At 54.9% G+C, this 57,671-nt stretch carries 50 protein-coding genes; 31 read left to right on the forward strand and 19 right to left on the reverse strand.

Features of this window, described 5'->3' with window-relative positions:
• Positions 1-9: 9 nt before the first annotated feature.
• The 3 genes from ACT3R7_RS06195 (at position 10) to ACT3R7_RS06205 (ending at position 5,227) form a co-directional block, all read left to right on the forward strand.
• Positions 10-2,172 carry a methyl-accepting chemotaxis protein gene (locus ACT3R7_RS06195; RefSeq protein ID WP_496198919.1) on the forward strand — a complete coding sequence of 721 codons (2,163 nt, stop codon included), beginning with the start codon at positions 10-12 and terminating at the stop codon, positions 2,170-2,172.
• A gap of 136 nt (positions 2,173-2,308) precedes the next feature.
• Positions 2,309-4,153: a dihydroxy-acid dehydratase gene (gene ilvD, locus ACT3R7_RS06200; protein WP_192539873.1), complete on the forward strand. Its 1,845-nt coding sequence runs from the start codon at positions 2,309-2,311 to the stop codon at positions 4,151-4,153.
• An 18-nt stretch (positions 4,154-4,171) separates the two neighbouring features.
• On the forward strand, positions 4,172-5,227 hold the full coding sequence (locus ACT3R7_RS06205) for an oxidoreductase (protein ID WP_496198855.1): 1,056 nt from the start codon (positions 4,172-4,174) through the stop codon (positions 5,225-5,227).
• Between the two features lie 1,300 nt (positions 5,228-6,527).
• Here the strand turns inward: ACT3R7_RS06205 and nudE are convergent.
• Positions 6,528-7,127 carry an ADP compounds hydrolase NudE gene (nudE, locus tag ACT3R7_RS06210; RefSeq protein WP_018915500.1) on the reverse strand — a complete coding sequence of 200 codons (600 nt, stop codon included), beginning with the start codon at positions 7,125-7,127 and terminating at the stop codon, positions 6,528-6,530.
• 71 nt (positions 7,128-7,198) lie between these two features.
• Here nudE and yrfG point away from each other — a divergent pair, with 71 nt between their 5' ends.
• The 8 genes from yrfG (at position 7,199) to ACT3R7_RS06250 (ending at position 16,812) form a co-directional block, all read left to right on the forward strand.
• Positions 7,199-7,876 carry a GMP/IMP nucleotidase gene (gene yrfG / locus ACT3R7_RS06215; protein ID WP_192539842.1) on the forward strand — a complete coding sequence of 226 codons (678 nt, stop codon included), beginning with the start codon at positions 7,199-7,201 and terminating at the stop codon, positions 7,874-7,876.
• Positions 7,876-8,265 carry a ribosome-associated heat shock protein Hsp15 gene (gene hslR / locus ACT3R7_RS06220; protein WP_192539843.1) on the forward strand — a complete coding sequence of 130 codons (390 nt, stop codon included), beginning with the start codon at positions 7,876-7,878 and terminating at the stop codon, positions 8,263-8,265. Before yrfG ends, hslR begins: the two co-directional genes overlap by 1 nt.
• A gap of 93 nt (positions 8,266-8,358) precedes the next feature.
• Positions 8,359-9,234: an Hsp33 family molecular chaperone HslO gene (gene hslO, locus ACT3R7_RS06225; protein ID WP_441676155.1), complete on the forward strand. Its 876-nt coding sequence runs from the start codon at positions 8,359-8,361 to the stop codon at positions 9,232-9,234.
• A 311-nt stretch (positions 9,235-9,545) separates the two neighbouring features.
• Positions 9,546-11,102, forward strand: coding sequence for a phosphoenolpyruvate carboxykinase (locus ACT3R7_RS06230; protein ID WP_441676156.1), 1,557 nt, complete (start codon positions 9,546-9,548; stop codon positions 11,100-11,102).
• A gap of 177 nt (positions 11,103-11,279) precedes the next feature.
• Positions 11,280-13,622 carry a Tex family protein gene (locus tag ACT3R7_RS06235; protein WP_496198856.1) on the forward strand — a complete coding sequence of 781 codons (2,343 nt, stop codon included), beginning with the start codon at positions 11,280-11,282 and terminating at the stop codon, positions 13,620-13,622.
• 151 nt (positions 13,623-13,773) lie between these two features.
• The gene (gshA, locus tag ACT3R7_RS06240; RefSeq protein ID WP_441676158.1) at positions 13,774-15,414 is read left to right on the forward strand and encodes a glutamate--cysteine ligase; all 1,641 of its coding nucleotides are present in this window, start codon (positions 13,774-13,776) and stop codon (positions 15,412-15,414) included.
• A complete protein-coding gene (locus ACT3R7_RS06245; RefSeq protein WP_441676159.1) occupies positions 15,411-15,911 on the forward strand; it encodes a disulfide bond formation protein B in 501 nt (166 codons plus the stop codon). Before gshA ends, ACT3R7_RS06245 begins: the two co-directional genes overlap by 4 nt.
• A gap of 49 nt (positions 15,912-15,960) precedes the next feature.
• On the forward strand, positions 15,961-16,812 hold the full coding sequence (locus tag ACT3R7_RS06250) for an alpha/beta hydrolase (protein WP_441676160.1): 852 nt from the start codon (positions 15,961-15,963) through the stop codon (positions 16,810-16,812).
• Between the two features lie 189 nt (positions 16,813-17,001).
• Here the strand turns inward: ACT3R7_RS06250 and ACT3R7_RS06255 are convergent, their stop codons facing one another.
• The 13 genes from ACT3R7_RS06255 to ACT3R7_RS06315 form a co-directional block, all read right to left on the reverse strand.
• Positions 17,002-17,415 carry a RidA family protein gene (locus ACT3R7_RS06255; RefSeq protein ID WP_192539552.1) on the reverse strand — a complete coding sequence of 138 codons (414 nt, stop codon included), beginning with the start codon at positions 17,413-17,415 and terminating at the stop codon, positions 17,002-17,004.
• A gap of 11 nt (positions 17,416-17,426) precedes the next feature.
• On the reverse strand, positions 17,427-17,834 hold the full coding sequence (locus ACT3R7_RS06260) for an acyl-CoA thioesterase (RefSeq protein WP_441676161.1): 408 nt from the start codon (positions 17,832-17,834) through the stop codon (positions 17,427-17,429).
• A gap of 70 nt (positions 17,835-17,904) precedes the next feature.
• Positions 17,905-18,585: an ATP-binding cassette domain-containing protein gene (locus ACT3R7_RS06265; protein ID WP_444491308.1), complete on the reverse strand. Its 681-nt coding sequence runs from the start codon at positions 18,583-18,585 to the stop codon at positions 17,905-17,907.
• Positions 18,578-19,330, reverse strand: a complete 753-nt coding sequence (locus ACT3R7_RS06270; RefSeq protein ID WP_496198857.1) for an ABC transporter ATP-binding protein — start codon at positions 19,328-19,330, stop codon at positions 18,578-18,580. Before ACT3R7_RS06270 ends, ACT3R7_RS06265 begins: the two co-directional genes overlap by 8 nt.
• A complete protein-coding gene (locus ACT3R7_RS06275; RefSeq protein ID WP_496198858.1) occupies positions 19,323-20,393 on the reverse strand; it encodes a branched-chain amino acid ABC transporter permease in 1,071 nt (356 codons plus the stop codon). The genes ACT3R7_RS06270 and ACT3R7_RS06275 overlap by 8 nt, the downstream gene beginning before the upstream one ends.
• Positions 20,386-21,306, reverse strand: coding sequence for a branched-chain amino acid ABC transporter permease (locus ACT3R7_RS06280; protein ID WP_193091896.1), 921 nt, complete (start codon positions 21,304-21,306; stop codon positions 20,386-20,388). Before ACT3R7_RS06280 ends, ACT3R7_RS06275 begins: the two co-directional genes overlap by 8 nt.
• A gap of 78 nt (positions 21,307-21,384) precedes the next feature.
• Complete coding sequence (locus tag ACT3R7_RS06285) at positions 21,385-22,527, reverse strand: ABC transporter substrate-binding protein (RefSeq protein ID WP_496198859.1); 1,143 nt, start codon at positions 22,525-22,527, stop codon at positions 21,385-21,387.
• 32 nt (positions 22,528-22,559) lie between these two features.
• Positions 22,560-24,224 (reverse strand): benzoate-CoA ligase family protein, encoded by a 1,665-nt coding sequence (locus ACT3R7_RS06290; protein ID WP_496198860.1) that lies wholly within the window; start codon positions 24,222-24,224, stop codon positions 22,560-22,562.
• Between the two features lie 186 nt (positions 24,225-24,410).
• Positions 24,411-25,547: an acyl-CoA dehydrogenase family protein gene (locus tag ACT3R7_RS06295; RefSeq protein ID WP_496198861.1), complete on the reverse strand. Its 1,137-nt coding sequence runs from the start codon at positions 25,545-25,547 to the stop codon at positions 24,411-24,413.
• A complete protein-coding gene (locus ACT3R7_RS06300) occupies positions 25,547-26,359 on the reverse strand; it encodes an enoyl-CoA hydratase family protein (protein WP_496198862.1) in 813 nt (270 codons plus the stop codon). Before ACT3R7_RS06300 ends, ACT3R7_RS06295 begins: the two co-directional genes overlap by 1 nt.
• 48 nt (positions 26,360-26,407) lie before the next feature.
• Positions 26,408-26,860: a MarR family winged helix-turn-helix transcriptional regulator gene (locus tag ACT3R7_RS06305; protein WP_496198863.1), complete on the reverse strand. Its 453-nt coding sequence runs from the start codon at positions 26,858-26,860 to the stop codon at positions 26,408-26,410.
• Positions 26,857-27,627 carry an SDR family NAD(P)-dependent oxidoreductase gene (locus ACT3R7_RS06310; protein ID WP_496198864.1) on the reverse strand — a complete coding sequence of 257 codons (771 nt, stop codon included), beginning with the start codon at positions 27,625-27,627 and terminating at the stop codon, positions 26,857-26,859. Before ACT3R7_RS06310 ends, ACT3R7_RS06305 begins: the two co-directional genes overlap by 4 nt.
• A complete protein-coding gene (locus ACT3R7_RS06315) occupies positions 27,624-29,909 on the reverse strand; it encodes a bifunctional salicylyl-CoA 5-hydroxylase/oxidoreductase (RefSeq protein ID WP_496198865.1) in 2,286 nt (761 codons plus the stop codon). Before ACT3R7_RS06315 ends, ACT3R7_RS06310 begins: the two co-directional genes overlap by 4 nt.
• 328 nt (positions 29,910-30,237) lie before the next feature.
• Between ACT3R7_RS06315 and rsd the strand changes: the two genes are divergently transcribed.
• Complete coding sequence (gene rsd / locus ACT3R7_RS06320) at positions 30,238-30,726, forward strand: sigma D regulator (RefSeq protein ID WP_192539561.1); 489 nt, start codon at positions 30,238-30,240, stop codon at positions 30,724-30,726.
• 516 nt (positions 30,727-31,242) lie between these two features.
• On the opposite strand, the gene ACT3R7_RS06325 is transcribed toward rsd, so the two are convergent.
• Entirely contained in the window at positions 31,243-34,320 is a 3,078-nt protein-coding gene (locus ACT3R7_RS06325) for an efflux RND transporter permease subunit (protein WP_417420330.1), read from the reverse strand.
• Positions 34,304-35,431, reverse strand: coding sequence for an efflux RND transporter periplasmic adaptor subunit (locus ACT3R7_RS06330; RefSeq protein WP_417420332.1), 1,128 nt, complete (start codon positions 35,429-35,431; stop codon positions 34,304-34,306). Before ACT3R7_RS06330 ends, ACT3R7_RS06325 begins: the two co-directional genes overlap by 17 nt.
• A 219-nt stretch (positions 35,432-35,650) precedes the next feature.
• On the opposite strand from ACT3R7_RS06330, the gene ACT3R7_RS06335 reads away from it, so the two are divergent.
• Entirely contained in the window at positions 35,651-36,625 is a 975-nt protein-coding gene (locus tag ACT3R7_RS06335; protein WP_018915525.1) for a malate dehydrogenase, read from the forward strand.
• Positions 36,626-37,215: 590 nt separating this feature from the next.
• On the opposite strand, the gene ACT3R7_RS06340 is transcribed toward ACT3R7_RS06335, so the two are convergent.
• Together ACT3R7_RS06340 and ACT3R7_RS06345 are read right to left on the reverse strand one after the other, a co-directional pair.
• Positions 37,216-37,341: a hypothetical protein gene (locus ACT3R7_RS06340; protein WP_263974123.1), complete on the reverse strand. Its 126-nt coding sequence runs from the start codon at positions 37,339-37,341 to the stop codon at positions 37,216-37,218.
• A gap of 56 nt (positions 37,342-37,397) precedes the next feature.
• A complete protein-coding gene (locus ACT3R7_RS06345; protein WP_192538931.1) occupies positions 37,398-38,057 on the reverse strand; it encodes a histidinol-phosphatase in 660 nt (219 codons plus the stop codon).
• 228 nt (positions 38,058-38,285) lie between these two features.
• On the opposite strand from ACT3R7_RS06345, the gene ACT3R7_RS06350 reads away from it, so the two are divergent.
• Complete coding sequence (locus tag ACT3R7_RS06350; protein ID WP_018915529.1) at positions 38,286-38,780, forward strand: RNA pyrophosphohydrolase; 495 nt, start codon at positions 38,286-38,288, stop codon at positions 38,778-38,780.
• A gap of 86 nt (positions 38,781-38,866) precedes the next feature.
• Positions 38,867-41,128, forward strand: a complete 2,262-nt coding sequence (ptsP, locus tag ACT3R7_RS06355) for a phosphoenolpyruvate--protein phosphotransferase (protein ID WP_417420425.1) — start codon at positions 38,867-38,869, stop codon at positions 41,126-41,128.
• A 4-nt stretch (positions 41,129-41,132) separates the two neighbouring features.
• Here ptsP and ACT3R7_RS06360 read toward each other — a convergent pair whose 3' ends face one another.
• Complete coding sequence (locus ACT3R7_RS06360) at positions 41,133-41,891, reverse strand: NRDE family protein (protein WP_496198866.1); 759 nt, start codon at positions 41,889-41,891, stop codon at positions 41,133-41,135.
• A gap of 171 nt (positions 41,892-42,062) precedes the next feature.
• On the opposite strand from ACT3R7_RS06360, the gene ACT3R7_RS06365 reads away from it, so the two are divergent.
• The 16 genes from ACT3R7_RS06365 to ACT3R7_RS06440 all read left to right on the forward strand — a co-directional run bounded on the left by ACT3R7_RS06365 (position 42,063) and on the right by ACT3R7_RS06440 (position 57,642).
• Positions 42,063-43,247 carry a response regulator gene (locus ACT3R7_RS06365; RefSeq protein ID WP_496198867.1) on the forward strand — a complete coding sequence of 395 codons (1,185 nt, stop codon included), beginning with the start codon at positions 42,063-42,065 and terminating at the stop codon, positions 43,245-43,247.
• Positions 43,244-44,041, forward strand: coding sequence for a sulfite exporter TauE/SafE family protein (locus tag ACT3R7_RS06370; protein WP_496198868.1), 798 nt, complete (start codon positions 43,244-43,246; stop codon positions 44,039-44,041). The genes ACT3R7_RS06365 and ACT3R7_RS06370 overlap by 4 nt, the downstream gene beginning before the upstream one ends.
• Before the next feature lie 54 nt (positions 44,042-44,095).
• Positions 44,096-44,884 carry a prolipoprotein diacylglyceryl transferase gene (lgt, locus tag ACT3R7_RS06375; RefSeq protein ID WP_496198869.1) on the forward strand — a complete coding sequence of 263 codons (789 nt, stop codon included), beginning with the start codon at positions 44,096-44,098 and terminating at the stop codon, positions 44,882-44,884.
• Between the two features lie 486 nt (positions 44,885-45,370).
• A complete protein-coding gene (locus tag ACT3R7_RS06380) occupies positions 45,371-46,198 on the forward strand; it encodes a thymidylate synthase (RefSeq protein ID WP_496198920.1) in 828 nt (275 codons plus the stop codon).
• The gene (locus ACT3R7_RS06385) at positions 46,195-46,758 is read left to right on the forward strand and encodes a dihydrofolate reductase (RefSeq protein WP_193091908.1); all 564 of its coding nucleotides are present in this window, start codon (positions 46,195-46,197) and stop codon (positions 46,756-46,758) included. The genes ACT3R7_RS06380 and ACT3R7_RS06385 overlap by 4 nt, the downstream gene beginning before the upstream one ends.
• A 20-nt stretch (positions 46,759-46,778) precedes the next feature.
• A complete protein-coding gene (locus ACT3R7_RS06390) occupies positions 46,779-47,567 on the forward strand; it encodes a ProQ/FINO family protein (protein WP_496198870.1) in 789 nt (262 codons plus the stop codon).
• 269 nt (positions 47,568-47,836) lie between these two features.
• Entirely contained in the window at positions 47,837-48,907 is a 1,071-nt protein-coding gene (locus tag ACT3R7_RS06395; RefSeq protein ID WP_496198871.1) for a porin, read from the forward strand.
• Between the two features lie 291 nt (positions 48,908-49,198).
• On the forward strand, positions 49,199-50,230 hold the full coding sequence (locus ACT3R7_RS06400; RefSeq protein WP_496198872.1) for a porin: 1,032 nt from the start codon (positions 49,199-49,201) through the stop codon (positions 50,228-50,230).
• A gap of 419 nt (positions 50,231-50,649) precedes the next feature.
• The gene (locus tag ACT3R7_RS06405; RefSeq protein WP_192538922.1) at positions 50,650-51,060 is read left to right on the forward strand and encodes an RT0821/Lpp0805 family surface protein; all 411 of its coding nucleotides are present in this window, start codon (positions 50,650-50,652) and stop codon (positions 51,058-51,060) included.
• On the forward strand, positions 51,060-52,784 hold the full coding sequence (locus ACT3R7_RS06410) for a polysaccharide biosynthesis/export family protein (RefSeq protein WP_496198873.1): 1,725 nt from the start codon (positions 51,060-51,062) through the stop codon (positions 52,782-52,784). Before ACT3R7_RS06405 ends, ACT3R7_RS06410 begins: the two co-directional genes overlap by 1 nt.
• 165 nt (positions 52,785-52,949) lie before the next feature.
• Positions 52,950-53,759, forward strand: a complete 810-nt coding sequence (locus ACT3R7_RS06415; protein ID WP_496198874.1) for an ABC transporter permease — start codon at positions 52,950-52,952, stop codon at positions 53,757-53,759.
• Between the two features lie 3 nt (positions 53,760-53,762).
• Entirely contained in the window at positions 53,763-54,860 is a 1,098-nt protein-coding gene (locus ACT3R7_RS06420; protein WP_496198875.1) for a chain-length determining protein, read from the forward strand.
• A 322-nt stretch (positions 54,861-55,182) separates the two neighbouring features.
• Positions 55,183-55,440, forward strand: a complete 258-nt coding sequence (locus tag ACT3R7_RS06425) for a DUF4258 domain-containing protein (protein ID WP_192538918.1) — start codon at positions 55,183-55,185, stop codon at positions 55,438-55,440.
• Positions 55,440-55,631, forward strand: a complete 192-nt coding sequence (locus ACT3R7_RS06430) for a DUF2283 domain-containing protein (protein ID WP_192538917.1) — start codon at positions 55,440-55,442, stop codon at positions 55,629-55,631. Before ACT3R7_RS06425 ends, ACT3R7_RS06430 begins: the two co-directional genes overlap by 1 nt.
• Before the next feature lie 230 nt (positions 55,632-55,861).
• Positions 55,862-57,259: an MBL fold metallo-hydrolase RNA specificity domain-containing protein gene (locus ACT3R7_RS06435; protein WP_496198876.1), complete on the forward strand. Its 1,398-nt coding sequence runs from the start codon at positions 55,862-55,864 to the stop codon at positions 57,257-57,259.
• 32 nt (positions 57,260-57,291) lie between these two features.
• Positions 57,292-57,642: a four helix bundle protein gene (locus tag ACT3R7_RS06440; RefSeq protein ID WP_193092747.1), complete on the forward strand. Its 351-nt coding sequence runs from the start codon at positions 57,292-57,294 to the stop codon at positions 57,640-57,642.
• Positions 57,643-57,671 lie beyond the last annotated feature (29 nt).

The raw sequence follows: 57,671 nt of genomic DNA on the forward strand, positions 1-57,671 counted from the left end.
GGAGCCCTGATGCGTAATAACCAACCTGTGACTCAACGCGAATACGTATTGAACGATGAGTCGGTATTGATTTCACGCTCTGATTTGAAAGGGCGGGTAACGTTTGCTAACTCCACCTTTGTTGAAGTCAGTGGTTATACGCGCGACGAGCTGATAGGTGCTCCGCATAATTTGCTTCGCCACCCCGATATGCCTGAAGCCGCCTACGCGGACTTTTGGAAGACCATTAAATCTGGGGCAACCTGGCAGGGTGTCGTCAAAAACCGGCGTAAAAATGGCGATTACTACTGGGTAAATGCCACCGTCGCGCCACTTCGGGATGGCGACCGCATCGTAGGATATACCTCGGTTCGCCGCAAAGTCTCACCGGAGGTCGTAGCCCAGGCTGCGCCTATCTATGCCCAAATGCGCGAAAAAGGGCAGGCACGACGCTATACGCTGGCACAGGGAGTACTGCGCCGTAAGGGGGTGCTGGGTATTTGGTCGCGCTTAGCATTTACCAGCTTAAAGGCTAGGCTCATCGGCATGGTGGTTGCTGCTCTCTTGCTACTGGGCTTGGCGGGTGGGTTGGGGGTTTATGGTCTGATCGAGTCGGGTGAGCGTTTGAATACCCTTAACCAGTCAGGATTGGAATCTATCGCCAATCTACAGCGCATTGAGCGGCGTCTGGGGCAGGTGCTTGAAACGCTTGAACCCGCCGTGCGTAATCCCCGGCGTGTGGATATAGACGTCGTTCGTGCTGATATCGAACAGCATACGTCGCAACTCAATGATCTATGGCGCGACTACCTGACAGACGAGGTCAATAATCAACAGGTACAGGCGTTCGATACAACCTTAAATGAGTGGTTAGTCAGTGTCGATGCGGCGTTAAATGCCATCCAAGCAAGCAACGGTTTCGCCGCTTTTGAAGCTTTAAACGATACTATTCAGCCACACACCGAAGCGCTGCGCGACATGAGCGGCCATCTGGTAGCCAGTGAGCGTACCCAGGCTGAAACGCTGGTGACACAAGCTCAGCAACGCCGCCAGCAGATGCTGATTGCACAGCTTGCCCTGATGGCGATTGGGTTATTAGTGCTGATTGGTTTAAGCACGTTTATTTTACGCAGTGTATTTCGCAGTTTAGCGGGCGCCCGGCACTTAACCTTCCAAATTGCCGCCGGTAATCTTGCTGCAAGCGAAAGCCGTACCACTAACGATGAGCTGGGAGAACTGCTCTACTCGCTGGACACCATGCGCTTTAGTCTGGCGAGCATCGTCAACGATCTGGAAGGTCGGGTATCTGTTGTAACACCGGCGATCAGACAGATCGCCGCAGAAAATGAAGAGCTCTCCTCGCGCACTGAGCAGCAGGCGTCATCGCTTCAGCAAACGGCTGCTAGCATGGAAGAAATCACTTCCACCGTGCAGCAAAATACCGAAAATGCCCGCCAGGCAACAGAGCTTGCACTACAAAATGCTGCCAGCACCCGCGACACCGGAAAGCAGATGGAAGCGCTGGTCGAGCGTATGCAGCGCATTGCGCAAAGCGCAGACAAGATGAACGAAATGATCAGCGTGATTGATGGGATCGCTTTTCAGACCAACATCTTGGCGCTGAACGCTTCTGTCGAGGCCGCTCGGGCAGGGGAACACGGGCGTGGTTTCGCCGTGGTTGCCAGTGAAGTGCGTAACCTGGCAGGGCGAAGTGCCGACGCTGCCCAGGAAATTCGCAAGATGATCGACAGCACCACGCAAGAAGTCAGCGGTGGCCGCAGTGCGGTTGAACAGGCCGAGCGCGCTATTGAAAATGTTATGCAGCAGGTAAGTCAGGTCAGCGTGCTGATGGAATCCATCAGCACGGCGTCCAATGAACAGAGTAGCGGTATTGGGCAGATTAACTCAGCCGTGGCTGAAATGGATCATGTGACACAGCAAAATGCCTCCAAGGTACAGTCCATCGCCGCGTCGGCTGACAATTTAACACTGGAAGCTTATGAGCTTGCCAACGTGGTGGATGCGTTTCGCTTAAAAGGCGTACAAGAAGAGAGCATTGTCACCGCACGTGAAAAGCTTCGGCACACGCATCAAACCGAACCGAAAACGGTCAAGCCTATAGCGCCAGCTAAAGCGGAGTCGAAGAAGAAACTGATCGTTCAGTCTCAACATGATGAGTGGGAGGCATTTTAACGAAACCTAGCATCTAGACATTGTGCTTTCTCTACATCTGGCCTGATGAGAGCGCTCATGCCACAATCTAGGGCGCTGGATTCACCTGCCCACCGCCGAGTTGGCAGCGGGCCAAAAAAAAGATGTAGAGGACACTATGCCTGAGTATCGCTCCCGTACGACCACCGCTGGCCGTAATATGGCTGGCGCTCGCGCTTTATGGCGCGCCACTGGTATGAAAGACGAGGATTTTCATAAGCCGATTATCGCGGTCGCCAACTCCTTTACCCAGTTTGTCCCCGGTCACGTTCACCTGAAAGATATGGGCCAGCTGGTCGCCCGTGAAATTGAAAAAGCCGGTGGTGTAGCCAAGGAATTCAATACTATCGCTGTCGACGACGGCATCGCGATGGGCCATGACGGCATGCTGTACTCATTGCCTAGCCGCGACATTATCGCTGACAGCGTCGAGTACATGTGTAACGCGCACTGTGCGGATGCGCTGGTTTGTATCTCCAACTGCGACAAAATCACCCCCGGAATGCTGATGGCCGCTATGCGCCTGAATATTCCGGTGGTCTTTGTGTCCGGCGGGCCAATGGAAGCAGGCAAAACCAAGCTTTTGGATCACGGTCTGGATTTGGTAGACGCCATGGTCATGGCAGCTGACGACAGCGTGGATGATGAAACGCTGGCCGAAGTCGAGCGTAGCGCTTGCCCCACCTGCGGTAGCTGCTCGGGCATGTTTACCGCCAACTCAATGAACTGCCTGACTGAAGCGCTCGGCCTGGCATTGCCGGGTAACGGCACTGTGCTGGCGACGCACTCTGACCGTCGTCGGCTGTTTGAAAACGCCGGCCATAAGATTGTCGAGCTAGCCAAGCGTTACTATGAAGGCAATGAGGCACACTTGCTGCCCCGCGCAATTGGCTCCAAAGCCGCGTTTAGAAACGCCATGACGCTGGATATCGCCATGGGCGGTTCCACCAATACCATTTTGCACCTGTTGGCCGCCGCGCAAGAAGCGGAAGTCGACTTCACCATGTCGGATATCGATCAGCTATCCCGCGAAGTGCCGCAGCTGTGTAAAGTGGCACCTAACACTCAGAAGTACCACATTGAAGACGTGCACCGGGCGGGTGGCATCATGGCGATTCTGGGCGAGCTTGATCGCGCAGGTGTGCTGGATACCTCGGTACCCACGGTTTACGGCGACAGTCTCAAGGCCGCGCTGGACGAGTGGGACATCATGCGCTCGCCCAGCCCGGAAGTGGTTGAGTTCTTCAAAGCGGGTCCTGGTGGTGTACCCACCCAGACCGCGTTCTCGCAAAGCACACGCTGGCCAAGCCTGGACGGCGATCGGGCGACCGGCTGTATCCGTAACCTGGAGCATGCGTTCTCGACCCAGGGCGGTCTGGCGGTGCTTTATGGCAATATCGCGCTGGATGGCTGTGTGGTCAAAACCGCCGGCGTCGATGACTCGATTCTGCTGTTTGAAGGCACTGCCCACGTAGTGGAGTCCCAGGATCAGGCAGTCGCCAACGTGCTGGATGGCAAGGTAAAAGAAGGCGATGTCGTAGTGATTCGCTACGAAGGCCCTAAAGGTGGCCCCGGCATGCAGGAAATGCTGTATCCGACCTCTTATCTTAAGTCCAAGGGGCTGGGCAAAGCCTGCGCACTGTTGACTGATGGTCGCTTCTCTGGCGGAACATCCGGTTTATCAATTGGTCATGTGTCGCCTGAAGCCGCCGCGGGTGGTGCGATAGGCTTGGTAGAGCAGGGCGATACCATTGTTATCGACATTCCCAACCGCACGATTAACGTCAAGCTTACCGACGCTGAGCTTGCCGCCCGCCGCGAAGCGATGGACGCCAAAGGCAAAGATGCCTGGAAGCCAGTCGAGCAGCGTCCGCGTAAGGTAACGCCTGCGCTCAAGGCCTATGCACTATTGGCTACCTCCGCTGACAAAGGGGCGGTGCGCGACCTTTCCAAACTCGATTAAACTTTCGCAAGGAGCATTATGAAAGCAACAATCAATGTGGGCCTGGTAGGTTATGGGTTCGCGAGTAAAACGTTTCACGTACCGCTCATTCAGGCCACGGAAGGCCTGGATTTAGTGGCCATATCTTCAAGTGACGCCGCTAAGGTGCGGGCTGACCTGCCTGATGTCGAGGTCGAGAGCGAAGCGCGGGCATTATGCCAACGTTATGATATTGACCTTATCGTGATTCCTACGCCCAACGATACTCACTACTCGCTTGCCAAAATGGCACTCACTGCGGGTAAACACGTTGTGGTGGATAAGCCGTTTACCGTGACGCTGTCAGAAGCCAAGCAGCTGAAATCGCTCGCCGTGGTGAAAGAGCGTTTGATCTCGGTGTTTCATAATCGTCGTTGGGACAGCGATTTTTTAACCGTCAAGGCACTGCTTGAAGCTGGCACGCTAGGGCGTGTCACCGGTTTCGAGTCGCGCTTTGACAGATTCAAACCTGAAGTCCGCGACCGCTGGCGCGAGAAAGCCGCGGCAGGTGGCGGACTGTGGTATGACCTGGGGCCACATCTGCTGGATCAGGCATGTGAACTGTTCGGAATGCCCAGCGCCATTTTGCTGGAGCTGGGCACACGCCGCGATGGTGCTCAAGCCGATGACGATTTTCTCGCGCTGCTCGCCTACGATGACCGGCGTGTTCAGTTAAGTGCCAGTGCATTAGTGGCCGAAGCGACACCGCGTTTCAGAATTCATGGCACGCAAGGCAGCTATGTAAAATACGGCCTGGACCCTCAAGAAGATCGCCTGAAAGCAGGAGAAGTACCCACCGTTAATTGGGGAGAAGATACCCCAGGTGCGTTAACGCTGCGCGAAGGTCAGGATGAAAGCGCATCGCTAACAGGCCATGAGCATCCTACTCAGCCGGGTAACTACCTAGCCTATTACCAGGGAATCGTCGAGGCCATTCAAGGCCGCGCTGCATTGCCGGTCGATATCGAAGCCGCGCTACGCTCGATGACGCTTTTGGAAGCCGGCCAGGATAGCTACCGCCAACGCCGCTGGATAGCACTCAAACCCCACTTTTAACCCCACACCGAATACCGGCGCCCGCTTCACACGGGTGCCGGTATTCGCTCGTCCCTTACAAAACGTATCGCTATCGACGGATCCGAAAATAGCGCAAATTCGTAGCGCGTGGTAAGCGAAGCGCACCCGCGGGAGCAGCGCGAAGCGCTGCCAGGTGATGAGGTGCAGAAGCATAAGTGCGGTGGAATAGCCAAGGCAGGCGAACCGCCGCCACCCGCGGGTGCTTTATTTGCTCGTCCCTCGCAAAACGTTACCCCGCGCTACGATTCTTGCGAATTCGAAAAATAGCGAGAACCCGTAGCGCGTGGTAAGCGAAGCGCACCCGCGGAAGCAGCGCGAAGCGCGGCCGGGGTTGGGTGATGAAAGCACAACAGTCTGATTTCGGTGGCAATGCCAAGGCGGCGAACCGCCGCCATCCGCGGGTGCCTTATTTGCTCGTCCCTCGCAAAACGTTACCCCGCGCTACGGTTGTTGCTGGGTCCGAAAATAGCGTAAATTCGTAGCGCGTGGTAAGCGAAGCGCTGCCGGGTTGAGTGATGAAAGCACAACAGTCTGATTTCGATGGCAATGCCAAGGCGGCGAATCGCCGCCACCCGCGGGTGCCTTATTTGCTCGTCCCTCGCAAAACGTTACCCCGCGCTACGGTTGTTGCTGGGTCCGAAAATAGCGCAAATTCGTAGCGCGTGGTAAGCGAAGCGCACCCGCGGAAGCAGCGCGAAGCGCTGCCAGGTGATGAGATGCAAAAGCATAAGCGCGGTGGAATAGCCAAGGCGGCGAATCGCCGCCATCCGCGGGTGCCTTATTTGCTCGTCCCTCGCAAAACGTTACCACGCGCTACGATTCTTGCGAATCCGAAGATAGCGCAAATTCGTAGCGCGTGGTAAGCGAAGCGCACCCGCGGAAGCAGCGCGAAGCGCGGCCGGGGGTGGGTGATGAAAGCACAACAGTCTGATTTCGATGGCAATGCCAAGGCGGCGAATCGCCGCCACCCGCGGGTGCCTTATTTACTCGTTCCTCGCAAAACGTTACCCCGCGCTACAATTTTTGCGAATCCGAAAAATAGCGAGAACCCGTAGCGCGTGGTAAGCGCCAGCGCACCCGCGGAAGCAGCGCGAAGCGCTGCCGGGGTTGGGTGATGGGGGCACGAAGGCATAGCATTGATGGCGAGCCCAAGGCGGCGAATCGCCGCCACCCGCAGGTGCCCTTATTTACTCGTCCCTCGCAAAACGTTACCCCGCGCTACGTTTTCTGCTGGATTCGAAAATTGAGGCCCGCGCTGAAAGGCGGGGCCGACATTACTTCACAACAAATCAGCAGCGTCTTGGCGCTTCTCGTCACGTAATTTATCGCGGGCGATATACAGCGCCGCTATGGCGCGGGCTTCATGAAAATCGTCGCGTAGCAGAAGGGCAGGCAGATCTTCGATGGGGTGGGTTTCGACAATCAGCGGCTCTGGTTCGTCGCCCGGCAGCCGTTTGGGGTACAGGTCAGTGGCAATCAAGACCTGCATACGGTGGCGCATATAGTTAGGGGCCAGTGAAAGCTCCACTAACGGCTCGATACGATGGGCACCAAAGCCGCACTCTTCCATTAGCTCCCGGTTCGCCGCGGTCACAATATCTTCACCCGGGTCTACCAGGCCTTTGGGAAGCGTTAATACGTAATCTTCAAAGCCTGCCGCATACTCGCGAATCAACAGTACATGGTCGGGGTCGGGCATGGCCACAATCATGACGGCGCCACGGTCAGCACCGGTCAAGCGCTCAAACTGGCGCTCCTCGCCGTTTGAAAAACGTAAATCCAACGACTCGATATGAAATAAACGGCTTTTGGCTACGCTCTCACGGGCGAGTATCTGCGGTTTGCGCAGGTAGCCGGAGGGAGAATCAGATGCCGACATACAGGCCTCCATGGCTGCTAAAAAGGGGTTAGGCTACAATAGCACGCTTACTCTTTTAGACTGGAGCGGCAATGATTGATTGGCGCGAAATTGATACCGTCCTGCTGGATATGGATGGCACGCTGCTAGACCTGCACTTTGACAGCCACTTCTGGCTTGAGCATTTGCCGCGTCGCTATAGAGAGCTTCATCAGCTTGATGAAGCGTCTCAAAATGCGCTTCAAAAGCGGATTATAGGCGAGCAGGGCACGCTTAACTGGTACAGCCTGGCGTACTGGAGCCGAGAGCTTAATGTCGATATTGTTGCGCTCAAGCGTGAGGTACAGCATTTAATCGGTTTACGTAGTGATGCGCTCGATTTTCTGAAATGGCTAAAGCAGGCTCACCCGCGCGTAATATTGGCAACCAATGCCGATAGAGCCAGCCTATCGCTTAAATTGCCGTTAACGGGGTTGGAAAACTACCTGGACGCCATCATTTCCTCAGAAGACGTAGGGGCAGCCAAGGAGGAGCAGGCGTTTTGGTTTGCGCTTCAAGAGATCGAACCCTTTGACCCTGCCCGCACCCTGTTTATAGACGATAACTCCCGCGTGCTGGAAAGCGCTCGCGAATTTGGTATTCGGCATTTGCTGGGTATTAAGCAGCCGGACAGCCAGCGCCCTGAGAAAGAGCTGCAGGAATTTATCGCCTTGGATCGATTTGCCCAGCTGCTGTCACAAGATCTTCCAGAGCAGCAAGGAGAGCGTTAATGAGCGACACCGTTCGCTTGGATAAGTGGTTATGGGCCGCGCGGTTTTTCAAAACCCGTGCGCTCGCCAAAAAAGCCATTGAAGGTGGCAAGGTGCACTACGACGGTGCACGTGTCAAAACCAGCAAGAATGTCGAGCTGGGAGCGCTGATTCGCGTACCTCAAGGCTGGGATATTTATGAAGTCGAAGTGATCGAGCTTTCTGACCAGCGCCGTGGCGCGCCTGAAGCACGCAAGCTCTATGCAGAGACGACAGACAGTGCCGAGCGCCGTGCCCGCGAGGCCGAAGCACGCAGGCTTACCAATGAAGCAATGCAGCACCCCCTCAAGCGGCCTGATAAAAAGCAGCGTCGCGATATACAGCGCTTTCAGCGTCAGCCAGGCGAGTAGCCGACGTTTCCTGCCTTGGGCTGCCTTCACCGTCCAGGGCAGGTTAGCCCGCCAAGTGCCTTTTTAAGTACCCTTTTATAGCAGGACCTTGTTATGTCTGATCAGATCCAGCGGTTCATGTTTGACCAAACCAATGTGCGTGGCGAAATCGTAACGTTGGCCACTGCCTACCACGAAGTACTCACGCGCCATGCTTACCCACCGGCGGTTAATGAGCTGCTCGGCGAACTGCTGGCCGCCGTCGCGCTGCTTACCGATACCATCAAACTGGACGGTACCTTAAGCATCGAAGTACGTGGCCAGGGCGTGCTGTCGCTGTTAATGGCGGAATCCAATCCCGGCGGCGAGCTACGTGCGATTGCCCGAATCGCCGAAGACAGCCACTTGCCCTGCGAACGGACGAGCTTTCGAGAGCTGGTCGGAGAAGGGCAGATCGTCATCACGCTCGACCCGCGAGAAGGCAACCGCTATCAAGGAATCGTCGCGCTGGATCATGAAACGCTTAGCGGCTGTCTGGAAGCCTACTTTAGTCAATCCGAACAGTTGCCTACCCGGTTATGGCTAGCGGCTGACGGTGAGCGTGCTGGTGGCTTACTGCTACAGCGCCTGCCCGATGACTCGCAGAATCAGGATACGGATGCTTGGGAGCGCAGCGTGGCGCTCGCCGATACCATCAAAACTGAAGAACTTCTAGGATTGGAGCAGCGCGAGGTGCTTTACCGCCTGTACCATGAGGAAACCGTACGCGTATTTGAGCCCAAGGCGCTGCGCTTTGGGTGTACCTGCTCGCGCGAGCGAATGGCTGACGCACTGATAACGTTAGGCGCCGACGAGCTACGCGATATTATGCGTGAACAGAGCGCGATCGATACCCAATGCCACTTCTGCCACACGAAATATCACTACACTGCGGCCGATATTGAGTCGTTATTGGATAATCCCGACGCGCTGCCACCGGTTATTCACTGATTTTGTAGTCGCTTATGAATGCATAGAGTAAAAAGGTTAGCTCGCAAAGGGCCAGTAGATACAATGCATTCGGCGGATCTGCCAAACGATCGTTTGAAAACTTACTGCGCTGCAACACAAAATATTGTGTCTTTGTAGTAGTTTAACTACAAAATGTTTGATGAAAGCCCCCGTTTCCCGGGGGCTTTCTTTTTGCAATAATGCGCCTGACTTCAGTAGGCCCAGCGAATTTTATATCGCTGGGATGACTTTTTTGGTGGCGTCAGTGACGCCCGGTAACGAGAGAATGGCCGTAAGGCCTAGGAATCGAAATGACCACGACTCAAGCCGCTCCCCGAATCCATGTGAATCTTAGCAGCGCCGAATTGATTGAGCGCGCCGTGGCCCGTGGTGAAGGCCGCTTGTCGGCTGATGGCGCCCTAGCCGTCAATACCGGTGTACGTACCGGTCGTTCGCCGAAAGACCGTTTTATTGTCGATGAGCCGTCCACACGTGACAGTATTGACTGGGGCAGCGTCAACCGCCCGTTCGATGCCGCGAAATTCGATGCTCTTTGGGAGCGGGTTGAAGGCTATCTGGGCGGTCGTGATCATTTCGTTTCTGAGCTGCACGTGGGCAGTGATTCCACCCACTATCTGCCGGTTCGTGCGACGACTGAAACCGCCTGGCAGAATCTTTTCGGCCGCACCATGTTTGTACGCCCGAGCGCTTACAACCCGGCGGGCAAAGACGAGTGGGTTATTCTCAACGCGGCGAATTTTGAGTGTGAGCCGAGCCGTGACGGCACCAACTCTGACGGCTGCGTGATCATTAATTTCGCCGCGAAGAAAGTGCTGATCGCCGGTATGCGTTACGCAGGCGAAATGAAAAAAGCCATGTTCTCAGTGCAGAACTTCCTATTGCCTGCGTCTGATGTATTGCCGATGCACTGCTCGGCCAACGTGGGTGAGGATGGCGAAACCTGCCTGTTCTTCGGCCTTTCGGGTACCGGTAAAACCACGCTTTCCGCTGATCAGGCCCGTTACCTGATCGGTGATGACGAGCACGCCTGGGGCGACGGTATCGTCTTCAACATGGAAGGTGGCTGCTACGCCAAGTGTATCGACCTTTCCGAGAAGAACGAGCCGGTTATCTGGAATGCCATCAAGTTCGGCACCGTGCTTGAAAACGTGGTGCTCAATGACCGCCATGAGCCTGACTACGCCGACGACAGCCTGACCCAGAACTCGCGTGCCGCTTACCCGCTTGAGCATGTAGAAAAGCGCGTTCCGGAAAACCTGGCGGGCGAGCCCAACGCCATCGTCTTTTTGACCTGCGATATGTCAGGCGTACTGCCACCGGTGTCGGTGCTTTCAAAAGAAGCCGCGGCGTACCACTTCCTGTCTGGTTATACCGCCAAAGTGGGCTCTACCGAAATGGGCTCTTCTGAAGGTTTGGCCGCTACGTTCTCTACCTGCTTTGGTGCCCCGTTCTTCCCGCGCCCGGCGCGTGAGTATGCTGATCTTTTGATCAAGCGTGTCGATAAAAAAGACGCCCAGGTTTACCTGGTGAACACCGGCTGGACGGGCGGCGCTTACGGGGAAGGCGGTTCGCGCTTCTCTATCCCGACCACTCGCGCCATTATCAGTGCGATTCAGTCAGGCATACTGCGTGATGTGGAAACCAAGCACATTGAAGGCTTGAATCTGGAAGTGCCGGTTGCCGTGCCGGGCGTTGACTCCAGCCTGCTCGACCCGCGCGACACCTGGGAAGACCGTGACGCCTACGATCGTCACCTGAAAGAGCTTGCGACCAAATTCGTGGATAACTTCAAGAAATTTGAAGGCGTTAGTGAGGCCATCATCAAGGCCGGCCCGCAGCTGACCTGATTATGAATGGCTAAGCAGAGCAAGCCATGCCAGAAGGCCGCCCCCGGGCGGCTTTCTGCTATCTGGGTGTTTGAACGCCCCGTTCTGGCTTTTACGTCGTGCCCAGGTAAAGCGGTTATAGACTGATTGTGATACCTTGTGAGCACTTAAAAATGCTGCATGAGTTAGTTGCAATTTATGGATGTCAATCAGCGAATTATTTCCCGTCTAGCCGATGAGCTAGGCGTGCGTACACAGCAAGTGGCGGCTACGGTCGAGTTATTGGATGGTGGCGCTACGGTGCCTTTTATCGCCCGTTACCGTAAAGAGGTCACCGGGGCACTGGACGATGTCCAGCTGCGTCAGTTAGACGAACGGCTGCGCTATTTGCGCGAGCTTGAAGAGCGCCGTGAAGCGGTACTGCTGGCGATTGACGAGCAGGGCAAGCTGGATGCGCCGTTAAAAGCGGCAATCCAGGCGGCAGAAACCAAGCAGCGTCTTGAAGATCTGTATCTTCCCTTTAAGAAAAAACGCCGTACCAAAGCGCAAATTGCGCGTGAGGCGGGCCTTGAGCCTCTCGCAGATGCGCTGCTGGCCAACCCAGCGCTTGACCCGGAAGCTGAGGCCGAGGGCTACCTGCGCCCGGCAGAGGGCGATATCCTGGCGGTTGAAGATGCCAAAGCGGCACTGGATGGCGCCAAGCAAATTCTCATGGAGCGCTTTGCTGAAGACCCCGAGCTAATCGGGCGGCTGCGCGAGCGGCTCTGGCAGGAAGGCGAACTGAGTGCCCGCGTGTTGGAAGGCAAACAGCAGGAAGGTGCTAAGTTTGCGGATTACTTCGAACACGATGAGAAGCTTGCCAAGGTGCCCTCGCACCGCGCGCTTGCCATGTTCCGGGGCCGTAACGAGGGCGTATTGAGCCTGGCCATTCGCCTGCCGGGTGAAGACGAAGCGCCCATTCATCCCGCCCAGGTCGCGATTGCCAAGCAGGTCGGCATTAGTGACGAGGGCCGGGCTGCCGATAAGTGGCTGGGTGAAGTGGTGCGCTGGACCTGGCGAGTGAAACTCTATACGGCACTTGAAACCGAGCTGCTGGGTCGCCTGCGCGAACAGGCCGAGCAAACCGCCATTGATGTGTTTGCGGCGAATCTAAAAGACCTGCTACTGGCCGCTCCGGCAGGGCAGAAAGTCACTCTGGCGCTGGATCCTGGTCTGCGAACGGGATGCAAGGTCGCCGTTGTCGATGCCACCGGGCAGTTTATTGACCAGGCGACGATCTATCCCCATGCGCCGCAAAACCGTTGGGATGAATCACTCAACGTCCTCTCGAAGCTGGTTAAGCAGCATGGTGTAGAGCTTATTGCGGTGGGTAACGGCACCGCCAGCCGTGAAACCGACAAGCTGGCCATTGAGCTGCTTAAAGCGCTGGCGCCAGCGCATCGGTTAAGCAAAGTAATGGTGTCTGAAGCCGGCGCTTCGGTATATTCCGCGTCGGAATACGCCTCCCGCGAACTGCCTGATCTCGATGTGACGATACGCGGCGCGGTATCCATTGCACGCCGTTTGCAGGACCCGCTGGCTGAGCTGGTTAAAATTGAGCCCAAGTCGATTGGTGTCGGCCAGTATCAGCATGACGTTTCCCAGGTACAGCTATCGCGCAGCCTTGAAGCCGTGATTGAAGACTGTGTTAACGCCGTCGGCGTCGATCTTAATACTGCCTCCAGCGCCTTGCTTTCGCGTGTGGCGGGATTAAGCGCCGCCATTGCGGAAAACATCGTGGCGCAGCGTAATATTCAGGGCGCGTTCAAAAGTCGTAAAGCGTTACTCGAAGTGAGCCGCTTAGGGCCCAAAACCTTTGAGCAGTGCGCCGGCTTCCTGCGTATCCATAACGCCGAAAACCCGCTGGATGCCAGCGCTGTGCACCCCGAGGCGTACACCCTGGTTGAGCGTATTGCCAAGCAAAACGGCCGCGAAGTAAAAGGCTTGATTGGCGATAGCGTGGCGCTGAAAGCCTTGAAGCCCGCTGATTTCGCTGATGAACGCTTCGGTATTCCGACCGTCAGCGATATTTTGAGCGAACTGGATAAGCCGGGACGTGACCCACGCCCTGAGTTTAAGGCCGCTGAGTTTCGGGAAGGGGTGGAAACCTTAAAGGATCTCAAGCTGGGTATGGTATTGGAAGGCACGGTAACCAATGTGACGCCTTTTGGTGCTTTTGTGGATATCGGTGTTCACCAGGACGGCTTGGTGCACATTTCCGCGCTGTCTGACCGCTTTATCGATGACCCGCGCAGCGTGGTCAAAGCGGGCGATATTGTATCGGTCAAGGTAATGAGCGTGGATATTCCCCGTAAGCGTATCGGCCTTTCCATGCGCCTGGATGATGAGCCTGAGCAAGAGCAAAGTGCGCCAGGCAAGGCCTCCCGCAGTGATACGCGCAAGCCCGCGCGCAGCCAACGCCAAGGGAATAAATCCAATGAAGCGCCTGCTCCGATGGGCGCTTTAGGCGCTGCGCTGTTAAAGGCGCGCAAAGGTAAATAGCCGCATGTCTTGAATATTTAATGGTTGCCGCCATATCCTGCCTCTTATTGTTTATGAAATGGTTTATAAAACTGTTTATGGAAATGCTGGCGATGCCACCTGATTTCACCAAGGCCCGCAGCGCGGGCGTTACTGACAAGGAGTGTTCACCTTGCCTGAACCACTCACTGTGCCAACCGCGTTAACCGCCCAGGTTGAGCGTTTGCTGCCCAGCGCCCGCCTGGGAAGATTAGGCCGCCTACGCCGCGGTGTGGAAAAAGAAGGGCTGCGCGTTGACGCCCAAGGGCACATCGCTCAAACACCGCATCCCAGTGCCCTGGGCTCTAAATTAACGCACCCACATATCACGACCGATTATTCCGAGTCATTGATTGAATACATCACGCCGGTGTATTCGCAGCCGCGCGAAGCGCTAGCGTTTTTGTCCGACCTGCATACGTTTACCTACCAGCATCTCGATCAAGAGTGGATCTGGCCAGGTAGTATGCCCTCGCGCCTTTCGGGTAACGACAGTATTCCGATTGCCGACTACGGCACGTCCAACGTGGGTACCATGAAGCATGTGTACCGCAAAGGTCTGGATGTGCGTTACGGGCGTATCATGCAGGCCATTGCCGGCGTGCATTACAACGTCTCGCTACCCGAAGATATGTGGCACTCCCTGCGCGAGATGGAAGGCGCGAGCAATATTCCGTTTAACGACTACCGTTCCACGCGTTATTTTGGCCTGATCCGTAATTTCCGCCGCCATAGCTGGCTGCTGCTGTATCTGTTTGGCGCCTCGCCCGCGATAGATAAAAGCTTTCTACCCGAAGGTAACGTACCCGAGAAGCTGCAGGCGCTGAACGACGATACCTTCTACGCGCCTTACGCCACCACGCTGCGCATGTCTGATCTGGGCTACCAGAATAAAGTCCAGTCGCAGCTTAAAATTTGCTTCAATTCGCTATCCAACTATGTGAATACGCTGCGCCATGCGATCTCATCGCCTTGGCCGGATTATCAAAAACTGGGCGTTAACGAGGGCGGTGACTGGCAGCAGCTAAACGCCAATATCCTGCAAATCGAGAACGAGTACTACAGCGATATACGCCCCAAACGGGTTGCCAAGCACAATGAAACGCCCAGCCAGGCGCTTGAAGCGCGGGGTGTTGAATATATTGAAGTGCGCTGCCTGGATTTGAACCCGTTTGATCCTTTAGGCGTCACTGAAGCCCAAATGCGTTTCGTCGATACCTTCCTTATGTGGTGTCTACTCAGCGATAGCCCATGGATTTCCGATGAAGAGTGCGACCGCCTGGACGATAACCGGCGCTGGGTGGTGGAGCGCGGACGCGATCCTGAATTGACGTTGATTCGTCAGGGCCAGACCACTTCGGTACGTGAGTGGGGCGAGCAAATCATTGCCGAAATGCACGAAGTAGCCCGCCTGCTGGATGCGGTCGAAGATGACGCGCCTTATGCAGCGGCGCTGAACGAGTTGGCCCCACGTTTGAAAGACCCATCGCTTACGCCGTCTGCTCAGATGCTGATGCGTATCAAAGAGGGCAACGGCTCGTTAAGCGATACCCTGCTTGCCTTGGCTAAAGAGCAGGGCGAAAAGCTTAAGAACACGCCTATGCTGCGCTCACGCGAAGCCTTGCTTGCGCAGTTGATCGAAACCTCGCATCAGCAACAGCACGATATCGAGGCCGCAGATCAGGTAAGTTTTGCCGAATTTTTAGAAACCTACTTTACCAAAGCGCGTGAATCCCGTGCTCTGTCGGCGTTACCACCTGAGGATAGCCAATGAACCAGGCAGCACTTCGTCCAGTCGCCCTCGCGGGCCTGGCATTTTGTGTATTGATGATGGCGGTAGCGCTCGGCCTTGAGCATATTGGCGGGTTTGAACCCTGCCCACTATGTGTGTTTCAGCGCGTAGCGGTGATCGTCGCAGGGTTAATCTTTGCGGTAGCAGCTATTCATAACCCTGGCGGCAAGGTAGGCGCAGGCATTTATGGCGCGCTGGGGCTAGCGGCAGTAGGAACGGGCGCCTTTATTGCCGGACGCCACGTCTGGCTGCAAAGCCTGCCTGCCGATCAGGTACCTTCCTGTGGGCCTGGTCTTGATTACATGATGGATGTGCTGCCCATGAGGGACGTCATTTCCATGGTGCTGAATAGCTCAGGTGAGTGTGCTGAGATCGACTTCATGTTCCTGGGCTTCTCACTGCCTGCCTGGACGCTGCTTGGTTTCGTGATACTCGCACTCGTGCCGCTGCGTATGTTGTGGTTAGCCATCAAACGCTAATGTTTTAAGCTGTCGGCTATTACTCAAAAACAATAAATAGGAGCACGACGTGCTTTATCGACACTTCGCCACACAAGAAGAGATCGACCGGGCCTACGATCCAATGCTCGGTCGTGACCCTCAGGTTTTAGTCCAAGATTGGCAACAGCGTAGTGAAGCGTCACGCGCAAAACACCGGGTGACGCTGGATCTTGCCTATGGTCCTTCCACTGCCGAGCGCATGGATATCTTCCATGCACAAAGCGCGGATGCTCCTGTGCATGTTTTCTATCATGGCGGCTATTGGCGCTCATTAAGCCATCGTGAGTTCAGCTTTATAGTCGATGGTCTCGTCAAGGCGGGCATTACGGTAGCCGTGGTCAATTACGCCCTGTGTCCCGTGGTGCGTTTTAGCGAGTTGGTTCGGCAAAGCCAGGCAGCCGTTGCCTATATCTATCGGCATGCAAAAGCGTTAGGTGTCGATCCTTCTCAACTGAGCATTTCAGGGCATTCAGCAGGCGGGCATTTGTCGGCCATGCTCGTTGCGACCGACTGGGAAGGCGGCTTTGGCTTGCCCAACCAGTTGATTCGTGGCGCGCTGTGTATCAGTGGTTTATATGATCTGCGGCCATTTCCATGGTCGTGGCTGCAGCCGAAGCTGCAGTTAAGCGGGCGAGATGTTCAGGAATTCAGCCCGTTATGGCTGCCGTGCCGGGTATCGGCGCCAATGCAGTTAGCCGTGGGTGGCCAAGAGCCTGCCGAGTTTGAACGGCAAATGACGGCTTATGGCGAGCAATTACTGCGCGACGGCCAGCAGGTAGAGCAACATTTATTCAATGAAGCTGACCACTTTTCAATTCTTGAGCACTATCTTGAAGGAGGGTGTTTTATTGAGTGGATCAAGGCATTCCACAAGATTTAGGTTCTGTCTGAAAAGTCGACGAGCGATGATAAGACAAGGCAAAAATCGGCGAAGAAACGGAGTTTACTCGTGTAAATGAGTATTATGATCGGACTCGCGCGCGAGCTGATTTTTAACGCAGTATTATCGAGCACAGGCACTTTTCAGACAGGGCCTAGCAGCGCCCCTTTTGGGGGCGCTTCCTTATCTCTAGGCGCCAGGAATCATCGCTGTGGCTTCGATTTCCACCTTGGCCTGGTCTTCGACCAGACCTGCCACTTGAACCATGGTCATCGCCGGGAAATGCTTACCCAACACTTCGCGGTAGGCAGCACCGACGTCTTTGAGTCGCGCCAGATACTCCCGTTTATCCGTCACATACCACGTTAATCGCACGAGATGCTCAGGGCCTGCGTTAGCCTCTTTCAAGACCGCTACAATATTTTGCAGTGCCTGATTCACTTGAGCGACAAAGTCATCGCTTTCAAATATCTGGTCGGCATTCCAGCCAATCTGCCCGCCTACAAAAACGGTCTGGCCCGAAGCAAGCACACCGTTGGCGTAGCCAGCGGCTGCTTTCCAGGAAGAGGGATGGAGAAGCTGATGAAAAGTGGCGTCACTCATGTTGGCTATCCTTATTGGTTTTCGACGGTAATATGCTGGCGTATCGCATCGTTCCATGGCATAGACTTACCGCTACTTAACTCCATGAATACAAGCGTTAAACAACTGGTTAAGCGTTTCTGCTCACCGCAGTAAGCAATAACCTGAAGGTTTAGGCTGCTTCGCCCTACGGCCTGAACACTCAATTCAAACATAAGTCGTTCGCCTAGTCGGCTCGGCGCGTGGAACTGGGTCTCGATAGAAACAGTAGGAACCCCCGTACCATTTTCCACGTGCAGCTGGTTAAAGCCGTGGTGCAGAACCTCTTCGAACCAGTCCTCTACCACGGAGTTAATCAGCTCAAAATAGCGCGGATAAAAAACGATACCCGCGGGGTCACAATGCTGAAAACGAACCTTTCGCTGTGTCGTAAACGCCATTGCTCCTCCTGTTTATTTTCAGCTGTTTTGTTAACTAGGTTTTTAACTAGATTCTTAACTAAGCTATTAACTACACGCCCAGATAGCGGTCTCGAAGCGTGCTATCAAGTAAAGCTGGCTTGCCATCCCACACCGTACAGCCTTTTTCGAGGATGGTGCAGCGGTCAGCAATGGGGAGTATTTCACTTAATGACTTATCCACCAGCAGCGTGGCCTGACCTTGCTCCTTGAGCAGGCGAATCGCTCGCCAGATCTCTTGGCGAATAACCGGTGCCAGGCCTTCGGTGGCTTCATCGAGCACCAGAAGGCGCGGGTTGGTCATTAATGCGCGGCCAATGGCTAACATCTGCTGTTCGCCACCCGAAAGCGTCTTGGCCATTTGTGCGCGGCGTTCTTCCAAGCGTGGAAAGAGAGTTTCGACTTTATTTAACGTCCACTCGCCGGGCCGTGCGGTCACCATCAGGTTTTCGCGAACGGTGAGATTAGCAAAGCAGCGTCGGCCTTCAGGAACCAGGCCCAGCCCCGCTTTGGCGATTCGGTAAGCAGGCAAGCGGCGTAGATTTTGAGCATCAAACTCAATGCTGCCTTTACTTGCCGGGGTCAGCCCGAATATCGAGCGAATGGTCGTGGTTTTGCCCATACCGTTGCGGCCCATCAGCGCGACCATTTCACCGGCGTTGACTTCCAGATTAACCCCAAATAGCGCCTGGGAAGGCCCGTAGAAGGTTTCAATATCGGCAACTTTAAGCATCATCATTCCCCAGGTAAGCTTCCCGAACGCGAGGGTCCTGTTTGATTGCATGGCTATCCCCATGGGCGATCACGCTACCCGATACCAAGACAGAAATACGATCAGCCAGCCGGAACACAGCCTCCATGTCATGCTCAATCAGCAGGATAGGCACTTCGTGTTTCAGCGCTTCGAGCAGCTCGGTAAGCTTGGCTGATCCTTCAGGGCCCAGGCCCGCCATGGGTTCATCCAGCAGCAGGGCGCGCGGTTTGAGCGCCAGGGCACAGGCGACTTCTACCTGGCGGCGTTCGCCATGCGAAAGCTCCGATACCGGCGTCCAGGCGCGGTGGCTCAGTTGCATACGCTCAAGCGCCTCATAGGCAGGTTCCAAAAGCGCCTTGTCGCGGGCAACGGGTTTCCAGAAACGGAAGCTATGACTTTGCAGCGCCTGAACGCCCATCATTACGTTACGCATAACCGATAAGGGTTCTGCCAGGGATGAAACCTGAAAGCTGCGCCCCAAGCCAAGCCTTGCGCGCTGAGCAATGCTCATCTGGGTAATCTCGGTACCCGTTAGGAAGACGCTGCCCTCATCAGGGCGTAAATTGCCGGCTATTTGTCCAATCAAAGTGGATTTGCCAGCCCCGTTAGGCCCGATAAGCGCATGAATCTCGCCTTGATGCAGTTCCAGCGATACATCGTGAGTCGCCTGTAAGGCACCAAAGCGCTTGTGCAAATGTTGCAGCGAAAGGATTACATCACTCATTGTGCTCCCTCCCGGCAAGCCAGCCCATTACACCGTGCTTGGCAAACAGCACAACGCCTAATAGCACTAGCCCAAGGAAGAGCTGCCAATATTCGGTGATCCCGCCTAGCAGCATTTCCATCATGACAAACAAGATAGCGCCAGCAAGCGGGCCATAAAGGCGCCCAACACCGCCTAAAATAACGATAACCATCAGCTCGCCGGAGAAGTGCCAACTGAGCATCGTTGGGCTGACAAACCCGTTCAAATCTGCATACAGTGCGCCAGCAAGTCCGGTAATCGCGGCGGAAATCACAAACGCTACCAAACGAATGGGGTAGGGGCTAATGCCTGCTGTCGCCAAGCGTACATCGTTTAACCGCGCCATGGTCAGTGCCGCCCCAAAGCGTGATTTCATCAGGCGTGAGGTAATCGCCATCGCTAGCACAAGGCCGGTAAAGCAGATAAGAAAGTAGGTTAATGCGTTAGTGGTATCGACTAGGGGAAGGCTATTGCGCAGGTAAATAGGCAGGCCATCTTCGCCACCATAGGTTGGCCAGGAGTTGGCAAAGTAATAAATCATCTGCGCAAAGGCCAGGGTAATCATGATGAAGTACACCCCGGTGGTGCGCAGCGAGATAGCCCCGATGGCCAGCGCCAGAAGCCCGCACAGCACAATAGCTGCTAGCCACACTACCAGTAGGCTATCGCTGCCCGGCACGTTAAACGGCCAGGACATGAACGGTGTCATATCAAAGGCGTGATAAGCACTGATCCCCGCAATATAGCCACCCAGGCCGAAATACGCGGCGTGGCCAAAACTCACCATACCGCCGTAGCCAATGGCTAAGTTAAGGCCCACGGCCGCCATGGCAATAATCGTGATTCTGGACGCCAAATTAACGTAATAAAGATGGCCCAGAAAGTAAGCGGCGATGGGTAACAGTAGGAGTAGGCCGAGCAGAATCATCTGCACAATGCCCTTACGCCCAAAGTGGCTATCTACCTGGGGAGCGGGTGCCATGTCAGCATCCCCTTGGTTCGGCATCGGCGTGTTCTTGGACACAGGTGTGTAATTAGTCATGGGCAGAGAACAATCCCTTCGGCTTGAACGCGAGAATAAGGGCCATGAGGATATAAATCAGCATCGCAGCTAGCGCCGCTCCGGTGCCGGCTGCCTCGGATGGCGGCATAAAGGCGCGGAAGAAAATCGGTAAATAAACCCGGCCAAGCGTATCCACAACCCCTACCAGCAAGGCACCAAAGAGAGCCCCTTTGATAGAGCCGATCCCCCCAATTACGATGACCACAAAGGCTAGAATCAACACCGGCTCGCCCATGCCCACCTGCACGGACTGCAGCGCACCGACCAGTGCACCCGCCAAGCCCGCAAGTGCTGCCCCCAAGGCAAATACCACGGTATACAGCCGCGCGATATTCACCCCTAACGCGCCAATCATTTCACGGTCACTTTCCCCAGCCCGAATACGCATGCCTAATCGCGTTCGGGAAATCAGCAGGTAAAGAGCAATCGAAATACTCACCCCCACGCCAATCAGCATCAGCCGGTAAAGGGGGTAGTTGGTACCGCCCGGCAGCGTAACAAATCCGGTTAACCAGGAAGGTGGGCTTAGCCACAATGGCGATGAGCCAAACATCCAGCGTGTGCCTTCCGAGAAGATCAATATAAGCGCAAAGGTTGCCAACACCTGGTCTAGGTGAGGGCGGTGATACAAACGGCGTATCACTAGGAGTTCAACCAATGCACCTACCAGGGCCGCGGCGGTAATGCCCGCGCCGAGCCCAATCAGAAAAGAGCCTGTCGAGGCGGTCACCGCCGCTGTCGCGTAGGCACCCACCATATAAAACGAGCCGTGGGCGAGATTGATAAGGCCCATCACCCCGAATATTAGCGTGAGGCCACTGGCCATCAAAAACAGCATGGTGCCAAGCTGTACGCCGTTGAGTAATTGCTCAATTAACAGAGTAACGGACACGTCGGGCATCCTTTAACGAAAGAGAGTGGAGATGGAAATTAGAGATGGGCTGGGTGAAGTCACCCAGCCATGCTGATCTCACATCTGGCACTGTTCGAAGTAAACGTCCTGAATATCTTCGATAGCGATACCCAGCAGACGGTTGGTGGGTTGACCATCATCGCCTTCTACTACTTCACGTACGTAGATATCCTGGATGGGGTGGTGATTAGGGCCGAACCGGAACTCGCCACGTACGCTATCAAAGTCGGCGGCACGCAGCGCTTCACGGAAGGCGTCTTGATCGTCAGGGTGAGCGACTTCCAGAGCGCTTAAAATCAGGTTCGCGGTGTCAAAACCCTGCGCTGCATAAAGGGTCGGTGTCCGGCCGTAGGCTTCTCGGAAGCTGTCTACAAAGCGATGATTGGTTTCATTATCCAGATCATAAGCCCAGAGCGACGTATTACGCGCGCCAATGGCCGCGCTGCCCACTGCCTTGATAAGGATCTCATCAAACGAGAACGCCGCGCCGAAAATGGGAATATCCACGCCCGAGCTTTCCCACTGCTTCATAAACGAGATGCCCATGCCGCCGGGTAGAAAGAAGAACAAGCTATCGGCATCGCTGGCGCGGATCTGAGCAATTTCAGCCGCGTAGTCGGTTTGGCCCATCTGGGTGTAGAGCTCGTCGACTACGTCACCTTCGTAAAGGTGCTTGAAACCCGCCAGAGCGTCGGTACCAGCCGGATAGTTAGGCGCCATGATGATGGGCCGTTCATAGCCTTCTTCGCGCATATAAGCGCCCATGGCACCGTGCAGGTTGTCGTTCTGGTAGGCCACGTTAAAGTAGTTCTCGTGGCACATACGGCCGGCTAAATCAGAAGGCCCGGCGTTGGGGGATAGATAAAAGGTGCCCTGGCGGGTGACGGTGGGAACCACGGCCATCGCAAGGTTGGACCAGATAATGCCGGTAAGGATGTCTACGTTATCACGCTGCATAAACTCATTGGCCAGGCTGCGCGCCAGGTCAGGGCGATTAGCATCATCCTGGATGAGCACTTCAATCTCATCCTGTCCCGACTGTTCCATCGCCAGCATGAAGCCATCGCGCACATCGACACCCAAGTGAGAGCCACCGCCTGAAAGCGTCGTGATCATGCCGATTTTGACGTCCTCGGCATCGGCCATCGCGACGCTTGAAGAGAGCAGAAGGCCAAGGCCTAAGCGAGTCATGTTTTTCATGGTTATTCCCTCATTGTAGTTGTAGCGTTTTATTACTTAGAGGTGGATACGTTAGTGTCAGGAAGGCCGTTATCCGCGTAATACGCCTGATTCAATCGAAAGCGCTGGACTTTACCGGTGGTGGTTTTGGGCAGCGTATCGATAAAGCGTATTGAGCGAGGGTATTTATACGGCGCAATCGTTTGCTTAACAAAATCTTGCAGCATTTGTCGGCAAACATCATCTTCCTCAAATCCATCGTTTAAAACCACAAATGCCTCAACAATCTGGCCTCGTTCCTGGTGTGGCGCGCCAATCACGGCGCACTCCTTGACGGCGGGGTGGGCAAGCAGCGCCGACTCCACCTCCGGCCCGGCAATGTTGTAGCCTGCTGAGATAATCATGTCGTCATTGCGGGCGGCGAAATGAAAGTAGCCTTCTTCGTCCTGATAAAAGGCATCGCCGGTAATGTTCCAGCCATCGGCGACGTAATTGCGCTGACGCTTATCGGCTAAATAGCGACAGCCGGTAGGCCCGCGCACCGCTAATTTACCGACCGTACCACGCGCCACATCACCCATGGCGTCATCTACAATGCGCGCCTGATAGCCTGTCACTGGTTTGCCCGTGCAGTTAGGCCGGTGGTCGTCCAGGCGGTTAGTGATAAAGATGTGCAACATCTCAGTGGCGCCGATACCGTCGAGTATTGGAACCCCCGTTTGTTTGATCCAGTCGTGATAGATAGGTGCTGGCAGCGTTTCGCCTGCAGAAACCGCAATGCGCAAGCTACTCAAGTCGGTACGGCTAGTGGGCGCGGACAGCATGGCGCGATAGGCGGTAGGCGCTGTGAACACCACCGTTGCCTGATATTCGCGGATGATTTCCATCATGTTGGGTGGGGAGGCATGCTCAAGCAGCACGGCCGTTGCGCCAAAACGTAAAGGGAAGATGGCAAGCCCGCCCAGCCCAAAGGTAAACGCCAGTGGGGGAGAGCCGACAAACACATCGTCCGGGGTTACCTGCAGCACTTCCTGGGCGTAGCCATCGGCAATGATCAGTAGGTCACGCTGAAAATGCATGGTGGCTTTAGGTGAACCGGTAGTGCCGGAAGTGAAGCCCAGCAGTGCTACGTCATCGGCCGCGGTATCCACGGCATCAAACGTTATCGGCTTGTCTAACGCCATACGGTCCAGTTCTGCGTCATGGTTCGCTGTGCCATCAAAGCCGACCACCCGTTTGAGAAATTGGCTTTGGGCCTGGCTTTCCACGAGTTCTTCAAGCAGGCGGGTATCGCATAAGGCTAAACTGATTTCCGCCTTATCGATCACCTGGTTCAATTCTTTGCTGCGCAGCATGGGCATGGTGTTAACTACCACGGCACCTGCTTTGGTCGCCGCTATCCAACAGGCCACCATTGCCGGGTTATTGGCTGAGCGAATCAACACCCGCTGGCCGGGGATCACGCCCAAATCGTCTACCAAGACATTGGCAAGGCGATTGGTCCACTCGGCGAGCTCACGATAAGTGCGGCGGCGCCCGTTGCCTGCCAGGGCAATGCGTTCGCCGAATCCGTTGGCGACCAAGCGGTCACAGAGTTCCACACCCGCGTTTAGCCGCTCGGGGTAATCAAAGCCTGAAAGCAGAAATTCTGGCTGTCCATCAGTGGGTGGCAGGTTATCCCGCGTAAACGTGTCCACATGGGCCGACTGAAAGTACATACCAACCTCCGTATTTAGTGTCGTTGTTTATTCCTGACGACGTCTCAACGAAGGCGCTGTCAGGGATACGGTGTCTGGCGTTATGCATTATTTTTGTTTTTTGGCAATGTAGCGTTTAGCAATTTCGTATTAAGCAATGTCGTATTGAGCAAACTCGTGTTGAGTAACGTGTCGCGTTTACTGGTATCAGTTCACCTCGGCGAGCAGGCTGCGGGCGATCACGACCTTTTGTACGTCTGAAGCGCCTTCATAAATACGCAGCGCGCGGATTTCACGGTAAAGGCTTTCAATAATATGGCCTTTGCGCACCCCGTCGCCGCCGTGTAACTGCACGGCCTGGTCAATGACCTCTTGCGCCTTGTCGGTCGCAAATAGCTTGGCCATGGCCGCTTCCCGGGTAACGCGCGCAGCACCCTGGTCCTTGGTCCAGGCTGCGCGGTAAACCAATAAAGCGGCGGCATCCACATTCAGCGCCATATCAGCCAGGTGACCCTGAACCATTTGTAGATCGGAAAGCGATGCGCCAAATAGCTCACGCGAGCGGCTGCGGGATAATGATTCATCCAGCGCCCGGCGGGCGAAGCCCAGCGCCGCTGCCCCAACGGTTGAACGAAACACATCCAGCACCGCCATAGCGATACGAAACCCCTGGCCCGGCTTGCCGATTAACGCGCTTTCCGGCAAGTACATATCGTTAAAACCCAGGCGCGCCAGCGGATGAGGGGCAACCGTTTCCAGGCGTTCTAAAATCTCCAGGCCTGGCGTCGTGGCAGGCACTAAAAAAGCCGAGAGCCCTTTAGCGCCCGGGCCTTCGCCGGTGCGCGCGAAAACCGTATAGATATCGGCAATCCCGCCGTTAGAAATCCATGTTTTTTCGCCATTCAAACGGTAGCCGTCGCCCTCGCGTTTGGCCGTGGTATCCAGCTGCGCCACGTCAGAGCCTGAGCGAGGCTCGCTAAGCGCAAACGCCGAGAGCGCTTCACCTCGGCGGGTTTTATCCAGCCACTGCTTCTGTTCATCGCTGCCAAACAGGCTGATCGCGCCGGTGCCCAGCCCCTGCATGGCAAACGCAAAATCCGCCAGCCCATCATGACGGGCGAGGGTTTCGCGGATCAGGCATAAACTGCGGACATCGATATGTTCGCCAGCCGTACCTTCCAGGAAGCCCGCCTTACCCAGGTCGCGGACGAGCTGAACGCAGGTTGCATCCACATCGGTGTGCTCGCGAGGCAGTTCTTTGTTGCACCACGCTTCCAGACGCGTGGAAAGATCGCGATGCCGGTCCTCAAAGAAGGGCCACTCAAGAAATTGCTGATCGCTCATTAATCCCCCTTGAACTCGGGTTTTTGTTTGGCTACGAAGGCGTGGTAGGCACGTGCGAAGTCGTTGGTCTGCATGCAGATCGCTTGCGCCTGGGCTTCTGATTCAATGGCCTGCTCAAGGCTCATCGACCACTCTTGGTTCAACTGGGTCTTGGTAATGCTGTGCGCAAAGGTAGGGCCCTGCGCCAGTCGGGTGGCGTAGGCGATGGCATCTGCTTCAAGGGATTCAGGTTCGACTACACGGTTATAAAAGCCCCATTGCAGGCCTTCTTCGGCGCTCATGCTGCGGCCGCTATAAAGCAGGTCTGCCGCTCGGCCCTGGCCGATAATGCGCGGTAACATCGCGCAGGCGCCCATATCACAACCGGCTAAGCCCACGCGGGTAAACAGAAATGCTGTGCTGGCGCGAGGTGTGGCAAAGCGAATATCCGAAGACATGGCGATAATCGCTCCTGCCCCTACGCAAATGCCGTCGATGGCGGTAATAATCGGTTTGCCGCAGTTCAGCATGGCTTTTACCAGATCCCCCGTCATGCGGGTGAATTCCAGCAGGCCTTTCATATCCCGGCCCACCAGCGGGCCGATAATTTCATGCACATCGCCGCCGGAGCAGAAGTTATCGCCGTTGGACGTAAATACCACCGCGCTCACATCGGTGGCGTACACCAAATCGCGAAAGGTATTACGCAGCTCGGCATAGCTTTCAAAGGTCAGGGGATTTTTGCGCTCAGGGCGATTCAACCGAATAACGGCGACGTTGCCTCGCATTTCCCAGATAAAATGTTCGGGAGCTAATTCAGCCATGCTTGTCATATTATTGTTCTCGTCGGTCAGTGGTTAGTCGGGTATCAAGCGGCGTGATCAGGTCGCATCGCTAAGCGGCGTGGGTAGCCGGTGGAGCAGCTCACCGATATGGTGGGCGTCTTCTTCAGCGACTCCTTCAAACAGCGCGTTGATCCAGCGTTCATGCTCCGCCGCCATTTTGCTGAAGCTTGCGCGGCCCGCATCCGTCAAACGTACCCGGGTGGCACGCCGGTCACCCTCAATGGCGATACGCTCAACGCAGCCATCCTCTACCAGGCGATCAATAATGCCGGTCACGTTGCCATTGGATACCCGCAGGCGTCGAGATAGCTCATTCATCTTTAAGCCATCCCCATCGGCATACAGCGCCGCCATGACGTCAAAACGCGGTAGCGTCGTATCATGCTCGGTACGCAGACGCTCGCGCAGCGTGGATTCCACCTGGCGAGTAACGCGCAACATGCGCAGCCATAACCGCAGGCGTTCTTTGCTCAAGCGCTCTGCCGTCATACTTCGCCTCCTGAAATCGAGATCGCCTGACCATTGATGGCGCCGCTATACGGGCCGCATAGCCACAGGGCGGTCGCGGTTACTTCTGAAGGCGTTATCAGGCGGCCGGTAGGGTTCGTGGATTTAAAATGGGTGCTTGCCTGCTCGGCAGACTGTCCTGTCTTGGTCACAATGGTCTCAATGCTGGCCGCTAAGAGGGGTGTGTCGGTAAAACCGGGACACAGCGCGTTAACGGTAATATTGCGGGTGGCCGTCTCGGCTGCCAGTGAACGCACAAGCCCGACCACCCCGTGTTTTGCCGCGCAGTAAGCGCCTACGTAGGCGTAGCCTTTAAGGCCCGCGGTTGAGGCAACGGCAATCAATCTGCCGCCGTCGTTTAGCTGTTTTAAGCCTTCTCGCAGGGTCAAAAACACCCCGCTCAGGTTAACGTTCAGCATGCGCTGCCACTGCTCAAAAGAAGTTTTAGCGAACGGCGCACTTTCGGCAGCACCGGCGTTGGCAATTACAATATCAACGCTACCCAGCTGCTCGAACAGCGCCACCACGGTGGCTTCGTCGGTAACATCGACTACCGCGCAGTGGATGCGTGCATGCTGCTCGGCAACGCCTTGAAGAGCGGTTTCACGGCGCCCGGTAATCGTCACTTCAGCCCCCGCTTCAGCAAAAGCCAGGGCCATATCGGCGCCGATACCGCTGCCGCCACCGGTAATCACTACCCGTTTGCCTGCCATGTCTTTGCCTACTACGTTTTCGTCTACCGCGCTCATATCCAGCCCTCGCCACGTTCTGCCAAGCGCTGTAGCTGATCGGCACCTGCCCGGTAGGGGGCTGGCCACTCAACGTCGTGATCGCCCAGGCCCGCGGCAACGTGCAGCAACCAGTAAGGGTCGGCGAGGTGAGGGCGAGCGATACACACTAAGTCAGCACGTCCGGCGATCAGGATCGAGTTGACGTGGTCGGCCTGATAAATATTGCCCACCGCTATGGTGGGAATAGGCGTCTCATTACGAATCCGGTCAGAGAAGGGCGTCTGGAACATACGTCCGTAAACCGGCTGAGCTTGCGTCGAGGTTTGTCCGGCGGAAACATCAATAATGTCTACGTCTGCGGCGCGTAGCCGCTTGGCGATTTCCACTGCATCGTCAGGGGTAATGCCTTCATCACCGCGCCAGTCATTGGCAGATATGCGCACCGATAACGGTTTATGGGCAGGCCAGGCGCTGCGCACGGCGCGGATAACCTCAAGCGGGTAGCGCAGGCGATTATCCAAAGAGCCGCCATACTCATCGTCACGGTGGTTGGTCAGCGGGGTAATAAAGGATGAGAGCAAATAGCCGTGGGCGGCGTGAATCTCGATCATGTCAAAACCGGCACGGTCAGCCATTTGTGCGGCGCTGACGAATTCATCGCGCACCTGATCCATATCGTCGCGAGTCATGGCTTTGGGCGATTGATTGCGCTCTGACCAAGGCTGAGCAGAGGCTGCCAGTAACGGCCAGTTTTCTTCAGCTAAGGGGGCATCCATTTCCTGCCAACCCAGCTGAGTAGAGCCTTTCGGACCAGAGTGGCCGATTTGAGCGCACAGCTTGGCGGGGGTTTCCGCATGCACGAAATCACATAGGCGTTTCCAGGCGGCTTCGTGTTCTGGTGCGTAGAGGCCGGGGCAGCCGGGGGTGATCCTGCCCGTTGGGCTTACGCAGGTCATCTCGGTGTACACCAGACCGGCACCGCCTTTGGCACGCTCAGCGTAATGGATAAAATGCCAATCGGTCGGGCAGCCATCTACCGCTTTATACTGCGCCATGGGGGATACCACCACGCGATTGATCAGCCGCATATCGCGAAGCTGGTAAGGCGCAAACATCGGTGCCCGTGAACTCCCTTCATTGCCTGACTGGGCTTGAAACCAACGCTCTGCACTCGCCAGCCACTGCGGGTCGCGCACGCGTAAATTCTCATGGCTAATGCGTTGCGAGCGGGTCAATAACGAGTAGTTAAACTGAACCGGGTCCAGATCCAGATAGCGCTCAATCTGCTCAAACCACTCGGTCGAGTTGCGCGCGGCGGACTGTAAACGCAGCACCTCGAAGCGGCGTTCTTCTTCGTAGCGGGCCAGCGCATCGGCCATGCGGGTTTCGCTGTGCAGGTACTTGGCCAGCGCGATCGCACTTTCCAGAGCAAGCTTGGAGCCCGAGCCAATCGAAAAATGCGCCGTAGCAGCCGCATCGCCCATCAGCACTACGTTTTCGTAACTCCACTTCTCGCAGAGTACGCGGGGGAAGTTGATCCAGGCCGAGCCGCGCACGTGGTTGGCATTGGTCATTAATGAATGCCCGCCAAGATGTTTGGCAAAGATCCGTTCGCAGATCGCAATCGATTCCTGCTGGCTAAGCTCTCCAAAACCAAACGCCTGCCAAGTGGCCTCGCTACACTCAACGATAAACGTCGCCGTGTCGTTATCGAACTGATAAGCGTGCGCCCATACCCAGCCATGCTCGGTTTTTTCGAAAATAAACGTGAAAGCGTCATTAAAGGTCTGGTGCGTGCCCAGCCATACGAATTTGCACGCCCGCACGTCAATATCGGGTTTGAAATGCTCGGCATAGGTTTGCCGGGTGCGGGAGTTGAGGCCGTCGGCGGCGAGTACCAAGTCAAATTCGCGCCGGTACTCATCGATGCTGGTGTCGGTTACGTCGGTTTCAAAGCGCATTTCCACGCCGAGTTCGCGAGCGCGCTCTTGCAGCAAGATAAGCAGTTGGCGACGGCCAATACCACAAAAACCGTGACCGGTGGAAACGGTCTTCACACCTTTATGAATAACCGCAACGTCATCCCAATACGCAAAATGCTCACGAATGCGTTCGGCACTAACCGGATCGTTGGCCGCCAGGTTGTCCAGGGTTTCGTCGGATAAAACCACGCCCCACCCGAAGGTATCGTCTGCTCGATTGCGTTCAAACACCACAATGTCATGGGCTGGATTATGCAGCTTCATGCTAATGGCAAAATACAGGCCGGCAGGCCCTCCACCCAGGCAGGCGATTCTCATTGTTATTCTCCCCATAGACTCTGTTCTCGCTTGAAGATAGAAAATAAGCGCATAACATTCAAGTTTAAATTTTTTAAGCCTAAAGTATTTTTTCACGAGCGTTTAACACTATTAACCCTCGCAAACTCGCAATCACTTCAAGAAGGTGAGAGCATGAAACGAGGCAGCATTTTTTTAAGCATTGAATCGCTTAGCGCAAATCATCATAAAGTATGACGATTTGTGAATAATTAATACCACGGAAACCGTCTATGACGGGATTGACAGCGCAAGCCGGAAAGGTGAGGCTTGCTTTGTTGTAGGTGGCTATTAGCAAGGAGAAAGCCCCATGCTCGAAGATTGTAAAAATGCCCTGGAGCGCTGGGGAGGCGTTCACAGTCTGATCGACCGTTGGCTTGATCAGCGTCGCTCTCTTTTGGTCAGCTTTATTGAGCTAAAAGAGGCGTGCGATAGCGAGCTGGAAGCGGTTAGCAAGGCACGCATCGATACCTTCAGCGAAACGCTGATGGATTATATTAGCGCCGGTCATTTTGAAATTTATCCGCAGCTGGCTGAAGAGGCCCGGGCCTTCAATGATGAAAGCGCTTTGCAGATTGCCTCGCAGCTGCTGGAGCGTCTGGAAATGTCCACCGAAATGGTGCTTGAGTTCGATACTGACTACGCCTCCACCGTACGCTGCCAGCAACATCTGGCGCGGCTTCCGGCCTGGATTGATCGCCTGGCAAAAGGTCTGACCGAGCGTTTTGCGTTAGAAGACCAGCTGATCGCCCGCCTACATGCGGCCAATAGCCCGCAGAGTAATAAAACACTTGCCTGATACTTTATCTGACGAGTTTGCACAAATTGTAGCGCGTGGTAACGCATCGCGAGGAACGAGCGGTGCGGCACCCGCGGGTGGCGGCGAAGCCGCCTGATATGACGCCTAATCAAATTCTGGCACCGCTAAACAGTGCGTTCGCGCCGGGCTACTGTGGTTGGCCTTTCTCGCGGGTGCGCTAACGCTTACACCGCGCTACGAAAACCACCCATCCAAAACACTGGCACCTATCGTAGCGCGTGGTAACGCATCGCGAGGAACGAGCGGTGCGGCACCCGCGGGTGGCGGCGAAGCCGCCTGATATGACGCCTAATCAAATTTTGGTACCGCTAAACAGTGCGTTCGCGCCGGGCTACTGTGGTTGGCCTTTCTCGCGGGTGCGCTAACGCTTACACCGCGCTACTAAAACTGCTTATCCAAAACATTGGCGCCTATCGTAGCGCGTGGTAACGCATCGCGAGGAACGAGCGGTGCGGCACCCGCGGATGGCGGCGAAGCCGCCTAGCCAAGCTATTTTTACGCTTTGCCTTTACGGTGTAGCTTCCCTCCAATTACCAGCATGCACGGCGTAAGCAACAGGGTAAGGGCGGTGGCAAAGGTTAAGCCACCGGCGATGGCGCTCGACATCTGTGTCCACCATTGGGCCGAGGGCGCGTTGAAGCCCAGCGCAGGGGCGAAGAGATTCACATTAATACCCAGCACCATGGGCATTAATCCTAATACCGTGGTAATGGCCGTGAGCAAGACCGGGCGTAGGCGTAAACAGCCCGCCTCCAGCGCTGCGGTTGCGGGGGGCATCCCTTCGATGCGCAGCTCGTTATAGGTATCGATCAAGACAATATTATTGTTCACCACAATGCCCGCCAGCGCGATAACCCCCATGCCGACCATTACGATGCCGAATGCTTGGCCGGTGATCAGCAAGCCCATCAATACCCCAGCCGTTGAAAACACAATGGCCGAAAGCACCAGCAGCGCTTGATAGTAGCTATTAAACTGGGTAACCAGTATCAGCGACATTAATGCAATCGCGATCAAAAAGGCGCCAACCAAAAACTGCATCGACTCCTGCTGGTCTTCCTGTTCGCCAGCGACGTTGACCATCAGGCCATCCGGCAGCTGTTCACTGCCTGCGGCAAACAGTGCGCGTAGTCGTTCGTCGGCAAGGTAGCCGGGAGCCAGGTCAGCTTCAACGGTAATCGCCCGCCGTCCATCAATCCGGTTAAGGGTGCCCACCTTGGGCGCTGGTGTCATGGTCACAAAGTGAGAGATAGGCACCTGGCCGCGCTCGGTGTTAATGGTTAAACGCCCAAGCTGATCAAGGGTGCGCCAATTCTCGGGTAGCCTGACGCGGATATCCACTTCGTCACTTACGGTTGGGGGGCGATAGTTGGCAACTTCCAGGCCGGTGGTTAATAGCTGAACCGCACTGCCGATCGTGGTGATGTCGGTGCCCATCCGGGCGGCGGCTTCACGATCCACATTAATCTCCCACTCCACGCCCGGTAGGCTGCGGTTATCCTGAATATCCACGAATCCACCCAGCTCACGCATTAAACCATGCAGTTGCTCGACCCCCGCTTCAGCAATCGTCGGGTCGGTCGCACTAACTTCAAGCACGATAGGTTTACCGCCCCCAGGGCCCATTTCCTGCTCCTGAAACTCCATCACGATGCCGGGAATATCCTGAGTACGTTCTGCCATCTCGTTCAAGATGGCCCGGGCAGGGCGGCGCTGGTACCAGTCGACAAACTGAAACTGAAGCATACCAATCACATCATTACCCATCTGCTGATCCGGTACCGCAAAAGAGCGCGCATAAAGGGCTTCGACCTCGCTCATATTGCCAAGCCTGGCTTCCACCCGCTGCAGAATCGCGTCGGTTTCGGTAGCCGAAAAGTCTCCTCGCGCCCGTACCAGCACTTGAGCACTATCGGGCTCAACGTTGGGGAAGAAGTCGATGCCATGGTTAAAGCGAGCGTAGCCCGTATAGAGCAGCATGATGGTCAGCACGGAAAACAACAGTACCCAGGCAGGGTGCTTCAACAGTCTGCCCAGCAAGCGGCGGTAGCCACGCCCTAGCGATGTAGTTTTATCGGGCAGGGTAGCGCCTTCGTTTTTGGGCGACGTGCGGGTAAACAGCCGACCGAGCGTAGGCAGAAACACCAGCGCCATGGCCAGCGAAGCCAGCAGGCACAAAATCACCGTGGCGGGCAGGTATTTCATAAACTGGCCGACCACACCCGGCCAGAACAGCAGCGGAATAAACACAGCCAGTGTAGTGGCGGTAGAGGCAATAACGGGCCAGCTCATGCGCGACGCTGCGTTTAGCCAAGCTTCATGGGGTGGCTGGCCGTCGTGCAGATGGCGGTCGGCAAGCTCACTTACCACAATGGCACCATCGACCAGCATGCCCGCGACTAGAATCAGTGCAAACAGCACCACAATGTTGAGAGTAAAGCCAAACATCCAGACCAGTAAAATACCGGTCAGAAAAGCACCGGGAATGGTCAAGCCTACCAGCAGCGCCATGCGCCAACCCATGACGGCGACTACCACAATCAATACCAGCACCACCGCCGTCAGCACGTTATTCAATAGCTCGGAGAGCATATTCTGCACGGTGGTCGACTCATCCAGAATCGTGGTCAGGCGGAGTTCTTCGGGTAGAAGGTCTCCGGCTTGAGCAATACGTGAATGGACCGCTTCGATGGTGGCGATGATATTGGCGCCTGCGCGCTTGGAAATCTCGAGCACTACCGCTGGCTGGCCATCAATACGCGCAAAGCCCTGGGGCTCTTTATAGGTTGGATGAATCCAGGCCACATCGCCAAATGTGACCACCTGATCACCATCGACCTTGACCGGCATATTCATCACATCGTTTAACGACTCGATGATGCCCGGCACTTTTAACGCCAGGCGGCCCGCGCCGGTATCCAGGCTACCCGCGGCCACTAACCGGTTATTGCGCGACACCTGATTAAATAGTGCGTCAAAGTCCACGCCGTAGCTTTCCAGTACCAGCGGGTCGACCACAATTTCCAGCAAGTCTTCCTGGTCACCGGCAATATCCACTTCCAGGACGTCAGCGATGCCTTCGATCTCTTCCTGCAGACGCCGGGCAATGGTAAGGCGCTCCCGGGTATCCAGACGCCCCGAAAGGCCAATGGTCAGCACCGGGAACTCGGAGACGTTGACCTCCATGACGCGTGGTTCTTCCGCCTCACTGGGCAGGCTGCTACGCGCTATATCCACCCGCTCGCGCACATCGGAAAGGGCTGTGTTCGGGTCAAAGCCTGCATCAAACTCAAGCGTAATCGAGCCGTGGCCTTCGCTGGACTGGGCGGTGAACTTGCGCAGCCCTTCAATGCCGCGTAACTCCTGCTCCATGGGGCGTATTAGCAGCCGCTCACCGTCTTCCGGGCTTACACCTTCAAGCGTCAGCGAGACGTAAATCATCGGGATGGTGACATCCGGATTGGCTTCTTTCGGGATCGCCTGCCAAGCGGCGATGCCTGCAAAAACCAAGCCTACCAGCAGGAGTAGGGTGGTGCGGGTATGCGTTAACGCGGCATTAATGAGTGGGCGCATGAACGCTTTCCTGGCTAGCGGTGGTGTCATCCATGATGGTGGCGCGGTCAGTTTCTACAGGCGTTACCTGTTGGCCTATGTTGACCAGTCCGGCGCCCAGAGTAATCAGGCGTAGCGAATCAGGCAGGCCCGTAACATAAGCGCGTTGGATATCGGCACTTATTAGCTGTACTTGTGTTTGCTGAACCCGGTTCTGCTCATCCACATGCTTAACCGCAAGCTGGCCCTCTTCGTTTAAGCTTAACAGTGCCGGAGAAAGCGTATGCACCTGGCGAGGGGGAAGGGTAATCGTGAGCTCAGCGCTACCGCCTGCCAGGTGCAGCTGGCGGGGATTATCAAGCGTTGCCTCGATATAAAAGGTGCGTGTTGATTCATCCGCGCGATGACTGACATGGGTCAGCGTGCCTTCAAGGTGATCACCGTTTAATAAACGCGCGGTAACCGGCAGGCCAACGGACAGCGCGCCTACCTGCTGCTGTGAGACCCAGGCCGCGCCGGTCAAACGGCGATCATCAATTAGCCGGCCCCACTCTTCACCGGGCTGCAGCAGGTCACCAAGCTCTACCTGAACTCTATCGAGGACGCCTGCAAAGGGCGCTGAGGGGCGGCTATCATTTAACTGCTTTTCTAGCTGGGCAACCGCCGCGGCGCTTGCGCTAAGCGCGCTCTGTAAGCGCAAGAGCTCCGGTTGGGAAATAAGCTGGCGCTGGCGCAAATTCTGCGCCCCGGTATATTCAGACTGAGCAACAGCAAGCTCGTCCCGGGCTTGTTGCAAGCGTTCGGGAAGTGCGTCGTTATCCAATACCAGCAGCGTGTCTCCAGCCTCTACACTACGCCCTTGTTCAATCGGTTTTTCGACTACGTAGCCCGCTACATTGGCGCGCAGCGTCGTTTCGCGTTCAGCGGTCAGGTGTCCCTGAATTACCTGCTGTGGGATAAACGGCGTGCTTTGCTGCTCCATCACCTCGACACGCAGGGCGCTATTAGTAGCGGTAGAAGAGGTTTCCGGTGCGGTGGTTTGAAAACGCTGAAAATCACCAAGTGCCAACCAAATGACGAGCGCCAATACCAGCGCGCTGGCCAGGGCGTAAGAGTAGGGGATGCGTCGCATGGGGTGTCTATGTCCGTATTAACATGATCCGTATTAACCCAAGGATGAGCTAACTCATCACACCATAACGTAACTCGTTGTCGGCGGCGAGTGCCAAGCGAGCGGCCGAACGGGAGATCTCATCGTATGTATGATTGAGTTTTTGCATAACTGAGCATAACATCTTGGCATCTTGAGTTCTGTCGACCCATCCTAAGGCGAACCAACCAAGGAGCAATGATGAAAGATCCCGTACGTATTGCGATTACCGGCGGTGCCGGCCAGATCAGCTACTCTTTAATTTTCCGCATCGCCGCTGGCGACATGCTGGGGCCGGATCAGCCCGTCATTCTTCAACTGCTAGAAATCCCGCAGGCGATGGATGCGCTGGGCGGCGTGGTAATGGAAGTCAACGACTGTGCCTTCCCGCTGGTGCAGGATATCGTTGCCACAGACGATCCGAACGTTGCGTTTAAAGATGCTGACTTCGCGCTGCTGGTGGGTGCTCGTCCGCGCGGTCCGGGTATGGAGCGTAAAGATCTGCTGGAAGCGAACGCGGCAATCTTCTCTGTGCAAGGCAAAGCGCTGAACGACCACGCCAGCCGTGACGTTAAAGTGCTGGTAGTGGGTAACCCTGCCAATACCAACGCGCTGATTGCATCCGCAAACGCTCCTGATCTTGATAAAGGCCAGTTCACGGCCATGACGCGCCTGGACCACAACCGCGCGCTGACGCAGCTGGCTCAGAAAACCGGTAAGCATGTTACTGACATTGAAAACATGATTATCTGGGGTAACCACAGCGCCACTCAGTACCCGGACATCGCGCAGTGCAAAGTTGACGGCAAAGCCGCCACTGACCTGGTCGAGCGTGACTGGTACGAAAACGACTTCATCCCCACTGTTCAACAGCGCGGTGCGGCGATTATCAAAGCCCGCGGTGCGTCTTCTGCAGCCTCTGCCGCTTCTTCCGCCATCGATCACGTACGTGATTGGGCGCTGGGCACCGATGGTATCGTCAGCATGGCGATTCCGTCTGACGGCAGCTACGGCATCGAAGAAGGCATCATCTACTCCTACCCGGTTCGTTGCCAGGGTGGCAAGTACGAAATCGTTCAAGGCTTCGAGCTTGACGAATTCAGCCAAGAGAAGATGAAAGCCACCGAGAAAGAACTGCGTGAAGAGCGCGCAGCCGTTGAGCACCTGCTCGGCTAAACGCGTTTGCTGGCTCTGCCAGTGACAAAAAACCTCGCAAGCCACGCCTGCGAGGTTTTTTTATTGCCGAATCTTGCTGGGTGCCACGGCCAGGGCGGCTTGGCGCCGCCATTCGCGGGTGCCTCCTTTGCTCGTGCCTCGCAAAACGTTACCACGCGCTACGGGTTTATCGCCAAAACGTGGTGCGGTGCCAAATCGTAGCGCGTGGTAAGCGTCAGCGCACCCGCGGGAGCAGCGCGAAGCGGTGCAGGGGTTGGGCAATATGGTGTAAAAGTCGAGCTTAGGTGCCACGGCCAAGGCGTCTTAACAGCCGCCATTCGCGGGTGCCTCATTTGCTCGTCCCTCGCAAAACGTTACCACGCGCTACAGGTTTATCGCCAAAACTTGATGCGGTGCCAAATTATGGGGATGAACATCGGCGTAACGCGATGACATGTAGCGCGTGGTAAGCGCCAGCGCACCCGCGGGAGCAGCGCGAAGCGGTGCTGGGGTTGGGCGATATGGTGCAAAAGGCGAGCATAGGTGCCACGGCCAGGGCGGCTTGGCGCCGCCATTCGCGGGTGCCTCATTTGCTCGTCCCTCGCAAAACGTTACCAAGCGCTACGAGTGCTCAAACCCTGACGTAATTGGATGAACATGTAGCGAGTGGTAAGCGCCAGCGCACCCGCGGCAATCGCAATGGTCAGGGTGAGTATGGGAGGTGGGTCGAAGGCCATGCCGGATCACTCCGCATGGGTGCTAACGGGTAAAGCGAACATGGTCAGTGGTCTGTTCATTCGCCGCGCAGGCTCATAATCCGCCATTGGCGCTCTTCGGCTACTTGGCGAAGGGTATCGTCCGGGTCGACGGCTACCGGGTGGTCGACCTCTTCAAGCAGGGGAAGGTCATTGTGCGAGTCGCTATAGAACCACGCTCCGTCCAGCGTAAAGTCCTTGTCTTCTAGCCATTCATGCAAACGGGTAATTTTGCCTTCCCGGTAGCTGGGAACGCCGGAGACGCGACCGGTATAACGGCCGTTTGCCACTTCCGGATTGACCGCTATCAAATAATCAACGCCTAAACGCTCGGCAATCGGGGCGGTAATAAAGCGGTTGGTCGCGGTGATGATCAGCAGTGTATCGCCTTTAGTGCGGTGGCGAGCCAGCAGCTCTTCGGCTTTGGGTAAAATATGCGGCTCAATTTTACTGACCATAAACTGTTGGTGCCAAGCGGTCAGCTGTTCAGGCGTGTTGTCTGCCAGAGGCTTTAGCGCTACTTCCAGAAAAGCCGCCATATCCAGCGTGCCGGCCTTGTAATCGGCCATAAACCGTTCATTGGCTTCACGATAGGCAATCGGGTCCACCGCGCCTTGCTCAAGCAAGAACTCCCCCCAGGCATGATCGCTGTCGGTGGATATCAGCGTATTATCCAGGTCGAAAATAGCCAGACTCACGGCGCTCCCCTTATATAGTCGATAGTCGTCGTTAATTTATAGGTATGAAGGAATAGGTAGAAATGGATAAGTATGGACGGTGAAACAAAAGGGCGGATTATCGCAGAGTCCTAAGTCCTTTCCCACCAAAGCGGGCAAGCATTAATCACTTAGCGTTATATTGTATTGATACGCTTGTCACCCTTGTGGAAAAATGGGGACAACTGAAAATTTAATAAGGTGACGTCCGTGATCGACGCTGACGGCTTTCGTCCCAATGTTGGCATCATTATTACCAACAGCCAGGGACAACTGCTTTGGGCGCGTCGTGTAGGACAAAATGCGTGGCAATTTCCCCAGGGGGGCATTAAAGCAAGCGAGACACCACAACAAGCCCTTTTTCGTGAGCTTTTTGAGGAGATCGGCCTGACCGCCGACGATGTTGATATTGTTGCCTGTACCCGGGGTTGGCTACGCTACCGTCTGCCACGACGCATGATTCGCACACATTCGCGGCCAGTGTGTATTGGCCAGAAACAAAAATGGTACTTGCTGAAGATTCGCTGCCAGGAAAATCAGATTTGTATGACGGCCACACCCAAACCGGAGTTTGATGGGTGGCGATGGGTGAGCTATTGGTACCCGCTTGGTCAAGTGGTACCGTTCAAACGAGAGGTGTATCGACGCGCACTAAGGGAGCTTTCTCCCCGGGTTCAGCGTCTGGCACAAAATGACGAAGGATAACGCGTGCTCCACGGCTCTGGATGAGCCGTGAAAGTCTGTCGAAAAGATCCTCAGCGAGGCAAACAATAGTGAAAAGTAAAACGTCCATGCTTGAGGTACTGCGTCGTGTTATTCAGGAAGTGAACGGCGCCCGCACCCTAGACGCCGCGCTATCGACGATGGTACGCCGTATCCGTAAGGCTATGCAGACCGATGTATGCTCTTTTTATCTTTATGATAAGGAGCTTGAGTCGCTAGTGCTGATGGAAACCATTGGGTTACGTACGCAGGCGGTCGGCCGTGTCGTGCTACCGCTAGGCGAAGGGCTGGTCGGCATGGTCGCCAAGCGTAGCGAGCCTTTAAACCTTGAAGATGCTCGGACGCATCCGCTCTTTCGCTATTTTGAAGCCACTGGCGAGGAGCGCTATTCAAGCTTTCTGGGTGTGCCGATTATTCACCAGCGCCATATGCTGGGCGTATTGGTTGTTCAGCAAGCCGAAAAGCGTCGCTACGATGACGAAGACGAAGCCTTTTTGGTCACCATGGCGGCCCAGTTGGCGGGCGTTTTAGCCCACGCTCTGGCAACGGGGAACCTGGCGCGCCCAGCATTGCCTGGCGGGCAGGCGATGTTCAAAGGGGTGGCGGCTTCCCCGGGTGTTGCCATGGGCGAAGCCGTGGTTATTACACCGCCCGCTGACCTTAATAGCGTGCCCGACCTGATACCCAGCGATGAAGCCTACGAGATTGCCCGGCTAAAAGAAGCGATTGGGAAAACGCGAGATGAAATTCGTTCGGCGGCAGAGCGTCTGGCAAATCGTATTTCCTCCCAGGAGCTGGCGCTTTTCGATGTCTACCAGCAGATGCTGGGCGAAGCGGCGCTTTCCGAAGAAGTTGAAAAGCGCATTCGCGAAGGCCAGTGGGCTCCTGGGGCGCTAGCCGATGTTGTAAGGCGCCACGTGCAATACCTAGAGCGGGTGGATGATGACTACCTGCGCGAGCGTGCCGCTGATATTCGCGACCTCGGCCGCCGGGTACTGGCCCACCTGCAAGAAGATACCCCCTCAACGCCGGAAACCTATCCTGATAACGCCATTTTGGTCGGCGATGAGATTAGCGTTGCCATGCTGGGAGAAGTGCCCCGCGATAAGCTGAAAGGGCTGGTGTCAGTGCGTGGTTCAAGCACCTCGCATGTGGCCATTGTGGCCCGCGCCATGGGCATTCCCACGGTGCTGGGCATGGTCGATTTGCCGCTGCCGCGCCTCAATGGTGCCCCGGTGGTGCTGGATGGACATCGTGGCCGACTATTTGTACGCCCGGCGGCCGATCTTAAATCACGCTATGAAAGCCTAATTGCCGAAGAGCAGGCGCTCAGTGAGCTTCTTGAGCACGAGCAGGATCTGCCTAGCGTTACTCAAGACGGCTACGAAATGCCGCTGTTGGTCAATACGGGCTTGGCCGTCGATGCTGCCGCGCTGCTTAAAAACCGGATTGCGGGCGTAGGGCTCTATCGTACCGAAGTGCCGTTTATGATCACCGAGCGCTTTCCCGGTGAGAAAGAGCAGATGCGTATGTATCGCGAGCAGTTGGAAGGATTCGCGCCGCTGCCGGTTGTAATGCGTACGCTCGATATTGGTGGTGATAAAGACCTGCCGTACTTCCCGATCGAAGAAGCCAACCCCTTCCTTGGCTGGCGCGGCATGCGCGTAACGCTGGATCATCCCGAAGTGCTTATGGTGCAGCTACGCGCTATGCTGAAAGCCTCCCACGGTCTTAATAACCTTTATGTGCTTTTCCCGATGATTACCAATGTCGAGGAGGTCGATGAGGCATTAAGACTGCTGGATCGCGCGATTCTTGAGCTGGGAGAAGAGGGCATAGCCATCAAGCGCCCCAAAGTGGGCGTGATGATCGAGGTCCCCGCGACTATCTACCAGATGGATGCCTTGGCCAAGCGGGTCGATTTCTTCTCTGTCGGCAGTAACGACCTGACCCAGTATTTGCTCGCGGTTGATCGTAACAACCCCAGGGTATCCAGCCTTTATGACGCCCTGCATCCTGCGCTGTTAGGTGCTTTGCAGGAGCTTTCGCAGGATGCAAAGCGCCTGAATAAGCCTATTTCGCTGTGCGGTGAGCTGGCGGGGGATCCTGCCGGTGCTTTGCTGCTGATGGCGATGGGCTTCACCGGGCTTTCAATGAACGCGCCAAGCTTGCCCAAAGTGCGCGCCGCTATTCGTCGGGTAACGCTTCTCGATGCCAAAGCGCTGTTAGCAGAAATCATGGCCTTGGACACCCCCGCCCAAGTACATGAGCATATTAACAAGCGTATGGATGAGTGGCAGCTGTCTCACTTACTCCCCCCAAGGGATTAAGCAGCTATACGCTAAGGGTTGTTTCACCTTCGAAACGGCCCAGCGGCCCAAAGCGTTGTTCTGTAATGGCGATATGCCCCTGTTGATTAAGCGTTAGCCAGGTCGTTGCCCGCGTGCCATAGGTTTCACCGACAATAAACGCAGCGGAGAGCTGGCGCTCCAGTGCCAGCTCGACACCTGTATCAGGTAGCTGGGCGTCTGACGCCTGCTGGGAGTTATGCAGCGCCAGGCCTGTCTGGTAGCGCCAGTTATCCATTGAGCTTTGCTCAAGTGCGCCGCGTACGCTTTGAAGCTTGGGCCATGGGGAGTTTAGATCCGCGTTGGAAAGGCCATGCACGCCAGGCGGTACATCGTTAAGCGTAACGCCATGCCGACCGCGGTGGAGGTGCCAAAGGCGGCGGGGGGTAGCGACCAGCAAATTAAACCCGGCATAACGATCAGCCTTGTGTTGGGCAAGGTCTGTCAGCCACTGGTCAATATCATCGCATTGAAGTGCGTTGGCAACGAGCTCACCTCGGCTGGGCGCCTCGGTGGGGGTGATTAGCGCCATATCGCGAACATTGGTCAGCGCGGCCACGCGGCCACCCTTTATGCCAGCAAGCCACGAACCGCCCGCTTCAAGGTCACGCCCGCCTAGAATGGATGGGTTATCTACCCAGTGATGTAACGCTGCGGTGGGTCGGGCATGGCGCTCATCGCGATTCCCCGCCAAGCGCAAGGGGAGCGCTGTGCCAGGGTGCCAGGCGAAAGCCATTAAGCACATATCGTGTCCTCAAACTGCCAACATGGGTCATTATCTCCATCTACAAGCGCAGCATGACAGCTAAAGGGCATGGTCGTACACTTGAGATAGTCGTACACTTGCGCATGTAATGTAACGCTCATCACCTCATCGGTGTGAATTGACTTAAGCCAATTGGGAAGGCGCGAACGCATGCAACGCAATCGCGAAGAGCATTTCTGGAATGCCATCATCTGGCCCATTCTCTGGCCAATGCTACTTATCCAGACCACGTTGATCGTGCTGTGCCTTTTGGTAGGTCTCGCCGTTTGGTGGATGTCGCCAAGCGAAGCCTCCTGGAGTACCACCTTGTGGCTGGCGCTTGCGCTGTTGCTGGGCAGCTCTATGAACGTGGGCGCGTTTCTGATGCTGGTGAAAGCCCGTGCCAAGCAGAAGGATATGCACTTCATGCAGGAGTTACAGGGCCTTGAGCGCCATAGCGAAGCGCTGCGTCTTGCAAGCGCGTCGATACTGCCGGATAACGCACTCACCACTCCTGCCATCGATACAAGCTACGTGCGGCCATTGAAGCGCTTGGCGCGGGTCAACGAAATGCTTTCAGGTCTTGTGCACACGATTAGTGGCGCCCAGCGGCTCAATAGCCCCGCCGAGCATGTCAAAGAAGATCATGAGCAGGCACTCCTGGATGATCTACACCATCAGCAGCAGCAGCTTAAACACCTTATGGCAGGGCGCGACCGTGCCAGAGAGGAGTCACGTTTAAAGTCAGGCTATTTAGCCTTGCTTCAGCGTGAGACGCATGACCTCAGCGACCATCTGGGCCATATCCTGGAAAATGACGAGTGTCAGGCATGCCGTCAGCAAATTTTGGATATACGTGAGCGCCTGGCTGATGTGCGCGCGTTGCTCATCAACCTGGTGTACCAAAGTGTTAATGATGAAGACCCCGCCCCCACTATGGCAGCAACGAAAAGTCGTGCGATGCGCGTACTGGTTGTTGATGATGGCCCCGTTAACCTTATGCTGGCGCGACAGATGCTGGAAGCGCACGGGTTGTACGTTGAAGGGGTGAGCAGTGGCGAACAAGCGCTTGAGCGCCAACAAGCCACGTTATTTGATTTAGTCTTTATGGATATTTTTATGCCCACCCTGGATGGTCTGGAAACCACCCGCCGTTGGCGTGCCTACGAGCAAAAAAGCGGAAACCATCGCAGTATTCTCATCGCCCTAACGGCCAATGCTGACAATGCCGGGGTTGCTGAGTGCGAAGAAGCAGGCATGGACGATTTGCTAACCAAGCCTTATCAACCTGAAAAGTTACTCGGCATGATTTCAAAATGGCTGCCCGGCGCGCCCATTAAGGCGCCTAATTCATGAGCGCAATGGCTATGTTGTTAGGCTACCTGGGGTTGGGCGCGGCGGCGGGCACCATGGCAGGGGTATTCGGTGTCGGTGGCGGTATTATTATCGTTCCTGTCCTCATGTTTGCCTTTGGCCTGCAGAATATTCCATCAGAAATCACCATGCATCTGGCCGTAGGCACGTCGCTTGCCACCATTGTGGTAACGGGGGCGTCTTCAGCGCTTGGGCATTATCGCAAAGGCAGCGTTCATCGCGCATGGTTTTTGGCGCTATTACCTGGGCTCATGATGGGCGCGATTGGCGGCGTGTTTATTGCCGGTAATCTCTCCGGCACTGTCTTGGGCATGCTGTTCGGAATTTTCGTTTTGCTCCTGGCCACTAAAATGGTGTTTGGTTTATCCCCCAAGCCCGGGTTCGTGGCGCCGGGTAAAATCGCTATGTCGGTGGCCGGGGCGGTGGTGGGGGCTATTTCAGCATTATTTGGCATTGGCGGCGGCGCTATGACAGTGCCGTGGCTATCCCGGTGTGGTGCGACGATGACCCAGGCGGTAGGCACCTCTGCCGCCTGCGGGTTACCCATTGCGGTGGTCGGGGCGCTCACTTTTATTATCATGGGGTGGGGCAATCCACTCCTGCCTGCCTGGGCCACCGGGTTTGTTATGTGGCCGGCCTTTTTTGGCATTGTGTTAACCAGCGTACCGTTCGCACGCATTGGCGTTCGCCTTGCTCACGTCTTATCTGCCCGCGTATTAAGGCTGGGCTTTGCGCTGCTGTTAACAGTGGTCGGCCTTCGCTTTGTATTAGCCTGATGGGCGCCATAACCGCGCTGCATTTTCTTCTTCCTGAGTGATTAGAGTATTTCGATGATTAACTACCCAGCAATTGACCCCGTGGTGTTCTCCCTTGGGCCACTGCAAGTGCATTGGTATGGCTTGATGTATGTGGTGGGGTTTGTCGCCGCCTGGTGGTTAGGTTGCAGGCGTGCTGACCGCATTGGGCTCACCAAGGATGATATTAGCGATCTGTTATTCTATTGCGCTATCGGCGTTGTAGCTGGCGGGCGGCTAGGATATGCGCTTTTTTATGGGTTAGGGCAGTGGTCTGCCGATCCGCTATGGATTTTCAAAGTGTGGGATGGCGGTATGAGCTTCCACGGCGGCCTATTAGGGGTGCTCTTGGCCGCCTGGTGGTTTGCGCGCCGCAAGCAGCTTGCCTTCTTTGCGCTTACCGACTTTATCGCACCGCTTGTCCCGATTGGCTTGGGCGCTGGCCGAATTGGCAACTTTATCAATCACGAATTGCCGGGGCGAGTCTCTTCGCTGCCTTGGGCCATGCCTTTTCCCGGCATGGGTCCAGAACCGCGCCATCCGTCAGCGCTTTATGAAGCGGTGCTTGAAGGCTTGGTGCTGTTTGTTATTCTTTGGTGGGTTTCTGCCAAGCCGCGCGCCCGCGGCTTCGTCTCCGGCCTGTTCCTACTCTTCTACGGCATCTTCCGCTTTATGGTCGAATTTGTCCGCCTGCCGGATGCGCACATCGGCTTTATCGCGTTTGGTTGGGTCACCATGGGAATGCTGCTAACCCTGCCCATGATTGCGCTAGGCTTAGTACTCATGGCGTGGTCTCGTTCACAGCCAGTAGATGCTAAGCGATAAGATTTTATTCATTACCACGCGCCACCAACACCCAAACCCCGATGTAACGCGAAACACTGCCGGGGTTATGGGTGGCACCGGTCAAGGCGGCTTGACGCCGCCATCCGCGGGTGCCTCATTTGCTCGTGCCTCGCAAGGTTCGTTACCACGCGCTACCTATGAGGATCCCCCTATATGAGGGTTCTCCATCGCTTAAGAATGCATGAATCGTAGCGCGGTGTAAGCGTCAGCGCACCCGCGAATGGCCGCCGGCACCGAAAACAACGCGGATGTCTTATTCATGTGCCCTATCTTCATGCGACCTATGTTCATACGACCTATGTTCATACGACCTATGTTCATACGACCTATGCGTTCGTTACCACGCGCTACCACCCGCCATTAACTCCCCACGCTAGACCCTCGCAGGCTGGCAGCCTAGAATACCTCTCCATATCGCCTGCAATTTTTGGAAACCTTGTGACCGTGACAACGCCTACGTCAAATATGACGATGAACGCCAGCGCTCAGCCTGCGCTTGAACAGCCGTATTTGGATCTAATGCGCACCGTATTGGAGCACGGCGTGGACCGCAACGACCGCACCGGTGTGGGCACCCGTTCATTGTTTGGGCACCAAATGCGGTTTGACTTATCACGTGGCTTTCCACTGCTAACGACTAAAAAGCTGCATTTGCGCTCTATCATTCACGAGCTTCTGTGGTTCCTGAAAGGCGATACCAACATTGCCTATCTTCAGGAAAACGGCGTGCGCATCTGGGATGAGTGGGCCGATGAAAACGGCAACCTGGGCCCTGTGTACGGTTATCAATGGCGCAGCTGGCCGGACCCCAAAGGGGGAAGTGTCGACCAGATTGCCAAAGTGCTGGAGCAGATTCGCACGACGCCTCAATCGCGCCGTCTGATTGTGTCCGCCTGGAACCCCGCTCAGGTCGATGAAATGCAGCTGCCGCCTTGCCACTGTTTGTTCCAGTTCTATGTAGCGAATGGCCGGCTGTCTTGTCAGCTTTATCAGCGCAGTGCTGATATTTTCCTTGGCGTGCCGTTTAATATCGCAAGCTATGCACTGTTATTAAGCATGGTCGCGCAGGTAACAGGGCTTGAGCCGGGCGAGTTTATTCATACGTTGGGTGATGCGCACCTTTATAGTAACCACTTTGAGCAAGCGAAAGAGCAGCTGACACGTGAGCCAAAAACAGCACCCCAGCTGGTGCTGAATCCTCAGGTAAGTGATCTGTTCGAATTCAGCTTTGATGATATCCAGATAGAAGCGTATGACGCTCACCCTCATATAAAAGCCAAGGTAGCGGTATGAGTTCTTATAACGGTTCTTACGATAGTTCTTATAACAGCGAGATCGAACCTCTGGTGCCCGTTGCCATGATTGTGGCAATGTCGAAAAACCGAGTGATCGGTGTTGAGGGTAATCTGCCCTGGCACCTGCCTGAAGATCTTAAGTTCTTCAAACGCATGACTCAGGCAAAACCGCTGGTAATGGGACGTAAAACATACACCTCCATTAGCAAGCCATTGCCTAACCGGCTTAATATAGTCGTAACGCGTAATAAAGACTTTGCGCCCGACGGGGTGCGGGTCTGTCATGACTTACCCGCTGCACTAGCATTGGCCGACCAGCAGGCAACAATAGATGCTGCTGAAGAAATTATGGTAATGGGTGGGGGAGAGATTTATCGTCAGGCGTTACCGTACGCCCAGCGGCTTTATGTTACCGAAGTCGATATCGAAGTGAACGGTGACGCTGAGTTCCCTGAGTTGAAAGCAGATGAGTGGCGGGAAGTACAGCGTGTTGCTGGAACACCCTCCGAAGGCAAGCCACCGTACGATTTTGTGGTTTATGAGCGCAACGCTGACTGAAAAAGGTCAAAGGAGAGGGTATGACCGCCAGTGTAATGCATCTACTAGACAGCCTAGAGTCGCGCCTTGAGCAGGCTCAAGGCGAATTACAAAACCTGCGTAACGAAAACGCGCAGCTAAAACAGCAGTTAGTAGAGCAAGCCGTAACGCTACAAAAAACACTCGAAGAGCCTGGCGTACCTGCGCAAGAGGTGCGTGCGCCTGAAGCTGAGCCCGCAGCGTCTGAGCCAAGCGCAGCGCAGCAGGTTGTTTCTAAGCCTGTAGATCCTCCGCAAGCGCAGGAGGAGCAAGAAGAGGTCGCGCCTCAAGCTCCTGTCGTTGATCAGCCCTCGCCTCATAGTCTTTTGAAAGAGTGGTACCAACGTTACCCGCAGGCTTTCTTTAAAGGGCATACAAAACCTTTAAAAATAGGTATTCATCAAGATCTTGCCGCTCGAGAACCGTGGTCTGGAAAGCTGATTCGTCGCACATTGGCAAACTACGTTAACTTGCCGCGATATCTGAAATCAGTGCGTGAAGGAGTCGCCCGTATTGATTTGGACGGTCAGCCAGCGGGAAAGGTCGACAAAGAAGCCTCTATGCACGCCAATGAAAAGCGTCACGAAAAGCAAGCGAAGGGTCAGACAAAAGGCGCGCAAGAGGTAGCCAAAAAAGACCCTAAAAATGAAACAGAACAAAAGGTTGATGCACCTAAGAAAAATAAACCTAGTAATGTTGTGCATTCAGAAGCTAAAAAAACTGAACCACAAAAGTCACTTAGCTTGGAAGACAAGTTAAAGGGCTTGCAGCAAAAATTTGAAGTGCGCTGAGACCCACATGCATCCCATGGGTTCCATAAAAAAGCCTAAATCGTAAGAGAACACTGTTTTTTTCTATTGCGTTCCCTGGAATCCCGGTATAGAGTTTGACCTGCGAGCATTGGACTATAACAAGGTTTGATTGAGGATATGCCACATACCGCTGGGAAAAACCAACGGATGCGAAAAACGAGCATAGCCCACAGGCCAACTGCTGAAGGCTCTTTAAAAAAGCCCGGCAGCTACGATCGAAACAGTAAGCTAGTAAAGGAACCTACATCATGAAAAAGACACTTTTAGCGACTGCTATCATTGGTGCCCTGGGCGCTTCTGCTGCCGCCCAAGCCGCCACTGTATATGACCAGGACGGCACCAAGCTGGACGTCTATGGCCGTATCGCCATGGGTATTGCCGGTGGCGGCCCCGAGTTCAACAATGCTGGTGAGCGCATTGACGACGGCGCTGAGTTCGTAGACGTTTACTCGCGTCTTGGCCTGCGCATGAGCCATGAAGTTACTCGCGACCTGACCGCTTTCGGTCGTCTTGAGTGGCGCTTCAAGGGCGACGAGCGTTACACCGAGTCTGGCTTCACTGAAGTTCGCCAGAGCTACCTCGGCCTGCAAAGCGACCAGTTCGGTACTTTCCAAGCCGGTAACTTTGACAGCTTCTACAACCAGTTCGTTTCTCTGCCGTTCGATGTTTACATCGATCAAGGCCTTGAGTTCGCTGGCCACCCGAAACAGTCGCGTGGCGACTCTATCGGTTACTACACGCCTGACCTAGAAGGCTTCACTGCCTTCTTGCAGCTGAAACACTACAGCGAGCGCGGCTTGACTGAAGCTCAGCAAACTTCTGAAGGTTCAGTTGTTGCACCGCAAGGTGGTGTTCGTTACGCACAAGGCCCGGTGACTGTAGGTCTGGGTTTTGTTGAAGATGTAGAGCGTGGCGGCGGTAACGGCGAAATGATGTACGGCCTGATCGGCCAGTACGCGTTCACCGACCAGTTCTCTGCTCGCCTGGGTTACGAAACTCGCGACAACAACAGCGACTACGTAATTACTACTGCTACTGGCGAAAACGGTTACGACAAAGTTGGCCTAGGTGCTACATACACCACTGGTCCTTGGGCATTCACTGGCGATTTCTACAACGTAGAGCGTGACGGTTCAGAAACTAGCAAGTCCTGGGCTCTGGGCAGCTACTACAAAGTTTCCAGCGCATTTGACGTGTTCCTGGAAGTTGCTGATGCTGATGCCTCTAACCGCATCAACAGCGACACCAATCTGGGCGACGTGATCCCGGATCTGACTGAAGACGTATACTGGCTGACAGGCGCTCGTTACCACTTCTAAGCCTGGCTTAACTGCCACGCTTTAAGGTAACCTGCCTAGCAGACCTAATAGAACCGGCCTCTTTTGAGGCCGGTTTTTTTTGGTTTATAGGTAACAAAAACAGTATTTAGATGACATTTTGCTTTCATTTTAAATCGTTATTTTATAACATTCGTGCCGCTTATATTGTTTAAATGATTTTCATTACTAAATTTTATTTGAGCACATTAAAAGCGTAGAGCTAATCGCGGCTAGGTTATTAGCTGCCAGGTTATTAGCCACTGGGTTATTGAAAGCAAATAAGGGAACAAGATGAAGAAAGCATTATTGGCAACCGCTGTAGCAGGCACCTTGTGGGCCGGCGCTGCCCAGGCAACCACGGTTTATGATCAGGATGGTACAAAGTTAGATATCTATGGGCGTATTTCCATGGGTATCGCCGGTGGCGGGGCTGATTTCGATAGCAGTGGCAATAAAATTGATGACGGCGCAGAGTTCGTTGATGTGTATTCGCGCCTGGGCTTTCGAATGAGCCATGAGGTCACCTCCGATCTAACCGCATTTGGTCGGCTGGAGTGGCGCTTTACCGGCGATGAGCGCAATACAAACCAAGGCTTTAATGAAATTCGCCAAAGCTACCTTGGTCTGGCAAGCAAGCAATACGGAACGTTCCAGGCAGGTAGCTTCGATAGCTTTTATGCGCAGTTCGTTTCCTTGCCGTTTGACGTCTACCTGGACCGTGGGCTGCTGTTCAAGTCATCGGGTATACAGTCGCGTGGCGACTCTATCGGCTACTACACGCCAGAGCTCAATGGTTTTACTACCTTTGTGCAGCTTAAGCACTACAGCGAGCGCGGCTTGACGGTTGAAGAGCAAAGCGGAGAGGGTAGTGTAGTGGCCGCTCAGGGTGGTGTGCGCTATCAGCAAGGCCCGCTAAAAATTGGGCTAGGTGCTGTTGAAGATGTAGTGCGTGGCGGCGGCAATGGCGAAATGCTCTATGGCCTGATTGGCAGTTACCAGTTCACTGATCAATTGGCGGCGCGCTTAGGGTATGAGACCCAAGATGAAAGCGATGTTTATGGCGGTGGCTTTGACACCGTAGGGTTAGGCGGCACCTACTCAACAGGGCCCTGGGCATTTACGGCCGACTACTACAATGTTAAGCGCGACAGCCAGGATAATAGCAATGCCTGGGCGGCGGGCACTTACTATAAGGTCTCCTCATCGTTTGATGTGTTTGTCGAAGTGGCTGATGGCGATGCGCCTAGCGTTAACCGAGGTACTACCTTGGGCGACCTGACCGACAACGTGTATTGGTTAACCGGGGCTCGTTACTTGTTCTAAACAATCATTAAATTCAGAGATAGTAAATTCAAGTTTAAAACGCCTTGCATTTTGTAAGGCGTTTTCCTATTTAATTGGCATCTAGCCTGTTTTATTAAGCATCATTGCAATGCTTCTTAATTAGCATTACGTGTATAGGTTTTTGTGTTGCCATAATGAAGATAAGTATTTCAAGAGATTCATTGCTTAGTAATGGGCCAAATGTAAACAAGAGCATAGGCTCGTTAGTAAGTCACCCCTAAATAGAAAATCGTGGTGGCTTATTGGTATGGAGACTCACTCGCGAATCCCCTACAATGGCGGCTGGCTTTTTTACAGTAGGGGTTTGGCCAGCTTTCATCCCGCAAAAGGATAGGGCAAGGGAATGCGCCCGTATTAATCCCTGGGCGGTAGCGTGCCTTTTTTCTGGAATTATCACTATGTCAAATACCTCTTTATCGATGGCACGGCCAGCTCGTATGCTGCTGGTCGCGTTTAGCGTTGCCGTGATTAGCGGTTGCGCTACCTACCCGAACGGCACTCAGCAGCAAGCGCAATACGTACTAAATAATGACCCTGCCAAGCTATTGAACGATGACACCCTGAATGGCTTTCTTTCTCAGGCGCCTGCCGGTTCCGTGATTAACCTGGCCACAAGCCCCTGGGGCAATAACGTTGAAGTCGTCGCCGATGCATCGTACTTGGCGGCGAGCGGTCGTGAATGCCGAAAACTGCGGGTTGTAGAAGCAGGTAGCAGTGCTCGTTCAGCGCTGGTATGTGAAACACCGAACGGCTGGGTAAATCAACGTGCCATTACCCAAACGGATACTCCATTACAAGGGCGCTATTAATGAACGTTTCACGCCTATTTAAGCGATTTTCACCCAAGCGCCCTTTAGCTATTCTATCTTTTGCCTTACTTGGCAGTGCATTAAGCAGTGCTAGCTGGGCGCAAAGCATTAGCCTACCTAATACCATTCTGCCTGAAGACCAGGCCCGCGCTCAGCAAGAGCAGGTCAACGATACGCCCAGAGCCGACTGGCGCAGCGGTACCTATGGCCCCGTTTCAGCGCCCATGCAAAACCCGGATGCATTGCCGCCGTTTGGCGCCAACTTGTTTACAGGTGGGTTTCGTGGCGCGATGGGCGATGGCCTGAACTCTGATTACCAAGTAAAACCGGGCGATCAGGTAACCGTACGCGCCTGGGGCGCGTTTGAGTTTGACCGCGTACTGCCGGTAGACGCCCAAGGCAATATTTTTATACCCGGTTCAGGCCCGCTTAACATTGAAGGCCAAAATAGCCAGCAGGTAGATAACAGCGTACGCCGCGCGATTACCTCGGTGTACCCGGATAACGTAGAGGTTTACACCAACCTGCAGGGCGTTCAGCCCGTGGCCGTATTTGTAACCGGCTATGTGGATAGCCCCGGCCGTTACGCTGGCACCCCCAATGACTCCCTGCTGTATTTCCTCGACCAGGCGGGCGGTATTGACCAGGACCTGGGCAGCTACCGCCAAATTCGCGTCATGCGTAATGAGCGCAGCGTAGCCACCGTCGACCTCTACGACTTCCTGATAAACGGCACCATTGCCCGCCCGCAGTTCCAGGATGGCGACACCATTGTGGTCGAAGAACGCGGCCCCGCGATTGCGGTGGGTGGCGATGTCCATCGTGAACACCGTTACGAGCTATTGGGCAACCAGTTAAGCGGTGCCGAACTTGTTAATCTGGCGCGATTAAAAAGTGGGGTTTCTCACGTGTTGCTGCGCGGCAACCGAGAAAGCGGCCCCATTGCACAATATTTCCCGATCGACATGTTCTACGGCCAGACCATTCGCAGCGGTGATGAAGTCATGTTCAGCGCCGACCAGCGCAGCGAAACCATCGTGGTCGAAGTGGAAGGCAGCTACTATGGCCCATCGCGTTACGCTCTGCCGCGTAATGCCCGCTTAAGCGAATTGCTGGATGCAATAGCCGTACCGGAGCGCATGACAGCGGTAGAGAGTATTTCCCTGCAGCGTGAAAGCGTCAAAGAGCAGCAGCAACAATCCATGGAAGACAGCCTGCGCCGTTTAGAAACCACTTACCTAAGCGCTCCCTCCAGCACCAATGAAGAAGCTCAGGTGCGTGCCCAAGAAGCCGAGTTGATTCAAAACTTTGTTGCACGTGCCCGAGGCCTTGAGCCTAGTGGGCGGATGGTGGTGGCCTACGATGGCCGAATTTCGGATATTCGCCTGCAGGATGGCGATATTATTACCATTCCGGAAATTAGTGACTCAATGCTGATAAGCGGCGAAGTGCTGGTGCCCCAGGCGGCGGTGTATCGCCCTGGGATGAATGTGATCGACTATATCGAAAGCGCTGGTGGCTTTACTAACCGGGCGGATGAAGACCATATCCTGATCGTCCGCCAAAACGGTGCGGTAGAAAATGCCCGCAAGGTGAACCTGCGCCCAGGCGATGAAATCCTGGTAATGCCCGCCGCACCCACCCACAACCTGCAGCTAGCCGCCACACTCACGCAGATCCTTTATCAAGTAGCCGTTGCCACCCGTGTAGCCGTTGATTTGTAGTTAGTGGTGAATGGTGAATGGTGAATGGCGAGTGGTGAGTAGTTAATAGTAAATGGTAAGTGCGGGGCCTTGTAGCGCGTGGTAACGAGCGCAGCGAGGCACCCGCGGGTGGGCGGCGCTAGCCGCCCCAAACCTGCACAAGTAACAAACGTAGGACACACCCCAATGGCCGATAACCCAACGGCACCCCGTGGCGCCCGTTCGCCCTGGCAAGTAACCCGCAGCGTGTGGTACGCCATGTTTATGCGCGAAGCTATTTCGCGAACCATGGCCGACCGCATGGGCTGGTTCTGGATGATTTTTGAACCGGTGGCCATGGTCGCCATTATGGTCGGCATTCGCAGTTTTATTCGAGGTGATCGGCTGGTCGTCAATGCCGAGTTTATTCCTTGGATGATTGCCGGTTTAATGGGTTTTTTTCTGGTGCGCGAGGGAATGACCCGCGGCATGGGCGCAATAGAGGGCAACAAAGCGCTGTTTGCCTATCGTCAGGTTCAGCCCGTGGACCCCGTGCTCACACGTAACTTTCTGGAAGGCATGCTGCGCACGTTCGTCTTTCTAATTTTTATCGTGGGCGGGTTGATGCTCGGCCAGGATATGTACCCGGATAACGCTATTCGCGTTATGGCAGCCTGGTTTTCGCTCTGGAGTTTGGGGCTGGGGCTGGGGCTATTTGCATCTGTAGCTTCCGCGCTCGTTCCTGAAGTAGGCAGAGTGATAAGAATGCTCTCGCTTCCTCTGCTAATAATTTCGGGAGTAATTATACCGCTAAATAGCTTGCCGCATTGGTTACTCAAATACTTGATGCTTAATCCCATACCTCATGGTTTGGAAACGCTGCGTTTAGGTTTTTTTGAAAACTACCATGTGGTTCAAGGCACCAGCATGCTCTACTTCTGGCTGTTTACGCTCACGCTCATCGCCCTAGGGTTTATCATGCACCTACGCTTTATTGATCGGTTAAAGGCAAGCTAATTCATGCACTCACTTCGTCGCTTCGTTACCCAATCGCCCCACTGGGCCATCGCGCTGCTTGCCATATTGCTAGTATCCTTTTACTGGTTTATCTGGGCGGAAGACCGTTATGTATCTCGCGCGACGGTTGTACTGGATAGCCCCCAAGTGGCCACGCCGGAGTTCAGCCTCTCTTCACTCATGGGTAGCGGTGGTGGCGGTAATACTCACGATCTGCTACTGCTGCGTGAGCACCTGCTTTCCGTGGATATGCTACGTCGCCTGAATGACGCGCTCGGCTTTCGTCAACACTACAGCGAACACGGCGATATCTTCGCCACGCTATGGAACGCCGACGCGCCCATTGAGGAGCTGCACAAATACTACCTGCGCCGGGTCAATATCGAGCTGGATGAGTACGCTGGCGTACTCAATGTTGAGGTGCAAGGCTATACGCCCGAGTTTGCCCACGATATGGCTCAAATGCTGTTGGAAGCTGGTGAAGACCATATGAACCAGATGGGCCACCGTCTGGCGGATGAACAAGTGCGCTTTCTGGAGCAACAGATGGTCCGCCTGGAGGAGCGCTTTCGCGAAACGCGCTCTGAGCTGCTTGATTTCCAGAACGAGTATGGCCTGATATCGCCAACGGCCACCGTGGAAAGCCTTAACCAGGTAGTGGCCACGCTGGAAGGCGACCTTGCCCGCCTACAAGCACAGCGGGATGCACTTGCAAGCTTTCAGAGTTCGCAATCCGCCGAGCTGCGCCAGGTAGAACGCAATATCACTGCGCTACGTGACCAAATCAGCGAGCAAAGCGAACGCCTAGCTCAAGCAGCAGGCGGCGCGCTTAACCGCGTATCTGCCGAATATGAAACGCTGGAACTTCAGGCACAGTTTGCCCAGGAAACCTATTCAAGCGCATTAGCCGCCCTGGAAAACACCCGCCTTGAAGCCGCACGCCAACTGAAGCAGGTAAGTGTGCTGCAAAGCCCGCTGTTCCCAGAGTACCCCACCGAGCCCAACCGCCTCTACAACAGCACGGTTTTCGCCATTATCACTATCTTCCTCGCGTTTATTCTCAGCATGATTATCATGATTGTGAAAGATCACCGAGACTAGAATTGGTGAGTGGTGAGTGGTGAGTGGTGAGTGGTGAGTGGTGAGTGGTGAGTGGTGAGTGGTGAGTGGTGAGTGGTGAGTGGTGAGTGGTGAGGTTTTGTAGCGCGTGGTAACGAATTTGCGAGGTACGAGCAAATAAGGCACCCGCAGCGGCGGCCCGGCGCGAAAGGCGGCTGCGAAGCCGCCCTGGCCGCGCCACAAAACCGATGTTTATGCACCCCGCCGCCCAACGCGGTATGACACGCTGTACCACTTAACTCAAGCCAGCTACATGCTTAGCCCTAGACGAATGACCATCCAAACTAACGATGTAGCTTGAAATATGTACAGCCACCGCTTCAATATAGATATTCATATTACCCGTCATGCCAGAGAGCGTATGGCTAGTAGAAACATTACAGAAAGCGAGCTGCTAGAATTGATAGAACAGGGTACAGAAAAGTACAAAGACGATATCCGGTTTTGGATAGCAAGACATTTCGAAAATCGTCAAGACAACCTTTTATCTGTCGCAGCAGTTCTAGAAGAAAAATTAGTAGTCAAAACTGTTATGCATCACTTTGAGTGGGAGAATGAGTAATGCGAACTACTTATGATGAAGCAGATGACATTCTCGTTCTGCACCTATCAGAAAAACGGACCGTGAAAGAGGTTTCCCAAGACTGGAATACGCATATTAGTTACGCTGAAGACGGCACGATTACAGAGATCGTCATTCTTGAAGCTTCTAAGCAAGGAGCATGGCCGCTTTTGAAAAGCTATGCCGCGTAACTCAATCCTTACGCGCTGCTATCGCGCGGGGTGTCCGTAGTAGTTAAGTCTCTTATCATAAGACTGGACCGCCGCCGCGCTACGGAATTATTCACACAAACGATTGGGTCTGTGTACTTGTAGCGCGTGGTAACGAATTTGCGAGGAACGAGCGAATGAGGCACCCGCGGGAGAAGACGCGCAGCGGCTTCCAGGTACGGCCACGTAACTGATCAAAACGAAGGAGCTTCATGCTCGATATTCTCCACCATGGCGGCGCTACCGGTGTTACAGGCAGCTGTCACCAGCTGATACTCAACAGCGAGCATTCACTTCTTATCGATTGCGGCCTCTTCCAAGGCGAAGACGCCGCCAAGGACAGCTTCGAACAGCTACAAATCGAATTCGATATCGCAACGGTTAAAGCCCTAGTCATCACCCACGTGCATATTGACCACGTAGGGCGGTTACCGTATTTGCTGGCGGCGGGTTTTAAAGGGCCAATTATTTGCTCCGAGCCTTCCGCCAAACTACTGCCGCTGGTCATTGAAGACGCGCTTAAAATTGGCTTTACCCGCAATGCTGATCTTATAAACCGTTTCCAGGCCCAACTTGAATCGCAGATTGTCAGCGTGCCCTATGGCAAATGGCACAGCGTTGTTAATGATCCTATCGGCACAACACGCATAAAACTTAAGCGGGCAGGGCACATTTTAGGTTCTTGCTACGTTGAAGTGGCTTATCAGGATGCCGCAACCCGTGAAAAAGAGCGTGTAGTATTTTCTGGCGACCTGGGTGCCCCTCATGCACCACTGTTACCTGCGCCACAATCGCCGTATGGTTGCGATCAGTTAGTACTGGAAAGCACTTACGGTAATCGCACTCACCCTGACCGCCGCCAGCGCCAATCAGTATTAAAGAATGCGATAGAACAAGCGCTCGCTAATGGCGGCACCGTTATGGTGCCCGCATTCAGTATTGGCCGCACCCAAGAATTACTTTACGAGCTCGAAGGTATTATTGCTGGCGCTAAAAAAGGCCAGTGGAAGGATCTGGAAGTAATTGTTGATTCACCGCTAGCCGCACGCTTTACCAAGGTTTACCGGGAGCTAAAACCCTTTTGGGATAAAGAGGCGCAGACACGCTTGGCCAGCGGCCGCCATCCGCTCAACTTCGCCAATCTCTACACAGTAGATAGCCACGCAGAGCATGAGCAAACGGTTGAGTACCTGGCCAAAACAGGCAGGCCCGCCATCGTTATTGCCGCCAGCGGTATGTGTGCAGGCGGACGCATTATGAACTACCTAAAAGCCATGCTAAGCGACGCCCGCCATCAAGTGCTGTTTGTAGGTTACCAAGGCACAGGCACGCCAGGGCGTGATATTCAGCAATACGGCCCAAAAGGCGGCTGGGTAGAAATCGACGGCGAACGCATAGACATTAAAGCCGGAGTTACCTCCATTAGCGGCTACTCCGCCCATGCCGATCAGCGCGATTTACTCAACTTTGTAAAACGCATGCACCGCTGGCCCCACACCATACGCCTAGTACACGGCGACCAAAACGCCCGCGAAGCGCTAAAGAGTAAGCTAGAAGCGCTATATGCACGTAAAGGAAAAGACGTGGAAGTGGTTAGTAGTGAATGGTGAGTAGTGAGTAGTGAATGGTGAGTGGAGGGGGGATGAGGAAGCATCAAGAGTTGCGTGTATGGCAGCAGGCGATGGATCTGGTTGAACAGGTCTACGGTATAACCAAACTATTCCCAGACGACGAGCGCTATGGGCTCATCAGCCAAATGCGCCGCTGCGCTGTTTCTGTTCCCAGCAATATTGCAGAAGGTGCAGCTAGAGGAAGCACACAAGAATTCATTCGTTTTCTCTATATATCTCAAGGCTCTCTCAGTGAACTAGAAACCCAATTACTTATCGCTCAGCGCCTTAAATATTTAGAAAATATATCAGTCACGTTATCAGCAATTAACCAAGCCTCAGCCCAGCTAGGCGGCCTGATCAAACATTTAAAGAGTCGGTGATAATGATCTATTACACAAAACGTCTATTC

It is taken from the genome of Halomonas sp. AOP43-A1-21 (genome assembly GCF_052376775.1).
GTDB lineage: Bacteria > Pseudomonadota > Gammaproteobacteria > Pseudomonadales > Halomonadaceae > Vreelandella > Vreelandella colorata.

Coding starts and splice junctions, on each gene's coding strand:
- ACT3R7_RS06410 (WP_496198873.1), top strand. CDS start 51,060: ATGAACGTTTCACGCCTATTTAAGCGATTTTCACCCAAGCGCCCTTTA.
- ACT3R7_RS06360 (WP_496198866.1), bottom strand. CDS start 41,891: ATGTGCTTAATGGCTTTCGCCTGGCACCCTGGCACAGCGCTCCCCTTG.
- ACT3R7_RS06425 (WP_192538918.1), top strand. CDS start 55,183: ATGTACAGCCACCGCTTCAATATAGATATTCATATTACCCGTCATGCC.
- yrfG (WP_192539842.1), top strand. CDS start 7,199: ATGATTGATTGGCGCGAAATTGATACCGTCCTGCTGGATATGGATGGC.
- ilvD (WP_192539873.1), top strand. CDS start 2,309: ATGCCTGAGTATCGCTCCCGTACGACCACCGCTGGCCGTAATATGGCT.
- ptsP (WP_417420425.1), top strand. CDS start 38,867: ATGCTTGAGGTACTGCGTCGTGTTATTCAGGAAGTGAACGGCGCCCGC.
- nudE (WP_018915500.1), bottom strand. CDS start 7,127: ATGTCGGCATCTGATTCTCCCTCCGGCTACCTGCGCAAACCGCAGATA.
- ACT3R7_RS06400 (WP_496198872.1), top strand. CDS start 49,199: ATGAAGAAAGCATTATTGGCAACCGCTGTAGCAGGCACCTTGTGGGCC.
- ACT3R7_RS06230 (WP_441676156.1), top strand. CDS start 9,546: ATGACCACGACTCAAGCCGCTCCCCGAATCCATGTGAATCTTAGCAGC.
- ACT3R7_RS06435 (WP_496198876.1), top strand. CDS start 55,862: ATGCTCGATATTCTCCACCATGGCGGCGCTACCGGTGTTACAGGCAGC.
- ACT3R7_RS06415 (WP_496198874.1), top strand. CDS start 52,950: ATGGCCGATAACCCAACGGCACCCCGTGGCGCCCGTTCGCCCTGGCAA.
- ACT3R7_RS06275 (WP_496198858.1), bottom strand. CDS start 20,393: ATGACTAATTACACACCTGTGTCCAAGAACACGCCGATGCCGAACCAA.
- ACT3R7_RS06380 (WP_496198920.1), top strand. CDS start 45,371: ATGACGATGAACGCCAGCGCTCAGCCTGCGCTTGAACAGCCGTATTTG.
- ACT3R7_RS06330 (WP_417420332.1), bottom strand. CDS start 35,431: ATGCGACGCATCCCCTACTCTTACGCCCTGGCCAGCGCGCTGGTATTG.
- ACT3R7_RS06305 (WP_496198863.1), bottom strand. CDS start 26,860: ATGACGGCAGAGCGCTTGAGCAAAGAACGCCTGCGGTTATGGCTGCGC.
- ACT3R7_RS06440 (WP_193092747.1), top strand. CDS start 57,292: ATGAGGAAGCATCAAGAGTTGCGTGTATGGCAGCAGGCGATGGATCTG.
- ACT3R7_RS06205 (WP_496198855.1), top strand. CDS start 4,172: ATGAAAGCAACAATCAATGTGGGCCTGGTAGGTTATGGGTTCGCGAGT.
- ACT3R7_RS06310 (WP_496198864.1), bottom strand. CDS start 27,627: ATGAGCGCGGTAGACGAAAACGTAGTAGGCAAAGACATGGCAGGCAAA.
- ACT3R7_RS06290 (WP_496198860.1), bottom strand. CDS start 24,224: ATGTACTTTCAGTCGGCCCATGTGGACACGTTTACGCGGGATAACCTG.
- ACT3R7_RS06325 (WP_417420330.1), bottom strand. CDS start 34,320: ATGCGCCCACTCATTAATGCCGCGTTAACGCATACCCGCACCACCCTA.
- ACT3R7_RS06395 (WP_496198871.1), top strand. CDS start 47,837: ATGAAAAAGACACTTTTAGCGACTGCTATCATTGGTGCCCTGGGCGCT.
- hslO (WP_441676155.1), top strand. CDS start 8,359: ATGTCTGATCAGATCCAGCGGTTCATGTTTGACCAAACCAATGTGCGT.
- ACT3R7_RS06260 (WP_441676161.1), bottom strand. CDS start 17,834: ATGGCGTTTACGACACAGCGAAAGGTTCGTTTTCAGCATTGTGACCCC.
- lgt (WP_496198869.1), top strand. CDS start 44,096: ATGATTAACTACCCAGCAATTGACCCCGTGGTGTTCTCCCTTGGGCCA.
- ACT3R7_RS06405 (WP_192538922.1), top strand. CDS start 50,650: ATGTCAAATACCTCTTTATCGATGGCACGGCCAGCTCGTATGCTGCTG.
- ACT3R7_RS06295 (WP_496198861.1), bottom strand. CDS start 25,547: ATGAGCGATCAGCAATTTCTTGAGTGGCCCTTCTTTGAGGACCGGCAT.
- ACT3R7_RS06420 (WP_496198875.1), top strand. CDS start 53,763: ATGCACTCACTTCGTCGCTTCGTTACCCAATCGCCCCACTGGGCCATC.
- ACT3R7_RS06285 (WP_496198859.1), bottom strand. CDS start 22,527: ATGAAAAACATGACTCGCTTAGGCCTTGGCCTTCTGCTCTCTTCAAGC.
- ACT3R7_RS06300 (WP_496198862.1), bottom strand. CDS start 26,359: ATGACAAGCATGGCTGAATTAGCTCCCGAACATTTTATCTGGGAAATG.
- ACT3R7_RS06385 (WP_193091908.1), top strand. CDS start 46,195: ATGAGTTCTTATAACGGTTCTTACGATAGTTCTTATAACAGCGAGATC.
- ACT3R7_RS06265 (WP_444491308.1), bottom strand. CDS start 18,585: ATGCTTAAAGTTGCCGATATTGAAACCTTCTACGGGCCTTCCCAGGCG.
- ACT3R7_RS06370 (WP_496198868.1), top strand. CDS start 43,244: ATGAGCGCAATGGCTATGTTGTTAGGCTACCTGGGGTTGGGCGCGGCG.
- ACT3R7_RS06270 (WP_496198857.1), bottom strand. CDS start 19,330: ATGAGTGATGTAATCCTTTCGCTGCAACATTTGCACAAGCGCTTTGGT.
- ACT3R7_RS06335 (WP_018915525.1), top strand. CDS start 35,651: ATGAAAGATCCCGTACGTATTGCGATTACCGGCGGTGCCGGCCAGATC.
- ACT3R7_RS06235 (WP_496198856.1), top strand. CDS start 11,280: ATGGATGTCAATCAGCGAATTATTTCCCGTCTAGCCGATGAGCTAGGC.
- ACT3R7_RS06340 (WP_263974123.1), bottom strand. CDS start 37,341: ATGGCCTTCGACCCACCTCCCATACTCACCCTGACCATTGCGATTGCC.
- ACT3R7_RS06245 (WP_441676159.1), top strand. CDS start 15,411: ATGAACCAGGCAGCACTTCGTCCAGTCGCCCTCGCGGGCCTGGCATTT.
- ACT3R7_RS06315 (WP_496198865.1), bottom strand. CDS start 29,909: ATGAGAATCGCCTGCCTGGGTGGAGGGCCTGCCGGCCTGTATTTTGCC.
- ACT3R7_RS06390 (WP_496198870.1), top strand. CDS start 46,779: ATGACCGCCAGTGTAATGCATCTACTAGACAGCCTAGAGTCGCGCCTT.
- ACT3R7_RS06430 (WP_192538917.1), top strand. CDS start 55,440: ATGCGAACTACTTATGATGAAGCAGATGACATTCTCGTTCTGCACCTA.
- ACT3R7_RS06195 (WP_496198919.1), top strand. CDS start 10: ATGCGTAATAACCAACCTGTGACTCAACGCGAATACGTATTGAACGAT.
- ACT3R7_RS06365 (WP_496198867.1), top strand. CDS start 42,063: ATGCAACGCAATCGCGAAGAGCATTTCTGGAATGCCATCATCTGGCCC.
- hslR (WP_192539843.1), top strand. CDS start 7,876: ATGAGCGACACCGTTCGCTTGGATAAGTGGTTATGGGCCGCGCGGTTT.
- rsd (WP_192539561.1), top strand. CDS start 30,238: ATGCTCGAAGATTGTAAAAATGCCCTGGAGCGCTGGGGAGGCGTTCAC.
- ACT3R7_RS06255 (WP_192539552.1), bottom strand. CDS start 17,415: ATGAGTGACGCCACTTTTCATCAGCTTCTCCATCCCTCTTCCTGGAAA.